This window comes from Desulfovibrio sp. TomC (genome assembly GCF_000801335.2).
Classification (GTDB): Bacteria; Desulfobacterota; Desulfovibrionia; order Desulfovibrionales; family Desulfovibrionaceae; genus Solidesulfovibrio.
In genome coordinates, this window is record NZ_JSEH01000006.1 from 1 (window position 1) to 57,671 (window position 57,671).

The 57,671-nt window shown below is 62.8% G+C and carries 43 protein-coding genes (1 of these 43 running past the window's edge); 28 read left to right on the forward strand and 15 right to left on the reverse strand.

Going from position 1 to position 57,671, the window contains the following annotated elements; all coding sequences use genetic code 11:
- Positions 1 to 325 precede the first annotated feature (325 nt).
- Positions 326 to 928: a cytochrome b gene (locus tag NY78_RS06945; protein WP_047960069.1), complete on the reverse strand. Its 603-nt coding sequence runs from the start codon at positions 926 to 928 to the stop codon at positions 326 to 328.
- A 179-nt stretch (positions 929 to 1,107) separates the two neighbouring features.
- Positions 1,108 to 1,821, reverse strand: a complete 714-nt coding sequence (locus NY78_RS06950; RefSeq protein ID WP_043633570.1) for a glycosyltransferase — start codon at positions 1,819 to 1,821, stop codon at positions 1,108 to 1,110.
- Positions 1,822 to 2,314: 493 nt separating this feature from the next.
- Between NY78_RS06950 and NY78_RS06955 the strand changes: the two genes are divergently transcribed.
- The 8 genes from NY78_RS06955 to NY78_RS25220 all read left to right on the forward strand — a co-directional run bounded on the left by NY78_RS06955 (position 2,315) and on the right by NY78_RS25220 (position 17,217).
- Positions 2,315 to 3,865, forward strand: a complete 1,551-nt coding sequence (locus tag NY78_RS06955) for a hypothetical protein (RefSeq protein WP_043633573.1) — start codon at positions 2,315 to 2,317, stop codon at positions 3,863 to 3,865.
- Between the two features lie 235 nt (positions 3,866 to 4,100).
- Complete coding sequence (locus NY78_RS06960; RefSeq protein WP_053062148.1) at positions 4,101 to 5,177, forward strand: TylF/MycF/NovP-related O-methyltransferase; 1,077 nt, start codon at positions 4,101 to 4,103, stop codon at positions 5,175 to 5,177.
- Positions 5,178 to 7,283, forward strand: coding sequence for a glycosyltransferase (locus NY78_RS06965; RefSeq protein WP_047960070.1), 2,106 nt, complete (start codon positions 5,178 to 5,180; stop codon positions 7,281 to 7,283).
- A gap of 29 nt (positions 7,284 to 7,312) precedes the next feature.
- Positions 7,313 to 10,273, forward strand: coding sequence for a glycosyltransferase (locus NY78_RS23015; RefSeq protein WP_053062149.1), 2,961 nt, complete (start codon positions 7,313 to 7,315; stop codon positions 10,271 to 10,273).
- A gap of 48 nt (positions 10,274 to 10,321) precedes the next feature.
- A complete protein-coding gene (locus NY78_RS06975; RefSeq protein ID WP_043633576.1) occupies positions 10,322 to 11,500 on the forward strand; it encodes a glycosyltransferase family 2 protein in 1,179 nt (392 codons plus the stop codon).
- Positions 11,501 to 11,740: 240 nt separating this feature from the next.
- Positions 11,741 to 12,619 carry a radical SAM/SPASM domain-containing protein gene (locus NY78_RS06980; RefSeq protein WP_197084214.1) on the forward strand — a complete coding sequence of 293 codons (879 nt, stop codon included), beginning with the start codon at positions 11,741 to 11,743 and terminating at the stop codon, positions 12,617 to 12,619.
- Positions 12,620 to 12,797: 178 nt separating this feature from the next.
- A complete protein-coding gene (locus NY78_RS06985; RefSeq protein WP_043633582.1) occupies positions 12,798 to 14,771 on the forward strand; it encodes a hypothetical protein in 1,974 nt (657 codons plus the stop codon).
- A gap of 22 nt (positions 14,772 to 14,793) precedes the next feature.
- A complete protein-coding gene (locus NY78_RS25220) occupies positions 14,794 to 17,217 on the forward strand; it encodes a glycosyltransferase family protein (RefSeq protein ID WP_053062150.1) in 2,424 nt (807 codons plus the stop codon).
- A gap of 59 nt (positions 17,218 to 17,276) precedes the next feature.
- Here the strand turns inward: NY78_RS25220 and NY78_RS06995 are convergent, their stop codons facing one another.
- The gene (locus NY78_RS06995) at positions 17,277 to 18,488 is read right to left on the reverse strand and encodes a hypothetical protein (protein WP_043633585.1); all 1,212 of its coding nucleotides are present in this window, start codon (positions 18,486 to 18,488) and stop codon (positions 17,277 to 17,279) included.
- 853 nt (positions 18,489 to 19,341) lie between these two features.
- Between NY78_RS06995 and NY78_RS07000 the strand changes: the two genes are divergently transcribed.
- Together NY78_RS07000 and NY78_RS07005 are read left to right on the forward strand one after the other, a co-directional pair.
- Positions 19,342 to 20,898 (forward strand): hypothetical protein, encoded by a 1,557-nt coding sequence (locus NY78_RS07000; RefSeq protein WP_156180881.1) that lies wholly within the window; start codon positions 19,342 to 19,344, stop codon positions 20,896 to 20,898.
- Between the two features lie 902 nt (positions 20,899 to 21,800).
- Positions 21,801 to 22,220, forward strand: a complete 420-nt coding sequence (locus tag NY78_RS07005) for a pirin-like C-terminal cupin domain-containing protein (RefSeq protein WP_231583818.1) — start codon at positions 21,801 to 21,803, stop codon at positions 22,218 to 22,220.
- A gap of 34 nt (positions 22,221 to 22,254) precedes the next feature.
- Here NY78_RS07005 and NY78_RS07010 read toward each other — a convergent pair whose 3' ends face one another.
- The 4 genes from NY78_RS07010 to NY78_RS07025 all read right to left on the reverse strand — a co-directional run bounded on the left by NY78_RS07010 (position 22,255) and on the right by NY78_RS07025 (position 27,558).
- Complete coding sequence (locus NY78_RS07010) at positions 22,255 to 23,478, reverse strand: HD-GYP domain-containing protein (RefSeq protein ID WP_047960071.1); 1,224 nt, start codon at positions 23,476 to 23,478, stop codon at positions 22,255 to 22,257.
- A gap of 617 nt (positions 23,479 to 24,095) precedes the next feature.
- Positions 24,096 to 26,504, reverse strand: coding sequence for a GGDEF/EAL domain-containing response regulator (locus NY78_RS07015; RefSeq protein ID WP_043633597.1), 2,409 nt, complete (start codon positions 26,502 to 26,504; stop codon positions 24,096 to 24,098).
- 144 nt (positions 26,505 to 26,648) lie between these two features.
- A complete protein-coding gene (locus tag NY78_RS07020; RefSeq protein WP_043633599.1) occupies positions 26,649 to 27,146 on the reverse strand; it encodes a hypothetical protein in 498 nt (165 codons plus the stop codon).
- A gap of 22 nt (positions 27,147 to 27,168) precedes the next feature.
- Positions 27,169 to 27,558, reverse strand: a complete 390-nt coding sequence (locus NY78_RS07025) for a CBS domain-containing protein (protein ID WP_043633601.1) — start codon at positions 27,556 to 27,558, stop codon at positions 27,169 to 27,171.
- Between the two features lie 185 nt (positions 27,559 to 27,743).
- Between NY78_RS07025 and NY78_RS07030 the strand changes: the two genes are divergently transcribed.
- Complete coding sequence (locus tag NY78_RS07030; RefSeq protein WP_043633604.1) at positions 27,744 to 29,786, forward strand: SpoIIE family protein phosphatase; 2,043 nt, start codon at positions 27,744 to 27,746, stop codon at positions 29,784 to 29,786.
- Positions 29,787 to 29,814: 28 nt separating this feature from the next.
- Here the strand turns inward: NY78_RS07030 and NY78_RS07035 are convergent, their stop codons facing one another.
- Positions 29,815 to 30,240, reverse strand: a complete 426-nt coding sequence (locus NY78_RS07035) for a 3D domain-containing protein (RefSeq protein WP_043633607.1) — start codon at positions 30,238 to 30,240, stop codon at positions 29,815 to 29,817.
- A 496-nt stretch (positions 30,241 to 30,736) separates the two neighbouring features.
- On the opposite strand from NY78_RS07035, the gene NY78_RS07040 reads away from it, so the two are divergent.
- The 6 genes from NY78_RS07040 (at position 30,737) to murB (ending at position 36,019) form a co-directional block, all read left to right on the forward strand.
- Positions 30,737 to 31,189, forward strand: coding sequence for a VOC family protein (locus NY78_RS07040; protein WP_043633611.1), 453 nt, complete (start codon positions 30,737 to 30,739; stop codon positions 31,187 to 31,189).
- Positions 31,186 to 32,451: a glutamate-1-semialdehyde 2,1-aminomutase gene (gene hemL, locus NY78_RS07045; protein WP_043633614.1), complete on the forward strand. Its 1,266-nt coding sequence runs from the start codon at positions 31,186 to 31,188 to the stop codon at positions 32,449 to 32,451. The genes NY78_RS07040 and hemL overlap by 4 nt, the downstream gene beginning before the upstream one ends.
- A gap of 113 nt (positions 32,452 to 32,564) precedes the next feature.
- The gene (locus tag NY78_RS07050) at positions 32,565 to 33,932 is read left to right on the forward strand and encodes an HlyD family type I secretion periplasmic adaptor subunit (RefSeq protein ID WP_043633617.1); all 1,368 of its coding nucleotides are present in this window, start codon (positions 32,565 to 32,567) and stop codon (positions 33,930 to 33,932) included.
- A 26-nt stretch (positions 33,933 to 33,958) separates the two neighbouring features.
- A complete protein-coding gene (locus tag NY78_RS07055; protein WP_043633620.1) occupies positions 33,959 to 34,261 on the forward strand; it encodes a hypothetical protein in 303 nt (100 codons plus the stop codon).
- A 109-nt stretch (positions 34,262 to 34,370) separates the two neighbouring features.
- Positions 34,371 to 34,979 (forward strand): cyclic nucleotide-binding domain-containing protein, encoded by a 609-nt coding sequence (locus NY78_RS07060; RefSeq protein ID WP_043633623.1) that lies wholly within the window; start codon positions 34,371 to 34,373, stop codon positions 34,977 to 34,979.
- 173 nt (positions 34,980 to 35,152) lie between these two features.
- A complete protein-coding gene (gene murB, locus NY78_RS07065) occupies positions 35,153 to 36,019 on the forward strand; it encodes a UDP-N-acetylmuramate dehydrogenase (protein WP_043633625.1) in 867 nt (288 codons plus the stop codon).
- Positions 36,020 to 36,055: 36 nt separating this feature from the next.
- On the opposite strand, the gene NY78_RS24575 is transcribed toward murB, so the two are convergent.
- The 4 genes from NY78_RS24575 to NY78_RS07075 form a co-directional block, all read right to left on the reverse strand.
- The gene (locus NY78_RS24575) at positions 36,056 to 36,610 is read right to left on the reverse strand and encodes a hypothetical protein (protein ID WP_156180882.1); all 555 of its coding nucleotides are present in this window, start codon (positions 36,608 to 36,610) and stop codon (positions 36,056 to 36,058) included.
- Positions 36,611 to 36,631: 21 nt separating this feature from the next.
- Positions 36,632 to 37,741: a hypothetical protein gene (locus NY78_RS24580; protein WP_156180883.1), complete on the reverse strand. Its 1,110-nt coding sequence runs from the start codon at positions 37,739 to 37,741 to the stop codon at positions 36,632 to 36,634.
- A gap of 473 nt (positions 37,742 to 38,214) precedes the next feature.
- On the reverse strand, positions 38,215 to 39,546 hold the full coding sequence (gene trmFO, locus NY78_RS07070; protein WP_043633628.1) for a methylenetetrahydrofolate--tRNA-(uracil(54)-C(5))-methyltransferase (FADH(2)-oxidizing) TrmFO: 1,332 nt from the start codon (positions 39,544 to 39,546) through the stop codon (positions 38,215 to 38,217).
- 257 nt (positions 39,547 to 39,803) lie between these two features.
- Positions 39,804 to 42,353 carry a peptidase domain-containing ABC transporter gene (locus NY78_RS07075; protein WP_082139914.1) on the reverse strand — a complete coding sequence of 850 codons (2,550 nt, stop codon included), beginning with the start codon at positions 42,351 to 42,353 and terminating at the stop codon, positions 39,804 to 39,806.
- A 201-nt stretch (positions 42,354 to 42,554) separates the two neighbouring features.
- Here NY78_RS07075 and wrbA point away from each other — a divergent pair, with 201 nt between their 5' ends.
- The 3 genes from wrbA to NY78_RS07090 all read left to right on the forward strand — a co-directional run bounded on the left by wrbA (position 42,555) and on the right by NY78_RS07090 (position 46,527).
- A complete protein-coding gene (gene wrbA / locus NY78_RS07080; protein WP_043633630.1) occupies positions 42,555 to 43,166 on the forward strand; it encodes an NAD(P)H:quinone oxidoreductase in 612 nt (203 codons plus the stop codon).
- A 153-nt stretch (positions 43,167 to 43,319) separates the two neighbouring features.
- Positions 43,320 to 45,518 (forward strand): EAL domain-containing protein, encoded by a 2,199-nt coding sequence (locus NY78_RS07085; protein WP_082139915.1) that lies wholly within the window; start codon positions 43,320 to 43,322, stop codon positions 45,516 to 45,518.
- A 259-nt stretch (positions 45,519 to 45,777) separates the two neighbouring features.
- A complete protein-coding gene (locus tag NY78_RS07090) occupies positions 45,778 to 46,527 on the forward strand; it encodes a septal ring lytic transglycosylase RlpA family protein (RefSeq protein ID WP_047960073.1) in 750 nt (249 codons plus the stop codon).
- Between the two features lie 358 nt (positions 46,528 to 46,885).
- Here the strand turns inward: NY78_RS07090 and NY78_RS07095 are convergent, their stop codons facing one another.
- Both NY78_RS07095 and NY78_RS07100 read right to left on the reverse strand, forming a co-directional pair.
- Positions 46,886 to 47,188: an integration host factor subunit alpha gene (locus NY78_RS07095; protein WP_043633634.1), complete on the reverse strand. Its 303-nt coding sequence runs from the start codon at positions 47,186 to 47,188 to the stop codon at positions 46,886 to 46,888.
- A 99-nt stretch (positions 47,189 to 47,287) separates the two neighbouring features.
- On the reverse strand, positions 47,288 to 47,716 hold the full coding sequence (locus NY78_RS07100) for an HIT family protein (RefSeq protein ID WP_043633637.1): 429 nt from the start codon (positions 47,714 to 47,716) through the stop codon (positions 47,288 to 47,290).
- 252 nt (positions 47,717 to 47,968) lie between these two features.
- Between NY78_RS07100 and NY78_RS07105 the strand changes: the two genes are divergently transcribed.
- The 4 genes from NY78_RS07105 (at position 47,969) to NY78_RS07120 (ending at position 52,288) form a co-directional block, all read left to right on the forward strand.
- Positions 47,969 to 48,946 (forward strand): radical SAM protein, encoded by a 978-nt coding sequence (locus tag NY78_RS07105; protein WP_331428921.1) that lies wholly within the window; start codon positions 47,969 to 47,971, stop codon positions 48,944 to 48,946.
- A 77-nt stretch (positions 48,947 to 49,023) separates the two neighbouring features.
- Positions 49,024 to 49,533 carry a hypothetical protein gene (locus tag NY78_RS07110; RefSeq protein WP_043633643.1) on the forward strand — a complete coding sequence of 170 codons (510 nt, stop codon included), beginning with the start codon at positions 49,024 to 49,026 and terminating at the stop codon, positions 49,531 to 49,533.
- An 89-nt stretch (positions 49,534 to 49,622) separates the two neighbouring features.
- A complete protein-coding gene (locus NY78_RS07115) occupies positions 49,623 to 50,855 on the forward strand; it encodes an amidohydrolase family protein (RefSeq protein WP_053062151.1) in 1,233 nt (410 codons plus the stop codon).
- A 182-nt stretch (positions 50,856 to 51,037) separates the two neighbouring features.
- The gene (locus NY78_RS07120) at positions 51,038 to 52,288 is read left to right on the forward strand and encodes an EAL and HDOD domain-containing protein (protein WP_043633644.1); all 1,251 of its coding nucleotides are present in this window, start codon (positions 51,038 to 51,040) and stop codon (positions 52,286 to 52,288) included.
- Between the two features lie 13 nt (positions 52,289 to 52,301).
- On the opposite strand, the gene NY78_RS07125 is transcribed toward NY78_RS07120, so the two are convergent.
- Positions 52,302 to 52,754 carry an RrF2 family transcriptional regulator gene (locus tag NY78_RS07125; RefSeq protein ID WP_043633646.1) on the reverse strand — a complete coding sequence of 151 codons (453 nt, stop codon included), beginning with the start codon at positions 52,752 to 52,754 and terminating at the stop codon, positions 52,302 to 52,304.
- 315 nt (positions 52,755 to 53,069) lie between these two features.
- On the opposite strand from NY78_RS07125, the gene NY78_RS07130 reads away from it, so the two are divergent.
- From NY78_RS07130 to NY78_RS07145, 4 genes are all read left to right on the forward strand, one after another.
- Positions 53,070 to 53,645, forward strand: a complete 576-nt coding sequence (locus NY78_RS07130; RefSeq protein WP_043633648.1) for a cysteine hydrolase family protein — start codon at positions 53,070 to 53,072, stop codon at positions 53,643 to 53,645.
- 521 nt (positions 53,646 to 54,166) lie between these two features.
- Complete coding sequence (locus NY78_RS07135; protein ID WP_043633651.1) at positions 54,167 to 55,309, forward strand: iron-containing alcohol dehydrogenase; 1,143 nt, start codon at positions 54,167 to 54,169, stop codon at positions 55,307 to 55,309.
- Complete coding sequence (locus tag NY78_RS07140) at positions 55,309 to 56,523, forward strand: two-component system sensor histidine kinase NtrB (protein WP_043633653.1); 1,215 nt, start codon at positions 55,309 to 55,311, stop codon at positions 56,521 to 56,523. The genes NY78_RS07135 and NY78_RS07140 overlap by 1 nt, the downstream gene beginning before the upstream one ends.
- Positions 56,520 to 57,671, forward strand: the 5' portion of a protein-coding gene (locus NY78_RS07145) for a sigma-54-dependent transcriptional regulator (protein WP_043633656.1). The gene runs 177 nt beyond the window's last position; 1,152 of the gene's 1,329 nt are visible here — the first part of the coding sequence; its start codon is at positions 56,520 to 56,522; its stop codon lies beyond the right edge, outside the window. Before NY78_RS07140 ends, NY78_RS07145 begins: the two co-directional genes overlap by 4 nt.

Here is a 57,671-nt window from a genome sequence, read left to right on the forward strand (position 1 = left end):
TGTTCGAATCGCTCCGGGCGCACCAGAACTTTCAAGGGGTTGGCAGGCCATGCCAGCCCTTTTTTTGGATCAGCCGCATGGGGGACCACCCCTGTGCCGTTTCCCTGTGCCTTGGGACGTGAACGCAGGCGAAAAACCGAGCGAAGAAGGGAAAAAGCGCGATTGCGCTCCGATTCCGCTCCAGACCGCCAGCCCTGCATCACGACCCCGTGCGCATCTCGCCGGTCCTCTCCCTGTCTCCATTTGTCCCCACAGGCTGATGCGCGGCCGAGGCGCAACAAGCCAGTCCCGACAGGCCAACGTCGAATCGGTCCCGCAGCGCCCGTTACCGTTTGGCGCGAAGTGCCTGGAGAAACGGCACGAGCCGCGCGGGGGACATGCGCAGCAGGACATCGTCTCGCACGACAAAGTGGTGCTTAAACGCCGCGCCGATATGCAGGAGCACCGTCACGGCCAGGATGCCGGCCAAGGTCCCGTGAAGCTCTTCCAGGAAGGGGAGCTGCCCGGCCGTGATCCCCAAGTCTGCCGCAAAGGGCAGATCAGGGATCCGAAAGAGCCCGAAAAAAAGGCTTTTGTGCGTGGAAAGCGTGTAGACCATCCAGCCGGACAGGGGTTGCAGAATAAGCAGGACATAGAGCAGCCCGTGGACAAGGCCGACAACGGCGATTTCCCAGGGACGCAGGGTGGCCGGCAAGGCTGGGGCAGGGTGCGCGGCGCGCACGGAGAGTCGCCACAGCGTCAGGATCAACACCACGATCCCCATCGATTTATGCACACCAAAGAAGCTATCGAGGGCTTGTCCCGGGGACAGCAAGCCGCTTGTCAGCGTCCAACCGGAAATCAACAGTGCAAGGACAAGCGCAGCCGTTGTCCAATGGAGAAATTTTTGGGCTGGAGCATAGGATTCCACGTCGGCGGCTCGGTGCATCGCGTTCCTCCTCTGTCTTATGGACAAGGCCCCCACGCCAGACGCCAGTGTTCGCTTGAAGCAGCAAAGGCAAGCTCCCCAAAGCGGACGCTCACAATATCGGCGGCACGAAGACGCCAGGGTCCGGCCTGTCTTATCCCGGCTTGCTGGACTCCGATATTGGCCTTGGCAACAGCCTTCTACAAAGCCAAGTTGAATTCTCTTAAAATGTCAGTATTCTCCAAGGCCTCGCCACGAATATAATTATAGACGTTTCTCTCGTGGATGGTTTGCAGAAATATCGGCCTGGTCTCAATCTGGGCTACGGGCGCTTTGTCGTAGATGGCCGGATGATCGACCCAAAAAACCGTGTGGGGCGGCCTGTTTCGTTCCAGAAGACTGACAAAGGCATTGGTCACGTCACGAAAATCGTACACGGTCCCCTTGCAATATTGCAGTCCGTTTGGAAAGTTTATGTACAGTTCCGATTCCGGCAACTCCTTGGAGGCCATGAGCCCGGCGACCACCTTGTGCAGCGTGCCTACGAATTTCTCGGACAGGGCGTCGTCGTTGTCCAGGCGCGTGGTCAGAAAATAGTCCGTGTCGGGGAACAGGTCGGCGAGCGTGCGGCGCACCTGCGGCATGATGGTCTCGAAAGCACCGCAATAAAGCGGCACAAAATTCGTGTACCCCTCAAGGGCCTTTACGATGCGCCGAAAGGGAGCCGGGGTTTTTTCGTCAAAAAGGACCAGCCAGGTAAAGTCCTGGCACTCCTGCCGCTGCAGCGACGGCAGACAGAAGGCGCGAAACAACTCGAAGCGTTCGGACAGCCAGGACGGACTGAGCCGAAAATCAAAGACCGCACGATTGATGTGCACATTAAAGCGCGTGATGATGCAATGCCTAAAAGACATGGACGCTCCGTCAACCTGACCTGATCCGATACACCTGTCGTCGTCCGGGACTGGCCTGCAAGGCAGCGCCAGAGGAAGCCACCGGCACTGTCGGATGGCAGCATCCCCTCCCCCGAAGCGCACGATCCGGTGCACCCGCCGTGATACAGCCTACACCCCTTTCTCCAAAAAGTCATTGCAGACTGTCTGCGTCGACAATCTGCCCCCTGGTCGTAGGCGCTGTCGTCGGTCCGCATACAGATGGTCCGGATCCGAAATGCGGCCGGATGCGACGGGACAAAGAAGCGGATTTCCGACCCGGGAGAACTGACGCGGCCCTGCAACGGACGGGCCGTAGCGTCGCCCCTGTTCCTTCTATTTATACATTGACAAAACGACGACGACATTGAAAAAAAGTCCTAACGCTTATTTTTTTTGTATTGCCGTACGTCGCGTTATGTCATGGAACTTCTTTCGTATTTTACGAAACGGCCCCAAATGCCCGGGAGGAGACATGCGTTTGTGGAAAATGTGCTGCCTGTTGCTGACTCTGGCTTTCATGACCGGCTGCGGTAAATCCCTGCAAACAGCCCACGAACTCGCCGCTCCCAATCTGTACAAGGACGCCGCCTACGAAAACGCCAGCCAGTCCGGGCCAAGCGTGATGGTGCTCCCCGGGCGGGTCGCCTGCGCCAGCTACGAGTTCCTGGCCCAGGTCAAGCCGGACAACCTGCGTGAATTTGGCGAGCTGGAACTCGGCAAGGCCAACTTCAAGGTTGTGGACCAAAACTCGATGGCCAATATCTACCAGGAAATCGCCGTGGCCGCGAATCTGGGCGACGGCTCCGTGGCCAAGCGCTTTGGCAAACACAAGATCACCCCGCCGCAGTGGCTGGTCATCTTCGATGTGACCGATGTCCAGTCCCAGACCACGGCCTTTTCCTTCACCGACAAAAATTCCGCCAACTTCGCCGGCGCCCTGATGGGCGGCATGCTGGGCGGCTCCTCCGGCGCCCAGCTGGGCCAGGGCGTCATCGGCTCCATCAACTCGGCCAAGGAACAACGCCAGTGGAACATCACCCTGCAATACCGCATCCTGGACGGCGAAACCGGACAGCAATTGCAGCAGGGCAGCCTGACCGAACAGGCCTCGCTCAATAACGAGCTCAAGGGATTTTTGGGCGTGGACGCAGCCCAGGCCGGCGGTCTGGCTCTCAGCACCGTGGCCCAGCGCCTGATCCAGAAGGCTGTGGCCGAAATCGACAAGCAGTACAAACTGCCGGCCATGGCCCAGGCCGAGACCAAGACCGCGCACAAACCCGGTGCGGGCAAGGCGGCCAAGGCCGGCAAGGCGGAACGGCTGGCCAGCGCCCACGCCGCCTCCACCCCGGACAAGCCTGAAATCGTCTGCACCTCGAAAAACCTGGGCACATTCGCCTGCCAGATCCCGGCCCAGTGGTCCATGGGCACGCCCCCCAGGGCCGTGGAGGTGGCCGTGGCCCAAAAACCGGAACTGGGCCGGCTGCTGGAAAGCTCCAGCCGGGGCGACAAATCCAGCCTGATCGATTCCATCGTCGCCTTCGACATCCTGCGGACCGCCGGCCCCCTGGTCACGCTGAGCGAACCGGGTTCCCCCCTGGCCAAGGTGGGTCAGGCCATGGCCCTGTCCGGCGGCGACCTGGAAGGACGGGTCTTTATCCTGCCGGGCGCGGCCGGACAGCTGCCGCCCGAAAAGCTGGCCGCAGCCGTCCTGGGACACCTGCGCAACGCCGTCGTGGTCGAACCCCTAGGGGTCGAGACCGTGGCCGCCAAGGATGGGCAGCGTTCCGTTGCCGTGTTTAAGTACATCAAGGTGGAACGGCACAAGGAACTCAAGGAAAAACCCGACTATGACCGGGATGCCAAGGATGAGTACACGCTGACCTCCATCCCGCATTATCATAATATGGCCATGGCCATCGTCCCCAAGGGCAACGACCTGCTGTTGGTGATCGTCATTGCGCCGGAAGGAAAATTCCTGCCGCAGCTCGAAGGTGTGAAGCGACTGGTGGCCTCGGCCTCCTAACGGCCCCAAAAACGCAGACAGGCAGGCGGCCCGGGGGCGAATCTTCGCCCCCGGGCCGCTTTTTGCGATTCGGGCCACAGGTCCGGGCTTTCTTGCCAGGGCTTTCAAGGTGCGCTAGCTTGGCATACCGTTTGCTAAGCTTTTTTGGCCTGATGCACTGGCGGCTGGCTTCCCTGCCGCTCCAGTTGTCGGAAGCCTGACCGGAGTCCCATGTTTTTCAGGAGAGAACCACGCCATGTCCACGTCTTTGCCGCATTCGCCGGACAGCAGTCCTTCCCGGCCCCTGCCGGATGACGCCAAAACAGCCTTCCTGATCGAACGGTTGCTTCGCTTGGCCGGCCGAGGGCTCGGCGCGTCTGCGGCGGTCACCGCCCTGCTCGGGGATGTGGTCGATACCCTGCGCATTTTGGAAGAAGCCGGACGGCTCGATCAGGCCGGCGCCCTGGCTGCGGCGGCCAAGAACCTGCGGACCGCCACCCGGGACCTGGATCTGGTGCGGGCCAAAATTTTTGCCGGGCTTGGCAACCCGTTGGCGGCAAAAGAAGCCCTGAAAGAGGAATTGCGGTACTTCCCGGACAACGAACCGGCCCGGGCCATGCTCGCCGCCCTGGAAGCCGGGATGCCGGGCGGCATTCCGGAGCTTGATCCTGATCTGGCCGCAATCCTGCCGATCATTCAGCCGTACACCATGGTCGGCCTGCCCCGCCTGGCCTCGTTGTTTTACTTGGCCAAACGGGCCTGCCAGAGGGATATCCCTGGGGATTTCGCCGAATGCGGCGTGGCCGCCGGCGGGACCAGCGCCCTGCTGGCCTATGCGATCAAACAGTACAGCCAACGCCCCAGACGGCTGTACTGCTTCGACACCTTCTCGGGCATGCCCGATCCGAGTCCGCAGGACCTGCACGCCGGCCAGGAGGCCAATGCCACGGGCTGGGGAGCCGGCACCTGCGCCGCGCCCGAGGCCAGCCTGCGCGAAGTCTGCCGCCGCCTCGGGGTGGAAGACCTCATTGCCCCGTTTCCCGGCTTGTTCAAGGACACGCTGCCAGTCGTCGCGCCGACCATGACCGGTCTGGCCCTGCTGCATATGGATGGGGACTGGTACGAATCCACCCGGGACATCCTGGTCAACCTCTACGATCTGGTGGCCGCAGACGCCCTGATCCAGGTGGATGACTACGGCTATTGGGAAGGATGCGACCAGGCCTTGGCCGAATTTTTTGCCAAGCGGCAGGAGCACATGGCCTTGCGGCGCATTCCCGGCGGCGTGGGCGCCGTCCTGGCCAAGTCCGGGACCAAACGGTCAGGCAGCTAAATGACGCCGCACCGGCCACACCACCCGCCCGAGGCGAACACGAAGCGTTGGCTGCTCAATCTCGGCTGCGGCGGCACGCACCACCCGGCGTGGACGAACATCGATTTCACCCCGATGCCGCCGGATGTGTTGGGCTACGACCTGGGTCGGGAAATTCCGTTTCCGGACAACACCTTTCAGGCTGTCTATCATTCCCACCTCCTGGAGCATCTGCCCAAGCGAACGGCCCCCCTGTTTTTGGCGCAATGCTTGCGGGTGTTGCAGCCGGGAGGCGTGTTGCGCCTGGCCGTGCCAGACCTGGAAGGCATTGCCCGGGCCTATCTGGCGACCGTGGACGGGCTGGAACACGGCCAGCCGGAAGCCGAAGACCGGCATGCCTGGATGGTGGTGGAACTGGTTGACCAGCTGACGCGGCATGTTTCGGGCGGCGAGATGCTGCAGTTTTGGCGGCAGCAACCGATGCCGGCCCAGGACTTTGTCCTGTCCCGCATTGGGGCCGAGGCCCGCCCGGCCATGGCTGCGGCCAAGGACCTGCCCCCCTCGCCGGATCCCGCCCTGGCCACGCCCGAGGCAATCGGACAATTTCGGCGTTCCGGCGAGTGCCACCTGTGGATGTACGATCGGTTTTCCTTGCGCCGGCTGTTGGAGGAGACGGGATTTACCGATATTCGCGTCGTTCCCGCGTCGGTCTCCGACATTCCCGATTTTGCCGACTATCAGCTCGACGTCGAAGCCGACGGCCGGACCCGCAAGCCGGATTCACTGTTTATGGAGGCCCGCAAACCGGACGCGCCGGACGCGCCGGGCCTGCGGGTGGCGCAGTACTGCATGCAGCATACCGGCGGGGCCGGCAGCGCCGCCCTGCGGCTGCACCAGGGCTTGCAAGCCATCGCGGCCAACACCTTTCTCTACGTCTCCAAGAGCGCCCAGCCCTGTCCCGGCGTCGCCGTCATCCCGGCCGCGCCGGGACAGGCCCTGACCCGGGACGAGACCGGACAAAGCCTCATCCACGCCCAATGGCCGGCCTTTCTCCAGCGCAACAAGGCCCTGCTGGCCCACTATCCGCAGCGCCCGCCGTATCTTGAAATGTTTTCCGGGTCCGAGACTGCCGGGCGCATATCCGATATTCCCGCCATGGAATTGACGGACATCCACCACCTGCACTGGATCGGCGGCACAGTGGATATTTGCGGCGACACGGCCTTTCTCAAGGGCCGGCCCCTGGTGTGGACCCTGCACGACATGCACCCCATAACCGGCGGCTGCCACTACGCCGGTTCCTGTCGGGGCTTCGAACGCCATTGCGGCAGCTGCCCCCAGCTGGGTTCCTCCGACGACGCCGACCATTCCCGTCGGGAATGGCTGCGGAAAAAGGCCGCCTACCGGGAACTGGACATCACCGTTGTCTGCCCCAGCCGCTGGCTGGCCCAAGAGGTGCAAAAAAGCAGTCTTCTTGGCAAAAAACCCGTCCACGTCATCCCCAACGGCGTGCCCACGGATGTTTTCAAGCCCTTGCAGCGCACCCTGATCCGCCAGCATCTGGGTCTCGGGGCTGAGGACTTTGTCCTCATTTTTGGCGCGGACGCCATGGCCACGCGCCGCAAAGGCCTGGCCGAACTGCTCGCCGCCCTGCACCAGCTCAGCGCCGGCAACAACGCTTCCCGGCTCGTCCTGTTGACTTTCGGTTCGCATGAAGGCCTGGACCCGGCAGCGCTGCCCTGTCGCAGCCTCAACCTGGGACGGCTGGGCACGCCCATGGAACTGGCCCTGGCCTACAACGCGGCGGACTGCCTGCTTGTCCCGTCCCTGGAAGACAATCTGCCAAACGTGGTGCTGGAGGCCATGGCCTGCGGCGTCCCGGTGGCCGGCTTCGCCACCGGAGGGATTCCTGACATGGTGGAAGACGGCACAACCGGCCGGCTGGCCCCCACCGGAGACGCCCAGGCGCTGGCCCGGTGCATTGCCGACCTGCGCGACCTGCCGGCCAGGCAGCAGGCGCTTTGCCGTCTCCAGTGCCGGGAAACCGTCCTGTCCCGCTTCACGCTCATGGCCCAGGCCCGGGCCTACAGCGACCTGTACCGTCGCGTGCTGGAAGCGCGGCGCTGATTGCCGGCCTCACGCCTCAGGAGACACGCATGCTCATGCCCTTTCCCGGAGCGGTCCGGGGAAAAAAATCCAGCCTCCCGGCCCCGACCCCCGTTGTCGGGCCGGGCTCCTTCGGACCGCTCGCCTGGCCGACCTGGCGGGATTTTTCCCAATTGGCCCAGGCCTATGCGGAAGAGCTCTATGGCTATCCCATCGATGTGCGCCGCAGCGCCATGCCATGCCTGCAGGAATTGCTGTGTTACGCCTTCATCCGCCAAAATGTGCCGGGCGGCGCACGCCTCCTGGCGGTCGGAGGCGGCCGGTCCCGGGTGCTGGCCGCCTTGGCCCCGGACTACGAGTGCTGGTGCATTGATGCCTTTGACGGCGTCGGCGGCAGCGCCGCAGCCATGCCCTTGGGCTATGGCTACAAGATGCTTGCGGACGCCATGGGCCACGGCAATCCGCTGTTGCCGGCGGCCTCCTTTGATTTTGTCTTCTCCATCGCCGGCCCGGGACACCGCCGCCCGGAGTCGGAGAGTGCCCTGCGCTCGGTCTTTGAGGACATGAGGCGGGTGGCCAAGCCCGGTTCCTACGCCCTTTACTGCCTGGACTATGTCCGCCGGGAAGGGACTTCTTCCGCCGGCGAGGGAGCGCGCCTGTATCGCGCCGCTTCGGAGTTCTTTGAGCCTGTCACGGCATTTACAGCGGTTGAAGACATCTATTCGACGCGCCTGTATGCCCTGCCGGAGAAACCGTACAACGAATTCGTGCTTCCGGTGACCCGACAAAAAATGTCCGATTTCGGCGATATTTTTTCCTGCAATGCCTTGTTCCAGACGCCGCAAGCCGCACCCCGGCCGCACCATATCCCTTCAGGCCCGCACCCCCTGTCGGTGTCGGTTCCTGAAAAGCGGCTTCCCCGCCTCCATCTGGTCACACCGTGCCACAATGACCGGGCCTTCATCGAGCACACCATTTCGAGTGTTGTCAGCCAGAAAGGCCATTTTTATCTCCACTACCACGTAGAGGACGGCGGCTCGACCGACGGCACACCGGACCTGCTACGCCAATGGGAGCAGGATATTGCCAGCGGCGCCAGCCCCATCCGGTGCGCCGGCATCGCCTTTTCCTGGGACAGCGCCCCTGATGTCGGCCGGTATGACGCCCTGAACCACGTGCTGGCCAGACAGGCGGCGGATGAGGACTTTGTCGGCTGGCTCGCTGCCGACGCCTTCCTCATCCCCGGCGCGTTGGCCGCCGTAGCCGAAGTTGCCGCCCTGTGTCCGAATGTCGAATGGGTCCTGGGCCAGGGGCTTTTTATCCGGGAAAACGGCGAGGTGGAGCAATACGATCCCGAGACGCGCTACCCGCGCGAAGTGGCGGCGGCCGGCCTGTGCGACGGGCAGCTCTGGCAGTCCATCCCCCAGGCCGGGACCTTCTGGCGCGCCGCCCTCTGGCGTCGGGCGGGAGGCTTCGACCCCCGCCTCGCCGACGCCGCCGCGTGGGACCTGTGGCGGCGTTTTGCCGACGCCGCCGTGCCCTTTCAAATCCTGGCCCCGCTGGGAGCCTGCCTCCAACGAGAGGGCCGGACAGCCGACGCCGCCACGGCCTCCCGGGAGGCAATCGACCGCCTGCTCCCCGCCGGGGAACGCCGCGCCCGCCTGGAAGCCTTGCAACACAGCGGCCGGATGACGGTTCGCTGCATCGAGCCGTCGCCCGCCGGGGAACTGCGCAACCTGACCGCGCCCGAGGGCCGCCAGCCCCAGTCAGGCAAGGACTTTTTCGCCGACATGTACGGCAACCGCGAGGCCTTGCGGACCTTTTGCCGGCAACGCAGCCGGGAGCTGGCCGGCCGGGGAGACTGCGGGACGCCGCTTTTTTCCGTGGTCACGCCCTCGTACAATCAGGCCCAATACATTGAAGAGACCATCATGGCCGCGCTGCTCCAGGGCGAGGACCGGTTTGAACATATCATCATGGACGGCGGATCCACGGACGGCACCGTGGAGCTTCTGGCGCACTATCCCCATCTGCAATGGACCTCGGAAAAAGACCGCGGCCAGACCCATGCCCTGAACAAGGCCCTGGCCCTGGCCCGGGGCGACATCGTTGCCTGGATCAATTCCGACGACTATTACACGCCAAACGCGTTTGCCGCTGTCGCCAACGCCTTTTCCGCTCCCGGCGTGACCATGGCCCTGGGCGGTTGCCTGTGGATCTACGAAGGGACAGACAACGTCAGGCTCGTTCCCGGGCGAACTATTGGATTCCAAGAGATGATTCGCTATTGGAACGATCTGACGCCGCCGCCCCAGCCAGCCCTTTTTTTCCGTCGCAGTTTACTTGACGCTGTTGGTTACTTCGATGAAAATTTACATCTGACTATGGATTATGACTTCTGGCTCAGGACAACCGGACAAGGCGAGCGCATCATTGGCCTTGAGGCGTTACTGGCCATCTATCGTTTCCACGGCGGCTCCAAGAGCGGGAATCAGGATGACTGGCGTCCATTTTATGCCGAATGGCACCACTGTTACCAGCGGTATCGATCATTTGCCGCAGCCTTGCCGCCAAGCCCGTTGCTCACGGTGGCGCTTCCCTGGGGAGTGCCGTCGTTTGATCAAGAACGTCGCGTGCGGGATTTTCTCGAACGGGCCACTGGCGACAAGTTTCGGGACATGGAAGTGCTCATCGTCGCCGATGCCCAACATCCAGTGCCTGACTCGTTGCTCCGCGATCTGCCCGTTCCGGGACGGATCGTTTGTGCTGCCACGGTTACTCCAGAAATTTTCCTGCGTCAGGCCTACGGGTCCGCGCGCGGGGCCATCATTTGGTTTCCTTCCCTGCATGAAACTCTTGAAAACAAGTGGTTCATGCGACCGTTGAATCTGCTGTTAGATGACAAGGACAGGCCTTACGCCGACGTGCCTGCCGCCATCGGCCCGGCCAGCCACAGCTTTTTGCCGGAGAAAAGCGCCATAACCTGCCAGAGATTTTATCGATTGGCATGATTGCAGCATTGCTGTCTGCAGGCTGTCCTCTGAGGAGAATTCCACGTTATGCCGGATTCTGCCAAGTCACCAAACGGACAATTGAAACTTTCCGTCATTATCCCGACCTGCAACCGGGCCGACATCATCGTCGAGAACCTCCGTTGCCTGTCGCGGCAACTGTTGCCGGCGGACCACTACGAAGTCCTGGTTGGCGACGACGCCTCTGCCGACGATACCTTTGCCCGCCTGCAGGGGGAACGCACGCCCTATGCCTTGCGTCTGTTCCGCATGGATGAGCGCAGCGGTCCGGGCAAGGTCAGGAATCGGCTCATTGCCGAGGCAAAGGCCGAAAAACTGGTTATTTTAAATGACGACGCCCTGCTTGCGGCCAGCGGTCTGGCCATGCACGAGGAAGTGCTGGAGATGACGCGCGGCCGCAATATCGCGGTGCTGGGCAAATTTTCCTTTCCTGAGGATTTTCAGCAGACGGTCATGGGGTGCCTGCTCGAACACACCAATCTCTCCTTTCGCTATCCGCTCATGGAACCGCATTCCCTTTACGGAGCCATGGGGTTTTATTCCTGCAATCTCGGCATCTATAAATCCGCAGTGGTCGAGGCGGGCGGCTTTGACGAAGGTTTGCCCGGAACAGGGGCCGAAGACATCGAGCTTGGCGATCGGCTGGCCAAGCGCGGCCATATGGTGCTTTACATCGACGAGTGTCTGGCCATCCATGAGCACCGGCTCACCATCCACGATTTCTGCCGCGCCCAGATCGGCCGGGGAGCCGGAGGGGTCCTTCGCCCCTTCAACCAACCCGAACTGGTCTTTCATTACGACGACATCGACCCGGACGCCCTGGCGCGTCTTCGCCAGGAGCTGCCCAAGGCCCAGGCGGCCGTCACGGCCCTGGCCGATGCGGTCCACGCCCTCCATCTGCGCTCCAGGCCCGATGCCTCCATCGTCCTTGGGACGGAGATCCCCTGGCGCGATGAACCGTTGCGCTACAGCTCCCACACCCTGTGGCGTCTGGACGCCGCCGGCATGGCCAAGGAAGCCCAGCAAGCCCTGCGTGAGGTCACAAGCCTGCACTTGCTCAAAAAATTGAAGCCGCAGGCGCTTGGCGCGCTGTTTCAGGTTTGCTCTTTGCTCAAATGGTATTACGACACGATTGGCGTGGCACAGTCGCCCTGGATCGATGCCTTTGCCGCTGACACGCCGCGCCGGAAGCTGTCCCGGGGCTAGACCCGCCGTTCGCGTGGTTGTTGCCGTCCGGGACTGCCAAAGGGCAACACGGTGCATTGGCCGCTTGACGCACAGCCAACAGACAGGTGTTAGCTGCGTCCGACATGCGGCAGCGGCCCGGAGGCGTGCGATCAGTGCCCCCTCCTCCCGGCCAGGAACACGGGGAAAGCGGTGTCCTGTTGTTTGTCAAAAACTTGACCAACCCTGCCCGGAATGCATGCGCGGCACGTGGCGCAAAATTTGCTTCTCAAAATTATGACCCAATTCCCCACGACATACACCCTTGAGACCGTGCTTGGCTGCAACCTCCGCTGCCCGGAATGCGCCGTTGGCGGCGGGCTGGTCAAGCGCAAGTACGGCCAGATGCGCCTGGAGCAGTACCTGACGCTGGCGGAGAAAATCCGTCCCTATGTACAGTATCTGTACCTGCACTTGTGGGGTGAACCGCTCCTGAACAAAAATATTTTCGCCATGCTGCGCCACGCCGGCCAGTTCACCCGCACCAATATCAGCACCAATGCCAATCAGTTTGACAAGACAACGGCCAAGGACCTGATCCAAAGCGGCGTTTCGGACATCATTGTCTCCATCGACGGGGTCACCCAGGCCGTCTACGAAAAATATCGCCGTCGCGGCGATGTGAGCAAAGCCATCCGGGGCCTGTTTTGGCTCGCCAAATACAATGCCGGCCGGGCAACGCCGGCAACCATCACGCCGCAATTCATCGTCTTCGAGCACAATCAGCACGAACAAGAGGCCTTTGCCCGGCTCTGTGCGGAAATCGGCCTGACGCCCAGTTTCAAGGCCCCGTACCTCCGACCGGGCTCAATGCTCAAGGCCACGGGCCTGCCCGGCCTGACCCGCGTGGCCGCCACGGATCCCCAGGCCCGTTGCCAGGCCATGCGGGCCTGTCCCAATGTGCGCGACGTGCTGACCGTGCACCTCGACGGCCGGGTCGTGGCCTGCTGCTATGACCACAACGGGGCCACTGGTTTTGGGAATCTCTACGAGCAGAGCCTGGAGGAGATCTGGCTCTCGCCTGGCTACCGGGAGTTCCGTCAGCGGGTCCTCGACGGGCGTCCGGACGCCTTTTGCACCCAGGAGTGCCTGCTCTACTAGCCCTGCCGGAAGAAAGGCGCTCTTACGGCGTGAAACAAGGCCCGCGCTCCAAGCGCCTGCCTCGGATCCGCATCCTCCCGTCGGGCTGCACCGTAGCCTTGCGGCCCCATCGCCGTCAGAGCATACAACCGTCTCCGAGACGCAGACTCTCGGGCCGAAGAAGGATGGACACGCCCCAATGAAAATCAACCTGTGCAGCGGCTCTGTCCGCCTTCCCGGCTGGGTGAATGTGGACATCCAGGGCGCGGACGTGAACATCGATCTGGAACGTGACCTCCTGCCTTTCCCGGACGCTTGCGCCCAGACGGTGGTCTGCATCTCGGCCCTGAACTACTTCACCCGTGCCCGCGCCCTGACCATCGTGCAGGAGGTGCTCCGCATCCTGGTCCCAAACGGGATATTGCGAATCGGGGTACAGGATTTGCGCATCCTGGCCCGCAGCTACCTGGAAAATGATGCGTCCTTCTGGGCGCAGACCCTGGCCGACGGCAGTCCGCGTTTCCCCGGGCCGACTTTTGCCGACAAGCTCAATGGTTTTTTTTACGGCTTCCCTGCCCATGGGAAGGCCTGTAAATATGTCTACGATGCCGATTCCCTCGCTTATTTGCTGGCGGAGGCGGGCTATACCCAAATTGCGCCGCGCGCCTACCGCCAAAGCGTCATTCCCGAGGTGGAGAGCATCGATAACCGGCCCGAGCAGATGTTTTTCATGGAAGCCAGCAAACCCCAGGCCGGACTGCTGGACAGCGCCCGGGAACTTGCCGCTGCCGGGCGCAATGAGCCGGCCTGGCAGATGGTGCTGGCCGCCATGGACCTTGATCCCGGAGACGTCCAGGCACGCAAGGCAGCCGCCACCGTCGCCCTGGAAACCGGGCAGCCGGAACAGGCTCAAAAGGCTCTGGAGGGCATGCCCGCCAATCCCGCCCTGGACAGGCTGCGCCAGTCCGCAGCCCGCCTGGCCACATTCAAGGCCGCCAAGGCCCAGCCTTTGTTGTCCAAAAAACAGCTCGACGCCCTGGACGACAGGCCGGGCCTGGTTCTTGACGACTTGTCCCACCTCCAGGCCGCTATGGGCTGGCTGGCGCACGCCCGCAGCGTCAGTCGGGACCGGGGCGTGCCCGCTGTCTACCACCTGACCCGGCAGGCCTGGGATGTCTCCTACCCGGAAACCACCGGCTATTTTATTGCCACATCCCTGGCCTACGCCCGCCTGACCGGCGATGCCGCCTGGACTGACGCCGCGCGCGACATGGGGTTGTGGGAAATCGACATTCAGTCCCCAGGCGGCGGCGCCGGCGAACCCGTTGGCGTGGTCCTGCCCAAGCCCCGGGTCTTTAATACCGGACAGGTGATGCTTGGCTGGCTGGCCTTGTGGAACGCGACCCAGGAGCGGGAGTTTCTGGACGCAGCCGTGCGCGCGGGGGACTTTGTCCTCAGGAACCAGGATCCGGACGGCGCATGGCGGCGCTACGTGTACCAGGGGCCGCGGGCGTATAAAATGCGGGTGGCCTGGGCGCTGTTGGAACTTTTCGATGCCTGCGGCGAACGACGCTTCCGCGACGGGGCGGCCAAGGCGCTGCACTGGGCGCTGCTTCAAGCGCATCCGGATGGCTGGTTCGCCCAAAACAGCCTCAGCGCGCCGGACAAGCCCTGGACGCATTTGATCGGTTACGCGCTGGTGGGGCTGGCCCAGGCCCTGCGGACCAAGGACGCGCCGTTGGACCGTGAGCCGACCCTGGCGCTGCTCGACCAGGCTGCGGCGCATCTATGCCGGCGCGTGGAAGCCATGAGCGCGGATGGATCGCTGGAGCGCCTTCGCGGCCTGCCCGGGACCTTCGGTCCCGGTTGGCAGAGTGCGGATTGCTGGAGTGCGGTGACTGGCAACGCCCAGCTGGCCCATTTTCTCCTGATCATGGACGCGCTGGGGCGCGATCCGGCCTGTCGCAGCGCGGCCGACGCACTGGTGACCCAGTGCAAGCGCACCCAGTTCCTGGGTACGGGAGATCCGGCCCTGGACGGCGGCCTGCCCGGCAGCACCCCCGTCGGCGGCGGCTACTGCGCCTATCAGATCCCCAACTGGGGCGTGAAATTTTTCGCCGACTGCTTCCTGGCCCGCGCCGGGTACGACAGGCCCGGCAATTGCCTGGGATAAGACGGACCGCAAGGAGGATGGGGTGGAACACGCCAAGATGCAGTGCAGGACGCCTTTCCCGTGTCCGGCCGAGGCCCTGGCCGACCCGGGCCGGGGACTCGGTCTGGCCCGGACCCTGTGGAGCCGCAACCGGCGGGAAATGGCCCTGGACGTCTATGACCAGCTCGCCCAGGCCCATCCCGGGTACGCCGTGCCCTTGCTGGCCGAGGCCTATGACCGCATGCGCGAAATCGATCCGCCCACCCGGTACACCTTGTACCAGTCGCGCTTTTTCGACTTTGCCATTGCCCCGGGCGACACTGTGCTCGATATCGGCAGCGGGCACATGCCATTCCCCCTGTCCACGCACCTGGCCGACATTTCCCTGACCGACGGCCAGGTCGGTCGGGCCGGAGCAGCCTTTCGCCACGTGGACGGCAAGCCGGCCTACGAAGTCCGGGTGGAAAACACCGGCTTCGCCGACAAACAGTTCGACTTCGTCTACTGTTCCCACGTGTTGGAGCATGTCAGCGATCCGACCGCCGCCTGTCGGGAACTGATGCGCATCGCCAAACGCGGCTATATCGAGACTCCCACCAAGGGCAAGGACACCCTGATGGGCAGCGCCCGCGTCTCCAACCACCGCTGGCATGTGGAGCGCCTGGGGGAGACGCTGGTTTTTACGGAGTATGAAGCGCGGGATCTGGCCGGCTTTGGCGTGGACATCCTCATGAACATGCACATCAACCCCAGGACAGACCGGGAAAAAGCCTTCTCGGCCCTGATCTGGCTGCGCGCCGACCAATGCAACACCATGCTGGCCTGGGACGGCAGCTTCGACTTCGAGGTGCGCCGGCCGGCCGCCGCGCCCCGGTCAGTCCACTGCGCGACAACGACGCCGCCCCGCCCGGCCCCGGAACCAATGCCGGAGGCGCCGCAGGCGCCGCGCCCGTTGCGCCTGATGCAGGTGCACACGTTTTACGCCGACTATCTCCATGCCTTTTATTCCCGACGCCCAGGCCTGGCGTACGCTCCCTATGCCGAACAGGTCGCGGCCCTGCGCAGCGACGGATTTAGCGCCGTGCATCTGCTGGCCGAACACCTGGGGCCTCTCGGCTACGAGGCCCAGCTGGTGGTGGCCAACAATCTGGCCGCCCAACATGCCTGGGCCTTTGAGCAGGGTCTGGCCGACCACAGACGGGGTCCTTCCCAGGAGGACATTCTCCTGGCCCAGGTGGAGGCCTTTGCCCCGGACGTGCTGTATTTATCCGACCCGATCACCTTTGACGCGGGCTTCGTGCGCAAACTTTCGCCCCGGCCCCGGCTGGTGGTGGGCTGGCGCGCGGCCAACATCCCCCATACCTGGGACGCCACGGAATTCGACCTGATCCTGTCCAACCTGGCGGGACTGCGGGACAAGGCCCTGGCAATGGGAGCGCGCGACGCCGCCCATTTCCACCCCGGCTTTCCGGAATCCCTGTTGGCCGCCGTGAAAGACCAGGAGCCTACCCACGACGTGTGCTTCTGCGGCCAAATAAACGCCAGCCAGTACCGCAGCCGCAACGCCCGCCTCCATCTGTTGGCCAATGGCTGCGCCCAGGGACGCTTTGGGCTGCGCCTGAACCTTTCCGGCCACCTGGAGGCGGCAACGCCGCTGTTGCGGGCCGCCAATACCGGTCCCTGCTTCGGCCTGGACATGTACCGGGCCTTGCGCTCCGGGCGCATCGTGTTTGACGCCCGGGGCGACATCGGCCTGCTTGGCCCCGATGGCGCGGCGCACGATCTGGCCGGCCGCCAAACCGCCAACATGCGGATCTTCGAGACAACCGGCGTGGGGGCCTTCCTGCTGACCGAGCATTTTGACAATGTCGAGGAGTATTTCCAGCCGGGCCGCGAGATCGAGACCTATGCCGACGACCGTGAGCTGCTGGAGAAAATCGACTATTACCTCAAGCACGAGGACCAACGTCTGGAAATCGCGGCCAGGGGCCTTGCGCGCTGCAGAAAACAGCATTCCATCCGGGCGCGCGCCAGGGATTTCGACGCCCTGATCCGGGAACGCCTGGTTGCTTCTCCGGGCGAAAGCCAAACGGCCCTCTTTGCTGCGCGGCCATCGCCGGAATTCGTTACCGCCAAGGCCGCTGTGCTGACGCAAAAATTGGAACGCCTGGCCTTCCTGGGGTCGGTTCCGGAAGATGCGGTGCGCCGGCTGCTCGGAGACATCACGCCCGTCACCAAGGCCTTGCTCCAGGCCGACGCCTTCCAGGCCGCCCTGGCCCTGACCGGCGCAGCCAAAGCCTTGCAGGTTCCGGTCAACAACCTCGAGTTCCTGCGCGCCCTGGCCTTCCTTGCCCTGGACGAACGCGCATCGGCCCGGGAAGCGCTCACGGAGGAACTGCGCCTGTTCCCCGACAATGCCGAGGCCAGGGCCATGCTGCTGGCCCTGGCTGAAGAGCCCATGGCCTGAAGCGCGCGGGTTGACGGCCTGAGACGGCAGACCGGCGGGGCTTGGCCTTTTGTCTTGCGCTATTGGGCGTTTAGGCTGTCGAACCAGTCCTTCTGGTCGAGGACGCCAAAGAGAAACGTCCCCCTATGGTCGGCGCGGTCCCCGGCGTACACGGCCTCGGCCGGAGCTGCGCCGACCGCCTGGGCATAGTCCACCGGAAGCGTGGCCACGTAGGGGGGCATGACTTCGTCGATCTTGCCGTAATAATAGCGGCTGGGCGTCCTGTACCGCCAGCGGTAGGCCTGATTGTCCTGGAGCCGGCGGTAGAACCGGCTGTCGCTCATGGAGCTTTCGGCGGCAAATTCCGGCCGCAGCAACGCCCCGACCGTTCCGGGCAACGTCTTGGAAGCCTGCTCCCAGTCGATCTTGTTCGCATAAAGGTCCTTGGCGGTCTGCCAATACACATCCTTGATGGCCGCCCGGCTCAGGCCCGGCAGATCGTAGTAGTGTTCGTAGGCAAAAATAAACAGCAGCGGCGTGCCTGGAAGCCAGGCGGCGTCCAGCGACGTCGGGTTGTTGAGCCAGCGGGTCAGCAACAGATACAGATCGCTTGGCGTGCTGGCCGTGGCTGCGGCCTTGACCGGAATATCCAGAATTTCGAGCTTGTGGCGAAACTGCATCGTGGCCCAGGCCCCCTGGGACCAACCGCTGAGAAAAAGGCCTTGCTGCGTGAGTCCCAGGTCCGAACAGACCACGCGGGACGCGAACAGCATGTCCAGACAGGCTTGCGCCGTGACGTCCCTGACCATGTAGCTGTCCGGCTCCGGGGAATCGCCTTTGCCGACGTAGTCTGCGCCGATGACAATATACCCCTGCCCGGCGAACCGGGCGATCATGAGCCGCGTTTCCATGGACTCCTCGGGATGCGAGGGCACGGCCGTTTTCGTGAACACGGTGCCGTGCTGGTAGGAAACGACCGGCAGGGTCTTTTGGGCCGTCTGCGGCACGGCAATCAGGCCGCTCGCCGTCGTCGGTCTGTTGCCCAGTTCCGGGATCACGGTTTCATAAATGACCTTGTAGAGGCTGACGGCATTTTTCGCCGGCGGATAGCTGATCTTGAAGGCACTGAAGTCCGCCAGTTCCCCGGTCAGGATCGTATTGAGCCGCTCGACGCTGTACTCGCCAAGGTGTTCGTAGCGGACCGAGGGTTGGCCAGGGGGCAGGGGCGCGGCCAGGGCGGAAAACGACAGAATGGTGAAAAGCACCCCCAGGGCCAGGGCAACACGTCGCATAAACGCTCCTTGGCGGCCGTTGCGGCCACGGTTGTCGGCAACAATGCAGGCCAAATTTTGTACCATGACCAGACGCGGGGTCGGGCCTCGCCGTCACAGACCGTTCCGGTAGGGCTCATGACGACTGCGAGGCGGCGCCGTTGTGCGTCCCCTGCCTTCCGGGATACAGGAACGCATCGGCCTCTTTGATGGTGTCGTCAATGGATTTTCCCACAGCAAAGGGTGCGACTCCTCAAGGTGTTGGACGAGCACCGCCCGCCTGCCAGGCCTCGCTCCAGAAGTCTGCAGTGGCACGTTGTTCCCAATGCGAAAGGACTCCCGACTTTTTGCCCTCCCCGGGCATGTTTTGTGGCGAAAAAAACGGGAGATAGCCCCCATAGCCCCTTGAATGCCATACTGTTTCGACTTTTGAACGATCGCTTCGGAAGCGGTAAAACAATATGGCCTTCACTGGTTCCTGCCAAGAGACAGGCGTATCCCTGCGGCCAACAAACCACCATGCTGCCATCAGGCAGGCAAAGACTCTTTGGCGTCCCTGCCAAGGTGTTCTTGGAAACGACCGACTGGCAAAGACATGCACGGTTATTCCAAAATAACCAGTGTACGGGGTGTACCTTTTCGCTCCCCCTGCCCTTCATTCCGTCTATTTGGCCCATGTTGCGTACGCTGCTTGACAGCTGCGCATCAGAAAGAGTAAAAAAATAAACAAATTTTATGGTTCCATTGGCGTGTGTAACAAACTGATATTGCAACAGTCTTACATATGGAGGTCGTCGTGAGAACGTCCATCCCAATGTTGGCAAATGATGTCAGGATATTGCATGCATTGCGGCAGTGGCTGTGCAAAATTGTCATGCTGTCGACATGCCTCCTGGGCTGCTGCGTCATCCTGGCCGGCGACGCATACGGTCAGACGCGGCCGCGGTTCCACGTCAAAAACAATTGCGCCCGGGACGGGGTGCTTGTCTTCAACGCCGGACAAGCCGGCAGCATGCCGGTCACGCAATGGGGAACCACGTTTGGCCCGACGACCACCATCAGCGGCATCGTCTACAGCAGCACGCGGATTCCGGCAGGCCAGACCGCCACCTTCAACCTCCCCCTGGCCGGCGCGGTCAGCGGCAACATGGTGCTGGCCTACGGGTGTCCCGAGGGCAGCACCGGCCTCGACGGCCAATGCCTCATCAACTTTCAGGACACCACAAGTCATACCATTCCCGAGATCACGGCCGGCTGCGCCTACGTCACGAACACCGGGCTGTGCAATGGAAACCCTGGCGCGCCCATTCCGAGCCAGCCCGGCCAATACTATCCAATCGCCCCGCAAGACTCCATCGACGTCTCGGCAGTCAACGGCTACACGTTGCCGGTCTATTTTAACGTAACAAACGCCAATCACACCGATTTCCAATACGGCGATCGATCCGCCATCGACACCAGCATGCTGGATCTGGCCAGTTGCGCCAAGGAATACGGATACAACGGGGACAAACCGCAAACTATTGGTTTGGTCAGCGAAGACAAGACCATATACCCGTCGACCTATGCGCTGCTCAACAACCCGGCCTACAAAAGCGGCATCAGCATGACCACCATGATGACCAAGGTCGATCCCCTCGACAACCAGTCCAAGTCGTTCTTTCTGAGTTGCAGCCATCCGAAATTCTGGCTGACCAGCAACAGCATCGGCAATCCTCCCAACCCTCAGATCATGGCCCAAAACGCCGATGCCGACACCTCGGTAACGCCTCCCAAGGACAAGCTCCCGCCCAACACCGTGGACTGGTACGGTTGCTCCAATCACGGCAACCAACCCATCTGCGTCGACAGCAGTACGGAATGCACCTGCACCTATCCAGGCTGCCGGGGCGCGCAATGCTCCAAGGGCATCATGGGCAACTACCGCAATTTGTCCGTGGTTTACACAAACTACGTCAGGACGCTCAAGGAGACGCGATACCTTGCCTACACCTGGTCCTATGACGACGCCCAGGGCGGTTTCGGCGTCGCCTGGAACACCGACCGCAGCGCCCCTGACGCAGCGCTTCCGGACTATCAGGTGACGTTTTGCCCGGACGGCGGCGACCCCATCCTGCCGTCGCAGAAATGGGCCTACAGCGCTTCCGCCGGCAATTGCGTGGCCGACAACGCCGGGACCTATGCCTCCTATCACGAGTGCCTGACCACGGATGCGACCCCCAAGGCCCAGTTCTATGTCGTGCCGGACGTCATCCTGGGCTTCCCCAACGCGAGCATCCCCAATCGGACCTTCAACTATTGCGTCTGGAACGGCGCAGGCCTGACCGGAGCGACCGGCCCCATGGACTACACCGTGTGCGCGGCCCAGACCTACCCCGCGTCCATGCCCAACGCCATGGCTCCGGAATTCCTGTTGCTGACCAACCAATAACGCGCCGTTTTCGTCCAAAGACCCCGGATGCGGTCAAGTCAGCTGGCTGCAGCGCCCACACCGCATCCGGGGTTTTCGACAGATTTCCCGTCCCCTTCATGATGGCCTTTTGGCGGAAAACCTGAGCGCCCTTTGCCCGACCCTGGAAAAAGATTCTCCGGCCCCGCCGAGGCACCTTCGACGATCGTCTCCAGTTGCTGCCCGGAACGTCCGGGGCTGGCGCTTTTGTCGAAAAGCCGTGCCCGGACTCTTCGCTGACCCAGGGCCGCCCTTCGACGCCTCCGGGCCGGTATTTTCAGATGCGCTTCGTGGGGTATTTCGACGACAGCGGCAGCGAGTGCGGCCCCGCTCGTCATAGAGATGCAAAAAAGAAAGGCCCCGGCGGTACAAGCCGGGGCCAGTAATGTTGCGATGTAAAAATGACTAATGGGTTATTGCGGTGGCCTCGACTAAAACTGTAGAGCGAGTGTTTACCACACGTGGAGTTTGCCAGGATCAAGTTTTTATCTGGCCTGCAAGTGCTCTACTGCGAGGAAAACTGTCCGACTTCTGATTCACCCAATGGCATCGCCTCCGTTGAGGTTGCAAACAACCTTCACTAGGGACACAGCTAACATATAGGTCCGGGCAGTAACTGTGTCTAGTGCTTTTTTTGAGCCGACTGCAAAAAAAATGCTGTAAGTTCAAGCAACTGCGGAAAAGCTCAATATATTCGCGATGAAAATTGTGTTGGTGATCAGCCGACGGCCTAACCCACCGGAAATGAAGGCCTTCACCCGAAACGATCCCTCCCGGAAGCAGGCAACGCCCCGCGAGCAAGGCCCCGGAGCCAGGGGAACAGCCCAGCCGGGGCTCCCCGCAATAATCCAGGGCTGCCCGGGGCGCAGGGCAGGTGCACAGCATTGGCCAAGGCCAGGAAACCGGTCGACGCCATAGGAATGCGAAACGACACGGTCGTCGCCTACATTTTGGATGGGCACGGCTATTTTGACGACCGCCGTGACGCCTTGGCCTTCGAGATGGTGGGCGCGGGCTGGGTGGATGTGGACAGGGACTGTCGCTGTGGCCCCGAAACCACCGTGCTCTACGAACGCAGCGGGCAAACGGTGGAAATAGTCGCTTTGGACAGAGCATTGCGCATCGTGCGCTTCAGCGGGAAACCGCTTGGCGAGCCCATCGCCAGGTACGGCCCCATCGTCATGAACACCCAGGCCGAACACGGGCAAGAAGACGCCGTCGGTGAAGCGTGCGCCCATACAGGCAGGATCATCTTCGGAAAGTTCTTGTACATGGCGGGAATGGGCTTATCGCAGCCGGCATGAGCCGCTTTGCCTAGCAGTATTGGGCAATGGCCTACTAGTACAGATAGCTCATAACATTTATGCGGCAATCTTCTACCCGTATTGTCTCAACAATTTCGAAATTTTTATCATCAATGTGGTCTTTATCAAGAAGATCTACGTCTTCAGCCGAGCAGTATTTGTTATTTTTATCCATGACAATACGCACTTTAGGCCGCAATAGGTTCAAATTATTTTGTTCAAAAACGATCGCACGCTTTCCATTTGCCAATTCAACAATTGAACCAACAGGATAAACACCGAGGAATTTTATAAATTTGTCAACAAGAACAGGATTTAGAGATGTTTTTTTGAGGTTGAACAAAATTCCCAGGGCTCTATGGAGATCAATTCGCGGCTTGTAGATCCTGTCACTCGTCAGCGCGTCAAAGACATCAACGATACTGATAAGCATGGCTTGGTTGGATATTTCAGAAAACTTTAGATCGTCAGGATATCCGCCTCCGGAATATTTTTCATGGTGCTGCAACGTCGCCTTACAGACATCGGTCTGGTGGCGATGGTCAGCCTGCAGAAGACTATACCCGATCGCGGGGTGTTTTTTCATTTCTTCAAATTCCGACACCGTAAGCTTGCCCGGTTTATTCAAGATATCCTGATCAATCATCATCTTGCCAATATCATGAAACAAACCGGCCAGGCCTATGATCTTGATATTTTCCGCGCCCAGGCCAAGGCATGTTGCAAACGCAATTGAGAAAATTGATACATTCAGGTTGTGCGTATACGTATAGGCGTCATGCGTTTTCAGCTTGGATATAAACGTCAGGCTGTCAATATTGTTGCATATATTCCCAAATACTTCATTGATGCAGGCCTCAGAGCGCTCAATATTGATCTTTTGCCTTTCCTTTAAATCATCTAGAAAACTTCTCACATAAACTATGGAATTGCTGTAAACTATTTTTGCTTCATCAATATCTTTTTTGATGGCCTTCAAGCTTCTCACGCCGTGAATCCGACACTCTTCCTTGGCAGAAACAATATCATATGTGCGTTCTATTAATCTTTTCTTTTCGGGGAATTCAACGAAATATTTCCCCTTGTTAGAATCTATAAAAACATCGAGATACCCATCCGACAAAATCCTATCAATCTGTGCCGCATCGACAACCTCTCCCTCTTCAGAAAAAACATGGGGATGCTCTGATTGCGACAACCCCGTCGAAATAACATACATTCCAGGCTTCAAACTTGTTGTGTATATTTTTCTTATCATACATCACCAAGCAGCCAAACTATGCTCTCTCTTTGCAGAGCGCCGTTTGATATTCGCCAAGCACCGCAACGGGAAACGGAAACCCTGTAACAACCTCTTGGCCTTGAATACGTAACGTGGAGCAAGGCACATCAAGGAGCGCCCCGACAGGAAACGCGCCCTTGACTGACAGCACTGCCGCTATCGGGAACGCATCGCCCCCTTGGCGAGCAGTTCCACACTACCACACCAGACGAACAACCAACAAGCATATTTACTATTGCCCGCAGGCTTGCTTGGCATTCATTTGGTCCATAATAACCGACGATTTATTGTATTCCAAGAATATTTCGACAGAGGCGCCCGGGGCATGACTTCATTTCTAGCCGCAAGATTGGTCGCAATGCCTCAAAAAAGAACGTTCTTGGGCCGAAATATTTCACCGACCCAAGCAAAACGGCACACATCCAAAGACATGGGCCTCACTCTACAATACGGGGAGAAGTCCAAGTGAGCCGACAACCACGAAACGCTTGAGATGAAACAATTGTCTTTCTATTCTGCAGACTCTTGCCGGAGTGACGACAGTTCCAAGACATCCCGGCCGGCACTGGCTTGCCCCGGCCGCCCCGCCCGGCTCACGTCCCCTGGGCGAACATCCGCTCCACGTCCTCCCGGCACACCGGCCGCGAAAACAGGAACCCCTGGCCGGCTTCGCAGGCAAAACCGTGCAACACGTCGGACTGGGTCTCAAGCTCCACGCCCTCGGCCACGACATCAAGGCCCAGGCTGTGGGCCAGGGCCACCACCGCGCCGACGATCTTGCGATTCTCGTTGCACTCGATGTCGCTGACAAAGGCCCGGTCCACCTTGAGGGTATCGATGGGGAAGCGTTGCAGGTAGGACAGCGACGAATAGCCTGTGCCGAAATCATCGACCGACAGACGCACGCCCAGGGCTTTGAGGCGTTTGAGGCGCAGAATCGACACTTCCGGGTTGTCCATGATGACCGTTTCGGTGATCTCAAGCTTAAGCGCCCGGGGGTCCATGCCGGTGGTCCGCAAAATCCGCTCCACGTCATCGACCAGCGAGGCCTGGGCCAGCTGCTTGGCCGAGAGATTCACACTCATGGACATGCCGAGCGTCTCGGGAAACCGGGCGTGCCACGAGGCCATGGTCGTGCAGGCCTCGGTCAGCACCCACAACCCAAGGGGCACGATCAGTCCGGTATCCTCGGCCACGGGGATGAAATCCCCAGGCGGGGACACGCCCTGGCCCGGCCGCCGCCAGCGCACCAGCGCCTCGAAACCGGTCATGCGCCGATCGCTCAAGGCCAGGATGGGCTGGTAGTCCAGGAAGAATTCCCCGCGCTTAAGCGCCAGACGCAGATCGTTTTCCAGGTCCATGAGCCGGATGGCGTCTTCGAGCATGCGGGTGTTGAAGACCTTGAAGCGGTTGCGCCCTTCGCCCTTGGCCCGGTGCAGGGCAATATTGGCGTTTCGGAGCAGCTCCTCGGGCTTGTCGTAGATGGCCGGGCTGACCACGATGCCCATGGAGGCCGTGACGTGCACGTCGTGGCCCGACAGCGGGAACACCTCGTTCATGGCGTCGCGGATGCGCTTCACAATGCGCACCACCTCCCGATACGAGCCGGTCTCCTCCAGCAAGACAACGAACTCGTCGCCGCCCAGGCGGGACACGGTGTCCAGGCTTCGCACGCAGTCCCGCAGCCGCCGGGACACGAACTCCAGCAGCCGGTCGCCCATATGGTGGCCCAGGCTGTCGTTTATGATCTTGAAGCGGTCGAGATCGAGAAAAATGACGGCGTACTGGTAGTTGTCGCGCCGCTTGGACCGCTCCAGGGCCTGGCGGATGCGGTCCAGGCACAGGCTGCGGTTGGGCAGGCCGGTCAGGGGATCGTGGAAGGCCATGTGGGCCAGCTGGCTTTCCAGCTGCTTGCGGTCGGTGATGTCGGTCACAATGCCGCCGGCCAGACGCCGGGATTCATCCAGGCCCATGGGAAACAGCGAAACAAGCAGCGTCTTGTCCGCGCCGTTAATGGCGACTGTCGTTTCCTTTTTCACCGGCTCGTTCCAGGCAATGACCCGGGAGGCGTCCCGGCACAGCGAGGCGGCCAGATCTCCGGGCAAGACCGCGTCCAGGGCCGCGCCGCCTTCCGGGATGCCGGCCAGCCCGAGCATGCGGGCGCAGGCCGCATTGACCTCGCGCAGCCGGTCCTCGGCGTCGATGACCAGAAAGCCTTCAGCCGACAAGGCCAGATCGGTCTCGGGATGTTCCAGGCGCGAACCAGGGCTCTGGCAGGGCCGCACTTCGAGCAGCACGCGCGGACCGCAGGCCGCCCCAGGCAGGGGGGTGGCCGTCACTGCGGCCGGAAATTCCCCGCCTTCCGGGCGCAGACAGCGGATACGGACCCGGCCGGCTTCGCTGTTGAGGGCTGCGTCAAGCAGCGGCAACAACGTCCCCCAATCCCGCGCGGGAAACACCTCCTGGACAGGTCTGCCCCGCAACGTCTCAGGACAGTGCCCAAAGAGCCGGGCAGCGGCGGGGTTGATGTCCAGGACTCGATATTGGTCGTCAAGCAGGCACAGGGCGGTTGGCGCGACAGCGAAGATGGCCCGGCTTTCGGCTTCGCTCTGGCGCAGGGCTTCTTCGGCCCGCGTGCGGGCCAGCGTGCTCTCAATGGCCAGGATCAGGGCCTGACTGTCGATGGGCAGGGGCAGGCAGCAGCAGGGCAGGGCCTTTTTGGCCCGGGCCAGAATGGCGGGATCGCTTGAAGGGGTCAGCAGGATGACCGGGATGCCGTGGCCGTCGCGCAGCAGTGTCGCCGCATCCACCCCGTCGCAGGCTCCGGTCAGCAGCATGTCCATGACGGCCACGTCCGGTCGCAACGACTCGGCCGTTTCCAACGCCTCGCGGCAGGTGAAGGCCGGCCCGAGGGGTTGGTAGCCGTTCTCGCCCAGAAGCCGGGCCATGGCCGAAGCCGAGGCGTGGTTCCGTTCGACAATCAGGATGCGGGGCTGCGTCATGGGTCCCCCCCTGTCTCTGGCGCTGCCTCGCCTCCGGGACGCAAGGCAGCATCCATTATTTCAGGTGGATGCAGCCTACGCAAGGATGTTGCAGGGCGCAACAATTACCTTGATCACAAAAACATCCAGGAGGATTGCGCAAGATCAGTTGGTGGGAACCCAGAGCTTGATGGCCGAGCCTTTTTCGCCCTGGCGCTGGATCATGTGAAACTCATAGCGGGCGGTGTTGCCGTCCAGACGGAAGCTGGCCGTGCCAATATTGCCCCGAACGAAACTCTGGAATTTAAAGGCCTCGCAGGATTCATCGAGGGCCTTGCCGGTCGCGTCAAAGGGAACCATGCATATCTTGAGATCCGGCTGGGCGGCGTCGGCCACGAACATGGTGTCCATGCTGCTTGGCGGTTTCTGGATCAGTTCCGCCGTCAGCATCACTTCCTTGTACGGCACTTTCTGCAAGGTCACCTTGCCGCCGATTTCCTGATAGCGTTCCTCGAACCGCTCCCGTTCCTTGATGTCCGTGACCTTGACGAAGTCGTTGCGCAGCGCCTTGTACTGGCCAAGGCCCACGGACTGGCCGGCAGCGGCGGGCCAGGCGGAAAGGAGCAGGAGCAGGACGAAAAGGCGGATGACGGCAAAGCGCATGGTGCTGTCCTTGTCCAACGCCTCAGCCCGCACGCCGGGGGGCGATGGGGAAGATGGCGAGCTTGAGAAAGTCGGTTTCGGTGATGATGCCGACCAACTCCCCGTCTGAAACAACAGGCAGGCAACCGTACTTGTTAAAAATCATGGATTCCGCCGCTGTGCGCAGGGCCGTGTCCGGGGTCACCGTGGCCACATCGGTGCGCATGATCTCACGCAGCGGCGTGCCGGGGTCTTTTTTATGTTCCAATGACAGGAGATCCCGTTGGGTGACCAGTCCCGACAGCCGGCCCTCGTCGTCCACCACCGGAACATGGCGGATGAAAAGCTCCTGCATGGCGGCCAAGGCGTCGGCCAGACAATCTGTTTCCTTGAGACATCGCAACTGGCTGGTCATGAGGTCGGCTACGAACATGCCGTTTTCTCCAGGCGGCGCGGATGGCAAACGGTGCGCCGTATGGTCAAATCCTTGCCGAAGAGCCGCAGCAAGTCAAGTCGGCAGCCAGGAGCGCGGCGGCCGGAAGCCGGAAGACGCCGTCCGGCAATCCCAGGCCTTGCGGCCGGAGGCCCCCTTCCGTAGGGTGGGGTACGGAGGGACGTATGCGGCTGCGGTGGAAATTCTTTCTGGTCCTGCTCGCCTTCAGTCTGGCGCCCATGGTAGTGCTGACGGGCTTTAACCGCAACCATGTGGAAAAGCTCGGCCGGGCCATTGCCAATGAGGGCCGCGCGGTCATGGAAGACGTGGTCAAAAACGAGCTGCGCCAGACCGCCGAAGATTTCTCCCTGATCATCCGCCGCTCCAAAAGCGCCCTGGACTTCAGTCTGGCCATGGCCGCCGCCGAGGCCGAACGGATTCTCTACGCCCCGCCCCTGGCCCAGGCCCCGGCCGCGGCCGACGCCTCCCGACCCGGCCTCTACCTGCCGACCGGCGCGAGGCCCAATGTCGACCGCATCGGGCGGCTGGCCGCCCTGGCCCCCACCATCACCCTCCTTCGCGAGGAACTCGGCGACATCGTGCTCTTTGCCGCCGTCGCCCTGGAAGACGGAACCTACGTCACCTTCCCGGGCCGCTCCAGTCTGCCGGCCGACTACGATCCCCGGCAACGCCCCTGGTATCAGGCGGCCAAGGCGGCCTTTAACCCCAGGAAACCCGGTTCTCCGGGCGTCATCTGGAACGATCCGGCCGTGGACGCGGCCACTGGCAAACTGACCCTGACCCTGTCGCGGCCGCTCATTGCCCCGGGAGGAACGTTTGCCGGCGTGGCCAGCCTGGACGTGCCGCTGGACCGGATGCTCCAGGAGCAGGAAATCGCCTCCCAATGGTCCGAGGCCATGCGCGCCTTTCTGGTGGCCCCGGTCCACGACCCCAAAACCGGCAAGGCGTCCCTGTACGTCTGGGCCAGGCAGTCGGGAGACGACCACGGCCGGGACTGGAAAAGCGCGGTCAATTTCGAGAGCCTGACCTCCAGCGACACGACCGCCTTCGCCGCGCTGCTGGCCTCCCTGGAACACAGCCGCTCCGGCGTGGCCGACCTGCCCTACGGCGACGAGCCGTCGTTTTGGGCCTTTGCCCGGCTGCTCCAGGACGCCTCCCTGGTCATCATCGTGCCCAAGTCCATGCTGACTCCCCTGGCGGACCAGACCGGCCGGGAGATCCTGGCCGCCACCAACCAGATCGTGCGCCTTTCCGGCGGAGCCATGGCCGTCGTCCTTCTCGCCGTGGCCCTGGCCGCCTTTTTCAGCACCCGCACCTTCATCCGGCCGCTCATGACCATGATTGACGCCTGGAAGCGCCTGGGCAGCGGCGATTTCACCGTCCGCCTGGACGAGCGCCTGGGCGACGAGCGCCAGTCGCTCATAGACGCCTTTAACGAGACCGTGCCGGTCCTGGCCGACCATGTGCGCCTGCAACGCTCCATGGAACTGGCCCAGGAGGTGCAGCAAAACCTCTTGCCGGCCGCGCCGCCGGAGATTCCGGGCCTGGACGTGGCCGGGGTGTCCTTGTCGTGCGACGAAACAGGCGGGGACTACTTCGATTATCGGGCGGTTTTCCGGGACGGCTCGATCAGTCTGGACACGGCGGTCGGCGACGTCACCGGGCACGGCGTGCCTTCGGCGTTGCTCATGGCCACGGCCCGGGCGCTGCTGCTGGCCACCGAGGACAGCGAGACCCCGTCCGGCCGGGTGCGCCGGGCCAACCGGCTGCTGTGCCGCGACGTGGCCGATTCAGGCCGGTTCATGACCTTGCTGGCCCTGGAAATCCGACCCGACGCCGGTGAGGCCTGCTACGTCCGGGCCGGCCACGATCCGGCCCTGCTCTACGACCCGGGCCGCGACGCCTTCCAGGAATGGCCGGGCGCCGGCCTGCCCCTTGGCATCGAACCGGAGTACGCCTACGCCGAGTACGTCATGCCCTTTGCCACTCCGGGCCTGGTGCTGGTCCTTGGCACCGACGGCATCTGGGAAGCCCGCAATGCGGCCGGAGAGATGTATGGCAAGGTGCGCTTTCGCGAGGCCATCCGCCGGGCGGCCGGGCTGTCCGCTGCCGGGGTTGTGGCGGCAGTGCTGGCCGATCTGGCCGCCTTTCGCGGCGATCGCCGTTCGGAAGACGACGTGACCCTGGTCGTGGTCATCAAGACGTAAGCCTCGAAGCGCTGCGGCCCCCGCCTTTTCAAATCCCAGGCCTGGAATCGGTTTCCAACAGCGTCACCACGATATCGCGGCGTTTGCCGATCTTTTCAGCCGCAGCCATATTGGGCACAGCCACGTCGATGCTGTGGCGATAGCGTTGGTGCATGGTGTCTTCGATGGTAAAAACGCCCAGGCCCTCGATGTGGACTTTGTCGCCGAAACTCCAGCCCGAACGCAGCAGATCCCGCGACACGGCCACGATCCCCGGCCGGATGCGCGTCCCGATGGCGGTGCCGGATTTGGTGCCCGGACCGCCGTTTTCCCGGGGGCTTGGCGTATAGGCCGTCACCGTGGCCGCGATGCGGTTTTTGGAAGAAATGTTTCTCAGGGAAACCTTTTTGTGCTTCGATGCCTCGGCCGTTGCGGTCAAGAAGAAAACAGCAAGAATGATTGTAATGACTCTCATGGAATGAACACCTCCATGCAGTGTTTCAGACTCCGACCAGTGTAAAAACAACAGTGGTCAAAACGTCTTGGAAGTATGATCCTGAGTGCGGCGGTCATGGATCGGAGGGTGGTTGGCGATATGAAGAACACTCTCGGAGATGAAGCGAGCCGCGAAGATGATGCGGAGTAGTTCTTGTGCCGTTGTGAGGGGCGCTTCCTAGTAAAGCTCCCGAGGGATGTCAACCCGAAACCGGCTGTTTCCGCTTGCCTGAAATATTTTTTAATACTTCGTTTAATTTGTATAAAATCACATAGATACAAGACAAAAAACCAAAAAAAGCCCCCTGCGACGCCCAGTTTTTTCTCCCGGGCGGCAGCCCGGTTTTCCGAGTAAAGTCGTGTGATTTGAGGACTTGTCGCGTCCGGCCCCGAACCCTTGCGTCCAGGGCCGCTCCCGGCTACGGTAGAAGGCCGCGCCGGCGTGTCGTTTCGGCCGTGCGCCAAAGGAACCGATCATGACGATAACCCGCGCCACACCTGTCCTTATGGTCGACGACGTGGGCCGCGCCGTGGCCTTTTACTGCGACATCCTGGGCTTTGCCTTTGTCGTCGGCGTCCTCGAGTCCAGCCGCGAGACCGTGGCCGTCTGGCCCGCCCCCGGCCCTCTGGCCTTCGCCCTGGTGGAATGCGGCCAGGCCCGGTTCATGTTCGAGACCCGCGCCGCCCTGGCCGGGGAACTGCCCCGGTTTGCCGAAACCAAGATCGGCGGTTCGCTCATCCTCTACCTCGATTGCGACGACCTCGACGCCCTCTACGCCCGCTTAAGCGAGCGCACGCCCTTTCTCAAAGCGCCCCACAAGACCTTTTACGGCACCCGCGAATGCAGCTTCCAGGACCCCAACGGCTATGTCCTGACCTTCGCCGAAGCCGTCGCCCAAACCACAACCCCTCCGGAGACGCCCGCATGACCCTGTCTGCCGATCTTTTCGCCAAAGCCCAGACCCTCATCCCCGGCGGCGTCAACAGCCCTGTGCGCGCCTGCCGCAGCGTCGGCTGCGACCCGCTGTTCATTGCCTCGGCCGCCGGCTCCAAAATGACCACCGTGGAAGGCCGGGAGATGATCGATTACGTCATGTCCTGGGGGCCGATGCTGCTTGGCCACTGCGACCCGGACGTCACCGCCGCCATCTTCGCCGCCGTGCCCAAGGGTGTGAGCTACGGCGCGCCCTGCGCCGCCGAAGTGGCCCTGGCCGAGGCCGTGGTCGCCGCCGTGCCCGGCATCGACATGGTGCGCATGGTCAACTCCGGCACCGAAGCCACCATGAGCGCCGTGCGTCTGGCCCGCGGCTATACCGGCAAGTCCATGATCGTGAAGTTCGAGGGCTGCTACCACGGCCACTCCGACGGCTTCCTGGCCGCCGCCGGCTCCGGTCTGGCCACCTTTTGCATCCCCGGCACCCCGGGCGTGCCGGCCGACACCGTGCGCCACACCCTGCTCGCTCCCTATAATGATCTGGACGCGGTCAAGGCCCTCTTTGCCGCCCGCCCGGACATCGCCGCCGTCATCGTCGAACCCGTGGCCGGCAACATGGGCCTTGTCCCCCCCGCACCCGGCTTCCTCGAGGGCCTTCGCGAACTGACCAGCGCCCACGGCGCGATCCTTATTTTCGACGAGGTCATCACCGGCTTCCGGCTGGCCTACGGCGGCGCCCAGAGCGTCTACGGCATCGACCCGGACCTCACCTGCCTGGGCAAGATCATCGGCGGCGGCCTGCCCGTCGGGGCCTACGGCGGCAAGCGCCATATCATGGAGCGCATCGCTCCCTGCGGCGACGTCTATCAGGCCGGCACGCTGTCGGGAAATCCGCTGGCCATGGCCGCCGGTCTGGCCACGCTTCAAAAGCTCAAAACCGCCGACTACGCCGGTCTGGCCGAACGCACCAAGGCCCTGGCCGAAGAAACGGCCGCCATCCTGCGCTCCAAGGGCGCGCCGGTGACGCTGACCCACATTGCCTCGCTCTTTACGCTCTTTTTCTGCGACGGCCCGGTCACCAACTTTGACGAGGCCAAAAAGGGCGACGCCGCCCGCTACGCCAGTTTCTATAACCAGATGCGCGAGGCCGGCGTCATCCTGGCCCCCTCGGCCTACGAATGCGCCTTCACCTCGTTTGCCCACTCCGAAGACGACTACGCCCGCACCCTCGACGCCGTGCGCGGGGTGAAGTTTTAGAAAGCGGCAAGAGAAACGGGGCGCTGCCCCAGGCCCCGCCGGGGGGGATCATCCCCCCCGGACCCCCTGAATAGGAAAAGGGGTTGGCGCGAACGGGGAAGAGGCAGGGTGCGGTGGTTCCGAAAAAGACTCCAGGGCATACGCCGCCGGCCAAGGCCGGCTTTACGCCGCCGCCCGCCCGGTTTGCCGCCTTCCAGCCCGACGCCCTGGAAATCCTGGCCGTGCCCACGCCGGTGCGTTACCGCGCCACCCTCTATCTGCTCCTGGCCTTTGTCCTTGCCGCCCTGCTCTTTGCCTGTCTGGCCCAGGTCGACCGCATCGTCATTGCCCCGGGCCGGCTCGTCTCGACCCAAAAAAACCTGACCGTCGCTCCCATGGAAACCGCCGTCGTGCGCGAGGTCTTCGTCTCGGCCGGCCAGACCGTGGCCAAGGGCGACGCCCTCATTGCCCTGGACCCCACCTTTGCCGAGGCCGGGCTGTCCGAGCGCGGCAAGGACCGGGCCGCCCTGGCCGCCAAGGTCTGGCGGCTGCACTGCGAGCTGACCAGCCAGTGCCAGCCGCCCCCGGAGCTGTCCCCGGCCGATCTGGCCCTGGAACGCGACGTCTACGAGGCCCGCCGCCGCGAGTTTGCCGCCAAGATCGAGACGCTGACCCAGAAGTTGCGGGAACTGTCCGCCAAGCTGGCCACCAACGCCGCCGAGGCCGCCAAGCACAAGAAGCAGATCGCCCTGGCCCGGGACCTGGAACGCATGTACGGCGACATCTACAACCAGGGAGCCAGTTCCAAGGTCGAATACATGAAGGCCCAAAGCAGCCGCATCGAGGCCGAGGGGATGCTGACGAAGCTGCAAAACGAAGCCCTGGAGCTGCGCGAGACCCTGGCCCGGTCCGAAGCGGAAAAACGCGATTTCACCGAGAACTGGAAGGCCGAAACGGCCAAGGACCTGTCCGCCGCCGCCCGGGAGTTGTCCGGGGCCGAGGAACGCGAACGCAAGGCCGAACGGCTGCGCGAACTGGTCGTTTTGCGCGCCCCCGAGGCCGGCACGGTCCTGGACGTGGCCGCCCGCTCGGCCGGGTCGGTGGCCCAGCAGGGCGAGACGCTTTTGACCATCGTGCCAAGCGGCGAGGACATCCTGGTCGAGGCCGAGGTGGCCGCCCAGGACATCGGCTTGGTGCGGCCCGGGGACACGGTGCGCGTCAAGTTCGAAGCCTTCCCCTACCAGCGCCACGGCGTGGCCGAGGCCAGACTGGCCACGATCAGCCCCGACGCCTTCGAGAAAAACACGTCCGAGGGCCAGCGCCTTTTCTACCGGGTGCGCGCCGCCCTGGGCGACGTGCATCTGACCGCCGTGCCGCCCGATTTCCGCCTGTTTCCCGGCATGACGCTTTCCGCCGAAATCAAGGTCGGCCAACGTCGGGTCATCACCTACCTGCTCTATCCGCTGCTCAAAACTTTTGACGAAAGCCTGCGCGAACCCTAGCCGCGCCGCGCTTTGTGGAGACTGCCATGACCGAGGAAGTGTTTGCCGACGGCATTTTGGGCATCGGCTACGGCAAGGGAGCCGTGCGCATCGATTTCTTCGGCCTGTCCGCCGATGCCGTGGACGCCAAGGGCCAGCCGGCCAAAGAGCGCCGCCAGCGCATCGTCATGACCACCGAAGGCTTTGTCGAAGCCTTCACCCTGCTCTCCGGGGTCATGGACAAGCTGCAAGCCCAGGGGGTGGTGCGCCGCCAGACCGCTGCCGCGCCCACGGCCCCGTCAGGCGCTGCCCCAACGGAGGGCGAGGCCAGCCCAAGTCCCAATTTTTAAGACGTATCGCTTCCCGTGTGCCGGTATGCCTTGACAGATAACCAGCCTTTGTTTGAAGCATGAGGCAATGACGACAGGAAGCAACGGGACCGGGAGGGGCAACGGCGGCATGGAAGAACGCAACATCACCATCTCCGAGCGGGTGCTTGGCCTGCTCCATCGCATGCCCGCCTTTGCCGGCCTGACCGACGCCCAGATCACGGCGCTTTTCGCCGACAAGGGCCTGCGTTACCGCGAATACCGCAACGGCGAAACCATCATCCGGGAAGGCGACCACGACTGCTGGGTCTATTACCTCATTTCCGGCCAGGTCCGCGTCCTGGCCCAGGAGGCCGAGGTAGCCCTGCTGACCACCTACGGCGAAATTTTCGGCGAGATGGGTCCGCTGCGCGGCCGGCCGCGCAATGCCTCGGTGGTGGCCCATTCCCCTGTCGTCTGCTTTGCCATCGACCTCTCCATCCTGGACCGTATGCCTCCGGGCGAACGGAAGCAGGCCAGCCGGCTGTTTGAGGAAGTCATCAGCGACGTGGTCCACGACCGCCTGTCGCGGGCCAACCTCGACGCCGCCGCCCTGCGCCGCGATCTGGCCATGGCCGACGCAGCCCTGACCGGCGTCCGCGCCCGGGTGCGCGACCTCGAACGCCGCGTCGTGACCCTGACCCGCGAAAACCAGGACCTGCGCCGCCAGTGCGGGAAAGAGCTGCGAGAGGAAGCATAAGGAAAATCAGGGCGCTGCCTCTCCGGCAGGGCGCTGCCCTGCACCCGCCGGGGGGGATGATCCCCCCCGGACCCCCTCAATGGGGGGGGGAGATGGTCGGGCTTCCGTCACTCTTGTGGCGGGCGGGACTGAGGTTGTCGGGCGAGAGTCGGTGCGCGGGAGGAAAGACTGATATGACTGGTGTCTTTGCCCCGGCCTGGCTGACCGAACACAATTCCTACCGCGTGGTCGCCTGGGCCGAAGCCGTGGCCTTTCCGAAAACAGCAGACGAATTGATTGCAGTATTGCAGGAGTCTGTTGGAGAGCGAACCGTCCTGCTCGGCCACGGCTGCAACGTCATACTCTCCCGAAATCATTACGATGCATCGGTGCGTTTTGTGAGCACCCGACACGTTGCCACCCCTGTTGACGTTGCGGATGGTCTTGTCAAGGCCGCCGCCGGCACACGGTTGCGCGACGTCTGCCGGATCGCCGCCAAAGCCGGGCTGTCCGGCCTCGAACACTTGTGGGACATCCCCGGCAGCCTCGGCGGCGCGGCGTACATGAACGCCGGGGCCTACGGCGCGTCGCTCTACGACGTGGTGGAGTCGGTGGAAGTCTTTTGGCCCGGCCCGAGCGCGGGTATGGTCTTTTCGCGGCAGCAATGCCGCCCGTCCTACAGGATGACGGCCTTCCAGGGCACGGACGCGGTGATTTTGAGCGTCACCCTGCGCCTGTCCCCGGCCGATCCGGCCGCAATTCTGCGTGAAATGGGCCGCATCGGTAAACTGCGCCGCAGCAAGCTCCCCTACAATCTCCCCAGCGCCGGCAGCGTCTTTCGCCGCCCCGAAGGCGCGCCCCCGGTCGGCCAGATCATGGAAGAAGCGGGATTAAAGGGATTTACCATCGGCGGCGCGCAAATCTCCCCCCGCCACGCCGGCATCATCGTCAACGCCGGCGGCGCGACCGGGAGTGATATTCTGGCCGTCATTGAAGAAATGCGGCAGGCGGCGCGGGAGCGCTATGGCGTGGAGTTGGTGTTGGAGCAGGTGGTGGTTTAGATTATTTCAATCTATATTTGTAGACAAAATTGCCGTTTAATGGCTCGCTAAAGATTTATATTTGCAAAATAAATCACAATCCACAATTTTACTCAACAAATATTTACTTTGCCCGGAACTCGGGCCCGCAGTCTCAAAAAAATACTCACTAGTGTTTTTTGTGTACATAGATTTTTTAGTGTATTTTAATTCAAAATTAAAACGCTTTAAAATAGGCCTAAACCTATCAACTTGCTTTTCTGAAACAGAAATAGACACCGGAGAGAAACCCAACAGAGACAGAGAATTCTGAACAAGTACATTCCCAAATCCGTTTCGCAAAAAGTCTTTATTAATTTTTACTGTGCATATTTTGCATTCATCAAAGCTATGTTTCAATATTGTTACTCCAGCAACTTTCTGGCGACACATAAATATCAAAAAACTTCTCTGAGCAGAAAAAAGCCCCGGCACGACCTTACTACGGAACCACCAAGACGCTTCAGGATAATCTTGATCGATACCAGAAAGATTATTCCCGACTAAAACAGAAAAATCTTGCAACTGTTTCCCATTGCAAGTTAACGCGCTAACGAACAGCAACCTTTCCATATCACGCCTCTTTTGCCTTAACTAAGGATTAATTGGCGTAGACGCAAGCGATTTGTCATCGCTACTCTTTCCGCTATGGCTCTGACTCACGCTCGGCACGGACAAAACCCCTAGTCTCTGTAAATCTGCCCCTTGAGAACGCTGAGTATCCTGCTTCACACATGACGGGAGCAGAGAGGCAAAGTAGGACGCAAGAATCCCTAAAACCATTGTGAATATCGTTACTTGTAAAATTTTCACCCAATCTAAATGTTCGCTTTTAATTTTTGCAAACATAGAAAAATCATTCATCCACCCAGCTTCATTTTTCGCCACCTTCCTCCACTGGTAGGCTATGACCAAGCTATCATCCCTCATCTCTTTAATATTCGGGCAATAATCAATCCACAAATCTTTTTCCAAAATACGCGCATTTTCTTGTACATTCTTGGAGAGGATAAGTTCTTCAGTCGAATTGCACATTAAAAAAAACTGGACTGTTGAGATTTCAACTTGGCAGCCCTCCGGAATTTCTTCAACTAGGGAGGGAGACAGTGTCCTGACCTGATTTACTCTGAAATCAAACAACTCGATGGACGATGTCCAGTTCTGCCATTTAGAACTCGCAAGCTTATCTTGATGGAAACAAGTACACACAGCTTTACCCGTCAGTCTGAATCGTACATATATTTTATCAGCATCCTTCTTACCGTTTGCATGGGCCGACGGGATTTTTATTGATATCCGTGAACCGCCAAATACATTATTCACAACAGAAACATTGTTTTCAACATCTATATTATATATGTAAAAATTACCACTGGCTTTTGTCACAAATCCAAATTTAGTACGTGGCTCTACATTGACAGCGAGGCGCTCATTAAAAACGGCCTCACAAACTTTCCAATTTCGCTTAGACAACGAGGAAAATAGGTCTACAAAATCTTCTTTTGCAAAACCGACATCCGGGACATAAAGGTTGAGTACTTGAGGTGCATGGACGTCATTATAAAGTATTCCAAAATCAATACAAGAACACTGCCCTTTGTCACCAGCCAACTTCCACACGTTAACGTGTAATTCAACTGGATTCAGCGGACACTCTTTAGTCCCCGCACTATCAAACCAAAAAGCGAAATCTAACCTATTCATATATACACATACGACTGTGGTGGAGCACAATGAAATTGTTTGACATCGATCTTCCTTTGCAACAGACAGGACTCTTCTATTAATATTGCAACTGCGGAGGAACTCATTGCGAAATATTTGCTATAAGATTCAGCTGCAATACCTCGTAGCCCCTCAGTTAAATTCCACACTACCTGCGGACTTCCACAGTATCTGACGTTCGAGAAAAAATATCCGACAATTTTAGAAGTTGGGGCAGTTTGGTAAACGACAAAGTCGGTTATTTCAAGTCGCGGCTGCAACTTTCGATATTCATAGCGTTTGACCCGGGAAAAAATGGCCTCGGAATACTGAGGCCAAATTGGGATAACGCACACATCCCTTCCTTGAAAATTAACTTCCTTTTCAAGGAGTTCACGGATGTCATCCCAGCTCATAGAGTTTCAATTATACCAGGTGATACACCCATTGTAAACTGCATAAATAAGCTCTCCTCAATACCTATCCGTACATTTACAAGCCACAAACCACTCCCCCCACGCCGCCCGCGCCCGCTCCGGGTAGGCCATCTTCCGGTTCGCCTTCTTCATCCGCTCTTCAAGGGGCGGCGTCAGGCCGAAATTGACGTTGCTCGGCTGGAACTTTTTCGTCGGGGTGCGCAGGTGATTTAAGAGCGCCCCAAGCGACGTCACTTGCGGCGGCGGGGACATATCCACGCCGCGCCCAATCTTCGCCCCAAGCTGCGTGCCCAGCCACAGGCCGCAGGCCGCCGACTCCACATAGCCTTCCACACCCGTGATCTGGCCGGCCAGGTACACGCCCGGACGCGCCACAAGTTCCAAACGCTCGTTTAACACCTTGGGCGCGTTGACAAACGTGTTGCGGTGGATGCTGCCCAGACGCGTGAATTCCGCTGCGTGCAGGGCCGGAATCAGCCGAAACACCCGCTCCTGTTCGCCATACGCCAGCTTGGTCTGGAAACCGACCAGATTGAGCGTGCTGCGCTCTTTATTCTCCGGACGCAACTGCACCACCGCATACGGCCAGCGGTCGGTGCGCGGATCGGTCAGGCCGACCGGCTTCATGGGACCGAAGGTCAGGGTGCGCTCGCCGCGCTCGGCCATGGCCTCGATGGGCAGACAGCCCTCAAAATGGAGTTCCTTTTCAAATTCCCGACTGGGAACCTTGCGCGCGGCCAAGAGCTCGGTCAGAAATACCATGTACTCATCTTTGGTGAGCGGACAGTTGAGGTAGTCGCCCTCCCCTTCCTGCCAGCGCGAGGCCCAAAACGCCTTGTCCATGTCCACGGAATCGGTGGCCACAATGGGGGCGATGGCGTCGTAAAAATACAGGCCCTCGCCGCCGATGGTTTCAAGCAGACTCGCCGCCATGCGCTCGGACGCCAGCGGCCCGGCCGCCACCACCACGGCCTCAAACCCGGCCAGGGCCGGATCGGCCAGGCCCATGATCTCGCGGCGAACAAGCGTCACCAGCGGTTCAGCCTCGATGCGCGCGGTCATGGCCGCGCTAAAAAGCTCGCGATTGACGGCCAAAGCTTTGCCCGCCGGCACAGCCGTCTCCCGGGCTGCGGCTATGACCGCGCTGCCCAGTTCGGCCATCTCGACCTTCAAAAGTCCCACCGCCGTCACCGGCTCATCGGAACGCAACGAATTGGAACACACCAGCTCCGCCAGCCCCGGACTGACATGGGCCGGGGAATACAACGCCGGCTTGCACTCAAATATCGTCGAAGCAACGCCCGCCCGAGCCAAGGCCAAGGCACATTCACAACCCGCCAACCCGCCGCCGATAATCGCTATGGACATTATTGTACTCCGTGGAGAGGGGAGAAAGGCAGAATGTGGGGAAGGAAACCTTTTTTTGGAAAAAAAGGTTCCTCCCCCACACCCCTCCTTCCCAAAAACTTTTAAAGGGGGGGCTATTTCAACTCGCAGTCTTATCAGGGTCTTAGACCGCGAACACAAGAAGCTAGAATCACTTGTAGATTTTCATTTTCCCTTTACCCATTTGCAGGGGGCCGGGGGGATCATCCCCCCGGCCGCCGGAGGCATCTTTCTCTTCCTCAAATAACTTTTGGCGTAGACGCCTTGGGCGTCAGGTGCCGGTTCTGGCTGTTCCAGAGGTCGCGGTAGACGGAGCAGCGGCGCAACAGTTCGGCGTGGGGCGCAAAATCCACGGCCTTGCCGCCGTCGAGCACCAGGATGGCGTCGGCCCCGGCCAGCATGGACAGGCGGTGGCTGATGATGATGGTGGTGCGGCCCTGGCCGATGCGGGTCATATTGTCCTGGACAATGGCTTCGGACTCGGCGTCCAGGGCGCTGGTGGCTTCGTCCAAAATGAGGATGCGCGGGCTGGTGAGAAGCGCCCGGGCAATGGCCAAGCGTTGGCGCTGGCCGCCGGACAGGTTGGAGCCGTTTTCTTCGAGCGGCGTGTCGTAGCCGCGCGGCAGCCGGCGAATAAACTCCTCGGCCCCGGCCAGACGTGCCGCCCAGACCACCTCGTCAATGCTGGCCGTGGGCCGGGCCATGGCGATATTGTCCCGCACCGTGCCGGTGAAAAGAAAGCTCTCTTGCAGCACCACGCCGATTTGCCGGCGCACGTGGGCAATGTCCAGTTCGCGCATATCGTGGCCGTCCAGGCGCAGGCTGCCGTCGGTTGGCGGGTACAGGCCCTGGATGAGCCGGGCCAGGGTTGATTTGCCGGAACCGCTGCGCCCGGCCACGCCGATCATGGACCCGGCGGCAAACCGGGCCGTGACTCCGGACAGGGCGGCGGCCCCATCGGCGGCGGCGCCATAGCGGAAGGTCAGGCCGTCGAGCACCACTTCGCCGCTGAGCCTGGGGCGCACGCCCTCGCCGGACCCGGCCCGTTCGGGCGGTTCGTTCATGATGGCGGCCAGCATTTTCACGGCCAGGGCTTTTTCCTGATATTCCTGCAAAAGCGACACGAACTGGACCAGCGGTTGGGTGACGCGCCCGGCCAGCATCTGGAAGGCAATCAGCGCCCCGACCGACAGGCTGCCGTCAAAGACCAGGGACACGCCGATCCAGGGGATGCACAGGATCATGACCTTTTCCAGGAACCCCACCCCGGCCGTGGCTGCGTTGCCGAGCTTGCCCACGCCAAAGCGCATGGCCACGGCCCGGGCGGCGGCATCCTCCCAGCCCCGGCGGCGCACCGGCTCCAGCGACAGGGCCTTGACCGTCTCCATGCCCCGGATGGTCTCGACCAGATAGGACTGGCGCTCGCCCTCGGCCCGGTAAAGCGCGGCCAGCCGGGTGCGGAAAAAGGGGATGATGACGGCCAAGAGCACGCCCAGGGCCAGACTGAGGGCCAGGACCAGGAAGGTGAGCTGGACGCTGTAGAAGAAAAGCACCGGGATGAAAACGAGCAGGGCCGCGCCGTCAAGGAGCGTGAAAAAGAGCTTGCCGCTTAAAAATTCCCGAATCTTGTCGGCCTGCTGCATGTGCTGGATGAGGATGCCCACCCGGCTGTGGCCAAAAAAACGCAGCGGCAGGGAGGTGAGCCGGGAAAAGGTGCGCGAGGCCACGCGCACGTCGATGCGGGCGGCGGCATGGAGCAAGAGCACGCCGCGCAGGTAGGTGAACCCGGCCTCGAAGGCCAGGGCGGCCAGCATGCCGAAGCTTAAGACCTGCAAGGTGGCCAGCCCCTTGTGGGTGAGCACCTTGTCGATGACGATCTGGAAATAGATGGGCATGGCCAGGGCCAGGACATAGAGCATGAGCGCGGCCACGGCGGCGTCGGTAAATTCCCGGCGGTGGCGCAGGATTTCCGGCACAAACCAGCCCAGGCCAAAGGGCTGGTGCTCATCGGTCAGGCTGTAGACGCGCTTTAGGAGCATGGCCCGGCCATCCCAACGCTCAAGCAGGCTGGCCAGGGGCAGGGCGTCGCGGCTTGGTGGCAGCTTGACCGGGTCCACCACGTCCACGAGCAGGCCGTCCTGGCCGGGCTGGCACCCGGCCAGGACCAGGGCCGAGCCGTCGCGCAAAAAGGCCAGGACCGGAAACGCGCCGCCAAGCTGGCCCATATCGTCCGGGGAAAGCGTGCGCAATTCGGCCCGAAGCCCCTCGGCCAGGGCCACGGCCAGCAGTTCTTCCGGGGTCGGTTCGGCGTCGTGAAACCCATGGGCCTCGGCCAGCGATTCATGGGCCAGGGGCAGGCCGTAATGGCGGCCGATCAGGGCCAGGGCGCGCAGGGCCGGGCGGGTGAGCCTCGGTTCGGCCAACAGGACAACCCCGCCATGGCTTTTGGCAAAGCTCTCGCTGTCCACCTCAAAGGAGCCGGCCGTGCGCGACAGGGGATCGGCCACCCGCACGACGGTCCCGGCCGCGTCGCTGCGAAGGCCGAGCACCACCACGCTGTTGCCGTTTATAAGCCGGGCCAGCAGCGGAAACCGGCCAAGGGCGGCCATGGCCGGGACGTCGAGTTCGGCCAGACGGGCCGAAAGGCCGGCATCGGCCGCCATGGCCACCAGGGTCTCGGTGTCCGGTTCGGCCGCGCCCAGGCCGTAGCGATCGGCCGCAGCGGCCGGATCGAAGGAAAGTCCGTACGCGTCGGCCACGGCCTTGAGGCAGGTAAGGGCTGTTTGCATGGACGACCGGCCGTGTCGGCGGCGGGGTTGGATTGCGGTCCGAGTGCGCCGGCAGACGGTGCAATCGGACCGCGCCGGGCCGAGGCGAAAATAGGGCAAATCCGCGCCCTGGGCAAGGTCGGGCGGCAGCCGGCTTGCCCTTTGCAGACAGGGGGCGTAGAGAATCGGGCATCATCAACTTACTCACGGGGGCACAGGCTTATGAACGTGCTGATCGTCTACTATTCGCTATACGGCCATATCGCGGCCATGGCCCAGGCTGTGGCTGAAGGCGTCAATCAGGTGCCCGGGATGGTGGCGACGCTGCGCCGCGTCCCCGAGACCCTGCCCGAGGACGTCATTGAGAAGATGGGGGCGAAGCAGGCCCAGAAGGCCCAGTCCCACGTGCCGGTCTGCACCCTGGAAGAGTTGGAGTCGGCCGAAGCCATCATTTTCGGCACGCCCACCCGGTTTGGCAACATGTGCGGCCAGATGCGCCAGTTTCTCGATTCCACCGGCCAGATATGGAATCGCGGCGGCCTCGTCGGCAAGCCCGGCGGCGTGTTTTGCTCCACGGCCACCCAGCATGGCGGCCAGGAAACCACGCTCATGTCCTCCATTCAGACCCTGCTCCACCATGGCATGGTGGTGGTGGGCCTGCCCTACGCCTTTGCCGGCCAGATGCGCGTCGATGAAATTACCGGCGGCTCCCCCTACGGCGCAACCACCATTGCCAGCGGCGACGGTTCGCGGATGCCGAGTGAAAACGAGCTGGACGCTGCCCGTTTCCAGGGCAAACATATCGCCACGATCACCCAGAAACTGCGCAGCTGAGGCTGCCGCACCGCAAAGCTGTGCGGTTTGGATCTGACAGACGGCCCGGACTGGCGCTGCGGCAGCCGGGCCGTGTCGTGAAAAAAAGAACGAACCTGCATTCCCAACGTGCCCGGCCCTTTACACCAGCCTGGAAAAGCGTCACTGATCGGAATGCCTGCAGTACCCCAACGGCTTTCGGGAGACGACGTGAGTTCCACGCTTCCCAACCTCGCCTGCCAGGGCGAAACTGCCGTGGAAAACGGCTTGGGCGGCCGGCCGCCGCGCATCCTCATCGTAGAAGACGAACGGGTGGTGGCCCTTGACCTCAAGGGCATCCTGCGGCGACTGGGCTACACCCTGGCCGGAATCACGGCCTGCGGCGCCGAGGCCGTGGAGTTGTGCGGGACACTCGCTCCCGACCTCGTGCTCATGGACATCTTCCTTGGCGGGGCCATGGACGGCATCGAAGCCGCCTGCGTCATCCAGACCGAGTGCGATATCCCGGTCATCTACCTCACCTCCCACACCGATCAGGTCACCTTGCAACGGGCCAAACGCACCGCCCCCTATGGCTATGTGTTAAAGCCCGTGGACGAGGACTGGCTGCGCACGGCGGTGGAGGTGGCCCTTTACAAGCACCACACCGAACGGGCCTTGCGCCAAAGCGAACAGCGCTACCGCGAACTGTTCAGCGGGATGATAAACGCCTTCCTGCTGCTGGAGCAATTGCCCGGCGCGGGGGCGGCCCGGGATTTCCGCATCCTCGACGCCAACCCGGCCTTTGAGCACGCCACGGGACTCACCTGCGCCGACATCATCGGCCACACCCTGGGCGAGGTCCTGCCCGGCATCGAATCGTTCTGGATTGACACCCTGGAGGCCATCGCCCTTTCCGGCCGGCCGACCCGGTTTGAAAATTATCTGTCCGACCTCAATATGTATTTCCTGGCCCAGGCCTACTGCCCCCAGCCCGGCCAGGTGGCCGTGGCCCTGGAAGACGTCACGGAACGCAAACGCGGCGAAGAGCGGTTGCGCTACCGCACCTTCCACGACGCCCTGACCGGCCTGCCCAACCGGGCCTTGTGCCTGGACCGCATCACCCGGGCCATCGAACGGGCCAAACGCCGCTCCAACTACATCTACGCCCTGCTCTTTCTCGATCTCGACCGCTTCAAGCTGGTCAACGACAGCCTGGGGCATCTGGCCGGGGACGACCTGCTGCGCCGGGTGGCCGACCGGCTGCGCCGGGAAGTGCGCCAGCTCGACACCGTGGCCCGGGTGGGCGGCGACGAGTTTGTGGTGCTTCTGGAAGAAATCGCCTCGCCGGCCGACGCGCTGCGCATCGTCAAGGCGATTCGTGAGCGTTTGCGCCTGCCGTTTACCGTGGAGGGCCGCCAGATTTACGTCACGGCCAGCCTGGGCGTGGTGCTTGGCCCGGCCGATTACGACCGGCCCGAGGAGCTGCTGCAAAACGCGGCCATTGCCATGGGCAGCGCCCGGGCGGCCGGCTGCGGCCGGGTGCGCGTGTTTGACTGGTCCATGCGCGAGCGGGCCGAGCGGGTCATGGACCTGGAAACCAACCTGCGCCTGGGGCTTGAGCGCGATGAATTTGTGCTGCATTACCAGCCGATCTTCGATCTGGCGACCCGTGCGCCGCGCGGCGTCGAGGCGCTGGTGCGCTGGCGTCGGCCGGATGGGGAACTGATTTCCCCGGCCGAATTTATCCCGGCAGCCGAGCAAAGCGGCCTGATCATTCCCCTGGGCGGGCTGGTCCTTGAAGAAGCCTGCCGGGCGCTGGCCCGCTGGCGCGCCGCCGTCGTCGGCGACCGGCCTTTTTTCATGGCCGTCAACCTGTCGGCCCGGCAGTTCACCCAGCCGGATCTGGTCAAACAGGTGGTCACGACCCTTCGCCGGGAGCGCATGGCCGCCGGCGACCTCAAACTCGAAATTACGGAAAGCGTGCTCATGGAGCATCCCGAGTCGGCCATGCTCAAGCTGCGGGGGCTGCGGGAACTTGGCGTCGGCATCGGCATCGACGACTTCGGCACCGGCTATTCCTCCCTGGCCTATCTCCAGAGTTTCCCCATCGACACGCTCAAGGTGGACCGCAGTTTTGTCTCGGGCATGGAGGAGCAGGGCAACCGGGTCATTGTGCGTTCGGTGGTCAGTCTGGCCCACAACCTGGGCTACGACGTGGTGGCCGAGGGCATCGAAACCACGGCCCAGCTCGACGATCTGGCCGCCCTGGGCTGCGACCTGGGCCAGGGATTTCTCTACGCCCGGCCCCTGGCCGAGACCGCCGTCCTGGAGTTCCTGGAGCGGCATTTCGCCCCCGACTCCCCGGACCAGACCGGCCCGGCCTGCGACTGATCGCGCCCGGATCTTTGCCGGGCATCCCCGACGCCCTCCCCCCTCAGGCCGGAAATCGGCCTCCAAAGCCACGCCCTGTCCGGTCAGACAGCCACCATCCGCGCCGGCCGCAATCGCCTGCACGCCGCACACCCACGCGCCCTGTCCGGTCAAGGAGCCACCGTCCGCGCCAACTGACACAATCGCCTCCCGACGCGAGGCCAACCGCCGGCCGACTCCCCCGGTTGCCAGCCGACACGGCAACGGCTACCCTGGCCCCATGGCGTACCCTTGGCGACGAATCAGGCTTCCGACACTGCTGCTGCGGCTTCTGGCCATCCTGCTGCTGGCCCTGTCCCTGGCCGGCTGCGCCGGCAAGGCGACCATTCCGCGTCCGACCGGCCGCGAACCGGCCACCCTTCGCCCCTACACCGTCAAGGGCGTGACCTATGTGCCCCTGCACTCGGCGGCCGGCTACCGCGAGGAAGGCGTGGCCTCCTGGTATGGGCCGGGGTTTCACGGCCATACCACGTCGTGCGGGGAAATTTACGACCAGTACAAGCTGACCTGCGCCCACAAGCTGTTGCCCATGCACACCATGGTGCGGGTGACCAACCTGGAAAACGGCCGGTCCCTGGTGCTTCGGGTCAACGACCGGGGGCCGTTCGTGGCCGGGCGCATCATCGACCTGTCCCAGGCCGGGGCCAGGGAACTCGGGGTCCATGCCCGGGGCACGGCCAAGGTGCGGGTGGAGGTCGAGGGGACGGTGCCGGGCGCTGGGCCGCAGGGCGAACTGCCCGGCCCGTTTTATGTGCAGGTTGGGGCGTTTGCCAACATGGGCAATGCCGAGCGGCTGCTTACGAAGCTGCGTGCGGCCGGCTATGCCGGTTCACGCATTGCCTCCAAGGAGATCGACGGGGTGTGGCTCAATCAGGTCCACGCCGGGATTTTCCCGACCACGGCTGCGGCCGAGGAAGCCCGGCTCCGGCTGGGGACGCGCTTTTCCGGGGCCTTTGTCATCGCCCAGTAGGCAGGAAGGCGGCCAGGGCAGACCAGACACGGCCGCCGCAACCAGACGGGGAGGGTTCGAACCAAGCCGGGAACCCGGCCCAGGCCGACTCCCCTGCCTGTCCCATTCGGGATATGCCGTGGTCCTTGGTGGCGCGACAACTGACTGGCATCAGTAGGTGTAGTTGCAACAAACCCATGCATGGTTGTTGCAAACGCGCCACGAACCGACCTGACGGCGCGGCCAAGAGGCAGCCAGGGACACGGCAGGCTGCGCGCCCCGAGGCCGGACGACGGGCCACACCGTTCCCTCAGGCCATGGCCTGCATCAGGGCGAGACCAAACCAGCGGCCGTTTCGCCGGAGCGACTGCAGCCGAGGCTACAGCACTTCGTCGGGATTGAGCTCGGCGCGAAACTTGCGCGACAGCCGAAACACCACCACCTTGCGCGGCGGCAGCATGATGGATGCATTGGTCTGGGGGTTGCGTCCCTTGCGGGCCTTTTTGTCATAGGACTCGAACTTGCCAAAGCCGCTGACCAACAGTGAATTGTCCCGCTTGATGGAATCCTTCATGAGTTCCAGCAAGTGGTCGACAAGCACCTTGACCTCGGCCCGATTGCGCTCGGTCTTTTCGTAGATGTAGTCAACAATGTCGGCTTTGGTGAGGGTTTTCCCGTTCATGGCATTCTCCGGCGCGTTACGTTAGGGACACGGAGCAAAACGTCGGGCTGGCCGATGTTTTACAGGTGACGGTCATGAGACTGACTGATAATGCGGCACTTATTCCAAGGAAGCAAGGGCTTCCCGCACGGCTGCGGCCACGGCGGCCATGCCGGCGGCATCGGCGTAGGGCGTGCCCGGCCACAACCGCAACCCGTCGCCCTCGCGGCGCGGGATGAGGTGGTAGTGGGCGTGAAAGACCACCTGCCCGGCGCTGGCGGCATTATTTTGTTGCACATTGAGCCCGCTTGCCCCCACTGCCGCCATGACGGCCCGCCCCACGCGCTTCTGGGCGGCCAGCAGGGCCGCGCCAAGGCTGTCCGGCAGGGCAAACAGGTCGGCATGATGGGCCTTGGGAATGACCAGGACATGGCCCGGGGTCACCGGGGCGATATCGAGGAAAGCCAGGACCTGCCCGTCTTCGTAGACCTTGGCGCAGGGGATCTCGCCCTTGACAATCTTGCAAAAAATGCAGTCCGCAGGTTCCATGGCTCAGGCTCTCTTTCGGTGGTCACGTTGGCGCAGATGCGAAAATCCGACCCGAAGCGTCATGGGCCGGGCAAATGCATTGCCTCCACTCATAGTGCAGGAAAGGCATTTTTTCAAGAGGCTTAGGAGAAAATAATGGCCCTTGCGCCGTCTTGGCCGTTTCTTTGCCAAAATGTCATACGGGAAACGTCCCCACGGGAGCGTTTTTTTCGCCATCCCGAGCCGGTTGCGCCCCCCTCCAGGATCTGGCCGGTGTTCCTGACGCATAAGGGCTGCCCGGGCCGCTGCGTCTTTTGCGCCCAGCAGCTGCAGTCCGCCACGGCCCCGGCCCCGCTTGAGGCCACGCTGGCCAGACTGGGAAAAGACCTCGACGCCGCCGCCCGGGCCGGACGCGGCCCCTACGAACTGGCCTTCTACGGCGGCGTGTTCACCGGCCTGCCCCATCCCTGGCCCGAGCGGTTTCTGGCCGTGGCCCGGGGCTGGCGGCAGGCCGGGCTGATCACCCGGGTGCGCTGTTCCACCCGGCCCGACGCCTGCCATCCGACGATTTTGTCCAATCTGGCCGGCCAGGGTCTTGATCTGGTGGAAATCGGCGCCCAGACCTTTGACGATGCCGTGCTGGCCGCCAGCGGCCGGGGCCATGACGCCGCCGCCATCCGGCGGGCCGCCCGGGACATCCCGGCCGCCGGCCTGGAACTCGGGCTGCAACTGCTGCCCGGACTGCCCGGCCACACCCCGGACATGCTGACCCGGGACGTGGCCGAAACCTGCGCCCTGGCCCCGCGGACCGTGCGTCTGCATCCCTGCCTGGTCATCGACGGCACCCCTCTGGCCGACCGGTACCGGGCCGGGGCCTACCGCCCCTGGGACCTGGACGCCACTCTGGACGCCCTGGCCGCCGCCATGCTGCCGCTTTGGCGCTGCGGCATCCGGGTGATCCGGCTGGGGCTGGCCCCGGAACCGGGGCTGGAGACCGCGATCCTGGCCGGTCCGCGCCATCCGGCCCTGGGCTCGCGGGTCCGGGCCAGGGCGCTTTTTTCCCTGGTGGCGGCGGAAGCGGCGGCCCTGGGGCAGCGCCCGGTGCGTCTGGACGCACCCCGGCGTTTTGCCGGAGAACTGTTCGGCCACGCCGGCGAACTGACCGCCGCCTACGCCGGCCTGGGGCTGCCCCGGGAGGCGGTCCACTTTGCCTCGCGGGAAGATTTCCATCTCACGGCGCAAGCTGTTTGACTTGGGCCGCGCTCTCGTGCCAAAGTTGACAAAGGGACGTTTCGCCCCGCAACCCACAACCTGCCTGGTGAACGATCATGAAGCCAATCCTTGCGGCCCTGGCTTGCATCCTGTGCCTCGCCCTGGCCGCCCCGGCCTCGGCGGAGGCGCCCAACATGCGGCAAAGTATCAACTACTTCATGAATTACTTCAATGAAGCGGTGGTCCAGGCCATTCACATCAAGGAATATGAAGACCAGGAGGGGCTGGCCGAAAAAAAGCCCTTCACCAACGAATATGTCTTTCTCCAGGACCTCAAGGCCCGCATCGAAAAAAGCCTGGGGCTGGCGCTCAACCTCTGCGACCTGTATTATATCTATAATAAGACCACCTACTGCTTCACCAAGGACGAGAAGAACTACGTCTTCGACCGTCTCGACAACATCATGGATACCCTGCAAAAAATTAAGGACACGCCCTACCCGGCCAGTGAGGAGGTCTTGGCCAACAAGACCTCGGACGCAGCCCGGCAACTGGCGGCCTTTAACGAGCGCATCGACAAGCTGCGCGCCTTTACCAAGTCCTCCCTGATCGTCTTCCAGCGCTGACCCGGGGCGCAATGACGACGTAACGGCCCGAGGCGGCGCCCCCCTGCCGGGTGTGGGCGCTGTCCCGGGCCGTTGGCCAACCGACTCCCATGCCACTCCCTGCGCCGCCAACACCCGACCAGACACTGCGTCCAGCCGACAACGCCCCGCACGCCGTCACCGCCCGCCTCGCCCTGACCATGGTCCCGGACGCCGCGCCCCTGGAGGGTCCGGCCGTGCTCCTGGCCGGCCGGCGCATCCTGGCTGTCGGACCAAAGCGGGCGGTGCTGCGCGGCTTCACCGGGCCGGTGGACGATCTGGGCGAGGCCGTCCTCGTTCCGGGACTGGTCAACGCCCACACCCACCTGGAACTGTCCCATCTGGCCGGCGCGTCACCGGTCGGGCTCGGGTTTTGCGCCTGGGTGCGCTGGCTCATGGCCGAGCCCCAGGCCGGCCTGTCTGCCGAGGCCCTGGGCCAGGCCCTGGCCGGGGCCGTGGCCCAGGCGGCCGACACCGGCACAGCCGCCGTCATCGACGTCGGCAACCGGGCCGGGCCGGCCGTGGCCCAGGCCCTGCGGGCGGCGGGCCTCGGCGGTCTGGTTTGCCAGGAATATCTCGGCTGGCGGGGCCAGCCCCCAACGGCTCTGCCCCCGGCCCTTGCGGCGGCGGCCGGGGACGGCGTTGCCGCCTCGGCCAGCGGCCATGCCCTCTACTCCACCAGCCCGGACAGACTGCGCCGGGCCATGGCGGTATGTCGCGACCGGGCCGCCCCGTTTTGCCTGCATCTGGCCGAGCATCCCGGCGAAGTGGAACTGCTGGCCACCGGCGCCGGGGAATTTGCCGACCTGCTGCGCGGCCGACTGCTGCCCAAGAACTGGCGCGCCCCGGGCCGCACCCCGGTGGCCGAGGCCAAGGCCCAGGGCCTGCTTGGTCCGGGCACCCTGGCCGTCCACGCCGTCCACCTGACCCCGGACGATGTCGCCATCCTGGCCGCAAGCGGCACAACCGTGTGCCTGTGTCCGCGCAGCAACGCCCGCATCGGCGTGGGCACGGCCGACGCGCCCGGCCTGCTGGCCGCCGGCATCCCACTCGCCCTGGGCACCGACTCCCTGGCCTCCAACGATGACCTGAATCTCTGGAACGAGGTCCGCGCGCTTCTGGCCGCCCATCCGGGCCTGCCCGCCCAGGCCATCCTGGCCGCCCTGACCACGGTCCCGGCCCGCCTGCTTGGCCGCGAAACCACCCTTGGCCGATTGGCCCCCGGAGCCGTCGGCGGACTGGCCGTCATCCCCCCAGACCTGGTTGACCGCCTGTCCCTGGCCCAAAAAAAGGGGTCTGGATAAGCTCTGACCTTTGCCGGTTGTAATTTCGCTCCAAAGCGCCTATCCGTCACGGTCAGCCTCCGCTTTCGCCTCCATCGAACTGGTGTTGCCGCAAACGCGGCGAGGCGCATCCCCAGCCGTGTCCCCGCACGACCGGCCCGGGACAGCCCGTCACCCCCAACACACATAAGCAGCAGCAGCCCATGCCGCCCGACGCCGAGTATAATTACGCCGTTGCCCGCCATCCCATTTATCGGGTTGACGGCGACATCTTTGGCTACGAACTGCTCTACCGCACCGTCGGCGGCGGCAATGTCGCCGCGATACCCTCGGACGCCGAAGCCACCCTGGCCGTCCTGGCCAACGGCATCCACGCCATCTCCCAGGATATTGCTCCCGGCAAACGGGTCTTCATCAATTTTTCCAAGGAAATTCTGGAAGCCGGGCATCACCGGTTTCTCGACCCGGCCCGGTTCGTCATCGAGGTGCTGGAGCATGTGGCCTGCGACGCGGCCTTTGCCGAACTGGTGCGGGGCATCCATGCGGCCGGCTATGTCCTGGCCCTGGACGACTACGTGGGGGATGCGTCCTTTGACCTGATCATGCCCTATGTGACCTTTATCAAGGTGGATTATCAGGCCCTGCGCGACGATCCGGCCCGTCTGGAGGCCGTGGTCGCCGCCTGTCTGGGGGCGGGCAAGACGGTCTTGGCCGAAAAAGTGGAGACCAAGGCGGATGTCGACTGGTGCCGGGCGCGCGGCATTCCCCTGGCCCAGGGGTTTTATTACAGCCGTCCGCTGGTGGTCACGACCAAAATTCTGGAGGCCAATCAGGCCGTCAAGCTGAACCTCCTGGCCGAAGTCAGCCGGCCCGATCCGGACGTCCGGCGCATCCGGGACATCATCGGCTCCGACGTCTCCCTGACGTACAAGCTCCTGCGCTACGTTAACACCGCCAGCTTCTACCGGGGCCAGCCCATCGAATCGTTGGAATTCGCCATCACCCGGCTGGGACAAAACGCCCTGGCCAGCTGGGCGGCGGTCAACATCCTGGCCTCGCTTGGCTCCTCGCCCCACGACCGCGAACTGGCCTTTGCCTCGGCCGTGCGCGGCCGGTTCCTGGCCCTGGCCGACGCCAGACGCGACACTGCCGGCCGTCCCCGCTGCCACGACGGCCAAAGCGTGTGCCTGCTTGGCCTCTTGTCCCTGCTCGACGCCATGCTCGGGATGCCCATGGAAGAGGCTCTGACCGGCATCACGATTGACGCTTCGACCCGAAACGCGCTGCTTGGAGTCAAAAGCGCCTGTTCCACCTGCCTGACCCTGTGCCGGTGCTACGACCAGGGCGGCCAGACGGCCGTCGCAGCCGTCAAAGCCTTCGGCCTTGCCCCGAATGCCGCCTCGGCCGCCTTTTTCGAGGGGCTGGCCTGGGCGGCGGACATGTTCCGGGCCTGATCCCCCGGCCGGGTCAGATCATGTAATTGGTCCCCTCGGCCTGCTTTCGCATCTGCTGATCCACCGCCACCAGATCCCGCAGGCTGCGGGTATCGTAGACCCGCTCCAGGGCTTCGCGGGCCTCGTCCCACAGCCCCCGGAACACGCAGCTGCCGCGCAAGGGGCAGTCATGCTCAGGGCGGGCCCGGTGGCAATCCACCGGACTGATGGGACCGTCCATGAACCGAATGACCTCGCCAACGGTCACCTCGGCCGCCGGTCGGGCCAGATAAAATCCCCCGACCTTGCCCCGCTGGGAATCCACAAAGCCGCCCTGGCGCAGCTGATGGAGAATGACTTCCAAAAAACGCTTGGGAATGGCTTGTCGCTCGGCAATCTCGCCGGCCGGAACCACGCCTTCCCCTTCCCGGCAGGCCAGCTCAAACAGCGCCCGCAAGGCGTATTGGCACTTCTGCGTCACCGCCACGGCAGCCTCCTTGCCAACGCGCCCGGGGAGGGCAGACGCCCCTGCCGGAATGTACCGCCGTGGGGCGTGCCCGCGACGCCCACGCCGGCGAGCAGCAACGCACAGTACCCAGACCTTTTGCCCTCGTCTTTCTTCCGGCTTGCGCCCACCCGTTCCACAACAGCCATAGACCCCCCTCCCGGGTATTGCCACACCCGGCCGACCACGATAGACGACAAAATCGATCAGTTCGATGATACCACATGCCAAAGGAACCGGCCGCCCGTCAAGGCGCAGCCGACAACCACGGACAACGCCCATGCTTGGGAGCGCACCATGAGCCACGACACACACCCCCTTGGCGACGCGATCCTGCTCGTGATCGACATCCAAAACGACTACTTCCCAGGCGGGGCCATGGCCCTGGTCCAGCCCGAAGCGGCCGCAGCCCAGGCCGCCCTGGCCCTGGACCGGTTCCGCCAAGCCGGCCGGCCGGTCATTCACATCCGCCATGAGGCGGCCCGGCCCGGGGCGACCTTCTTTCTGCCCGGCACGCCCGGGGCCGAGATCCAGGCCGCCGTGGCCCCGCGTCCCGGCGAGACCGTCGTCACCAAGGCCTGGCCCAACAGCTTTCGCGACACAGCTCTCGGCGAGGCCGTGGCCGCAAGCGGGGCGTCCCGGCTGGTGGTGGCCGGCATGATGACCCACATGTGCGTGGACGCCACGGTCCGGGCCGGCTTCGATCTGGGCTATGCCGTGACCGTCCTGGCCGATGCCTGCGCCACCCGGGATCTGTCCTTCGACGGCCGGCAGGTTCCCGCCGCCGATGTCCAGGCGGCCTTTCTGGCCGCCCTGGCCGCCGTCTATGCCGCTGTCGTGCCCACGGCCGCCCTGGCCGCTGCGGCCAGGTAGACGGCCGGGACAGGGTTCCCTGCAAAATTCGAAGCATTCATGCAGGCAATGGCCGCCGCGGCGCGCCGCCCCCTGGCTGATCCAGGCCGGGCGCGCCGTGGCGGCCAGGGGTTCGTGCCCTTGCCCCCCTGGCCGCAGCCGCTTCCGACTCCCCGCCGGCCCGGCGGAATGACGCGTATTGACCCAACCCCGCCAGGGTTTGGGGCGTTTAAGGCCCCCGCAGACAGACAATGGGCGGCGGACCGGCAACCGGAAACCGTCCCGGCCGGGCGGCTGCCCGGTCCAGACGACGTGCCTGCGGCCGAACCGCCAGCCTGTCACCACAGCCAAACCGCCCCGGCTTGACCTTTTACCCGACCGCGCGGTATTTCCTCAAAAGATATCCTGAAAGCGTCTGTACTCCCACAGGGTTGCCGCTGCCGGCCGGCAGCTTTGGGCGCACCCGCGCCCCGGGATACCGGCTGCAAGCTGCCGCAGGCGTTGCGACGGCCTCGCCGGCCCGGCACACATCGAGGAACTTCATGCGGATCAGCAAGTTCGCCATTCCCGAAATCATTTTCGGCCGGGGGAGCATCGTCCACTTGGCCTCCTGCGCCAAACGCCTGGGCGCGCGCCGGGTGCTGCTGGTGAGCGACCAGGGGCTGGTCGGCGCCGGCTGGGTGGAGCGCATCCAGGAAATCCTGCGCGACAACGGCCTGGAATGGATCTTTTTCGACGCCGTCAATTCCAATCCCCGCGACAATCAGGTCCATGCCGGGGCCGATATTTATAGCCGCGAGCGGGCCGACGTCATCATCGCCGTGGGCGGCGGCAGCCCCATGGACGCGGCCAAGGGCATTGCCACCATTGTCGGCAACGGCGGGCGCATCAATGACTACGAAGGGGCCAACCGCATCATGCGCCCCCTGCCCCCCATGATCTTTCTGCCGACCACCGCCGGCTCCGGCTCCGACATCTCCCAGTTCTGCATCATCACCGACGTGGCCCGGCAGGTCAAAATGTCCATCATCAGCCGGTCGCTGGTGCCCAACGTCTCCATCATCGACCCGCTGGTGCTTTTGACCAAGAGCGCGGAACTGATCATCTCCTCGGCCATCGACGCCTTTGCCCATGCCGTCGAGTCCTATCTTTCGCTTTTATCCTCGCCCTTTACCGAGCATCAGGCCCTAAAAGCCATTCGCCTGATCGCCCACAACCTGCATCCGGCCCTGGAAGACCGCTCCATTGAAGCCCTGGAGAATTTGAGCATCGCCGCCACCTCGGCCGGCATGTCCTTTTCCAATGCCGGCCTTGGCATCGGCCACTCCCTGGCCCACTCCCTGGGCGGCCGGTTCGACGTGCTCCATGGCCTGGTCCACCCCATCCTCCTGCCGCCGGTCATGCGCTACAACCTGCCGACCAGCGTGGACAAGCTGGCCAATATCGGCCGCATTGTCTGCGGGCCGCGCATGTGCTCCAACGAATACATCGCCCAGGCCGGCATTGCCTGGCTGGAACGGTTCTGCGCCGATCTGCATGTGCCGGTGCGCCTGCGCGACATCCTGCCCGACAGCAGCTGCCTGGAAATCATTGCCAAGGCGGCGGTCAACGACGCCTGCACGCTGACCAACCCCCGGCCGGCCAGCTGGGAGTCGCTGCTTGGCGTGTGTCAGGAGGCCTGGTGATGCCCGGAAAGGGGCCGTCCCTCGAAGATCTGATCGGGATCGAACACAGCAAGCTGGGCTTTTTCCAGGAGTTGCGCCAGACCATCGAGGCCTTGAAGGACGCCAACGCCCAGTCCACCCAGCGTCGCCGGGAAATCGCCGCCATCCTCGACGGCATAACCGACATCATGATGGTGCTCTCAAGCGACCTGCGCATCCTCTCGGTCAACCACGTCTTTCGCCAGACCTTTCCCGACACGCCCCATCCCGAAGGCATGCACTGCTACCAGATCTTTCGCGGCGACGACCAGCCCTGCCCCAACTGCCCGGCCAGCGCCTCCTTTGCCACCGGCGACATCTGCCGCGAGACCGCGATTTTCAAGATCGGCGGCAAGAACACCCAGTTTGAGATGGTGGCCTCGCCCATCCGGCGTCCCGAGGCCCCGGAAAGCCACATCCTGGTGTTCAAGCGCGACGTCAGCCGGGAAAAGGACTATCAGGCCAAGTTCTATCAGGCCGAAAAAATGGCCACCATCGGCATGTTGGCCACGGGCGTGGCCCACGAGGTCAATAACCCGCTCACCGCCATCTTCGGCTTTGCCGAGGGCTTGCGCCGCCGGTTGCCGGCGCTCAAAGAAACGGTTGATCCCCAGGTGATGGAGGACGTGGAAGACTATGTGGCCACGATCATGCGCGAATGCCGGCGCTGCCAGGACATCGTCACCACGCTGTTGACCTTCAGCCGCCAAAAGACCGTGAGCTTTGCCGCCGTGAGCTTAAACGCCGTGGTCAACGACACGCTCAAGCTCCTGCGCAGCCATCTGCGGCAACGCAACCAGGCCAAAATCACCATGCGCGTGGAATTAAGCGAAAATCTGCCCATGGTGCACGGCGACGAACATCAGATCAAGCAGGTCATGCTCAATTTGCTGGTCAACGCCATGGACGCCATCGCCGGCCCCGGGCGCATCATCATCACCACCTTCCAATCCTCCCAGGGCGCGGTCTGCCTGTCGGTGGAAGACTCCGGGTGCGGCATCCCCGCCGACCACATGGACAAATTGTTCGAACCCTTTTTCACCACCAAGCGCTCCGGCAAGGGCATCGGCATCGGGCTTTCCACCTGCATGTCCATCGTTAAAAAACACCAAGGGGAAATCGCGGTCAAAAGCGAGCCGGGAAGCGGCGCGACGTTTACCGTCAAGTTCCCTGTCAATACGGATAAAACCACGTGACCAGCCCTTATTCCGTTCTGGTGGTGGACGACGAACCGTCCATCGGCAAGCTGCTCAAAAAAGAACTGTCCACGCCGTCAAGGGCCGTGACCGCCGCCGAGAGCGCCCAGCAGGCCCGGGAGATGCTGCGCCGCAACACCTACGAGGTGGCGGTTTTGGACCTGCGTCTGCCCGACGCCGACGGCCTGGACCTGCTGGTGGAGATCCGCCAGCACTCCCCGGACGTCGAAGTCATCATCATCACCGGCCACGGCAACATCGACAGCGCCGTGGAAGCCATGAAACTCGGGGCCTATGACTACATCACCAAGCCCTTTAATCTCGAAGAGCTGGAACTGGTGGTGGAGCGGGCCTACCAGCGGGCCTGCCTGCGCTTTGAAAACCGCCAGCTGCGCCACGCCCAGCGCCAGGCCCAGCCCCAGCAGATCGTCGGCAACTCCGCCGCCATCAAGCAGATCCGCTTTTTGATCGACAAAGTGGCCCCGACCGACGTGCCGGTGCTCATTACCGGCGAATCCGGGTCGGGCAAGGAAGTGGCGGCCACGGCCATCCAGGCCCGGTCCAAACGGGCCGAAAAGCCGTATGTCATCAAGAACTGCGCCACCTTGCAAAAGGAACTGGCCCGCTCGGAACTCTTTGGCTACGTCAAGGGGTCGTTTACCGGGGCCACGGAAAACCGCGAAGGCCTTATGACCTTTGCCAACAAGGGGACGCTGTTTCTCGACGAGATCGGCGAGCTGCCCATGGAAGTCCAGGCCTCGCTGTTGCGCACGCTGGAAAACAAGACCTACCGTCGGGTGGGCGACAAGGACGAGCGCACTTCCGATATCCGCCTCCTGTTTGCCACCAACCGCAATCTGGCCAAGGAAGTCGAGGCCGGACGGTTTCACGAGGCCCTTTTTCACCGCATCAACGTCTTTAATATCGAGCTGCCGCCGCTGCGCGACCGCAAGGAAGACATCCCGCTTCTGGTGGACTATTTCCTGGGCCGCATCGAAGGCGGCGGGGCCTACCGCGTGTCGGACAAGGCCATGGGCTGTCTTATCAACTACCACTGGCCGGGCAACATCCGGGAACTGCGAAACGTCATCGAGCGCGGCGTGATCCTGTCCGAGGCCGGGGTCATCACGGAAAACGCCCTGCCCCGC

Bases quoted from the DNA above. Each gene is read 5' to 3' on its own strand.
- NY78_RS06945 (WP_047960069.1), bottom strand. From the start codon at position 928: ATGCACCGAGCCGCCGACGTGGAATCCTATGCTCCAGCCCAAAAATTT.
- NY78_RS06950 (WP_043633570.1), bottom strand. From the start codon at position 1,821: ATGTCTTTTAGGCATTGCATCATCACGCGCTTTAATGTGCACATCAAT.
- NY78_RS06955 (WP_043633573.1), top strand. From the start codon at position 2,315: ATGCGTTTGTGGAAAATGTGCTGCCTGTTGCTGACTCTGGCTTTCATG.
- NY78_RS06960 (WP_053062148.1), top strand. From the start codon at position 4,101: ATGTCCACGTCTTTGCCGCATTCGCCGGACAGCAGTCCTTCCCGGCCC.
- NY78_RS06965 (WP_047960070.1), top strand. From the start codon at position 5,178: ATGACGCCGCACCGGCCACACCACCCGCCCGAGGCGAACACGAAGCGT.
- NY78_RS23015 (WP_053062149.1), top strand. From the start codon at position 7,313: ATGCTCATGCCCTTTCCCGGAGCGGTCCGGGGAAAAAAATCCAGCCTC.
- NY78_RS06975 (WP_043633576.1), top strand. From the start codon at position 10,322: ATGCCGGATTCTGCCAAGTCACCAAACGGACAATTGAAACTTTCCGTC.
- NY78_RS06985 (WP_043633582.1), top strand. From the start codon at position 12,798: ATGAAAATCAACCTGTGCAGCGGCTCTGTCCGCCTTCCCGGCTGGGTG.
- NY78_RS06995 (WP_043633585.1), bottom strand. From the start codon at position 18,488: ATGCGACGTGTTGCCCTGGCCCTGGGGGTGCTTTTCACCATTCTGTCG.
- NY78_RS07000 (WP_156180881.1), top strand. From the start codon at position 19,342: ATGCTGTCGACATGCCTCCTGGGCTGCTGCGTCATCCTGGCCGGCGAC.
- NY78_RS07010 (WP_047960071.1), bottom strand. From the start codon at position 23,478: ATGATAAGAAAAATATACACAACAAGTTTGAAGCCTGGAATGTATGTT.
- NY78_RS07015 (WP_043633597.1), bottom strand. From the start codon at position 26,504: ATGACGCAGCCCCGCATCCTGATTGTCGAACGGAACCACGCCTCGGCT.
- NY78_RS07020 (WP_043633599.1), bottom strand. From the start codon at position 27,146: ATGCGCTTTGCCGTCATCCGCCTTTTCGTCCTGCTCCTGCTCCTTTCC.
- NY78_RS07025 (WP_043633601.1), bottom strand. From the start codon at position 27,558: ATGTTCGTAGCCGACCTCATGACCAGCCAGTTGCGATGTCTCAAGGAA.
- NY78_RS07030 (WP_043633604.1), top strand. From the start codon at position 27,744: ATGCGGCTGCGGTGGAAATTCTTTCTGGTCCTGCTCGCCTTCAGTCTG.
- NY78_RS07035 (WP_043633607.1), bottom strand. From the start codon at position 30,240: ATGAGAGTCATTACAATCATTCTTGCTGTTTTCTTCTTGACCGCAACG.
- NY78_RS07040 (WP_043633611.1), top strand. From the start codon at position 30,737: ATGACGATAACCCGCGCCACACCTGTCCTTATGGTCGACGACGTGGGC.
- hemL (WP_043633614.1), top strand. From the start codon at position 31,186: ATGACCCTGTCTGCCGATCTTTTCGCCAAAGCCCAGACCCTCATCCCC.
- NY78_RS07055 (WP_043633620.1), top strand. From the start codon at position 33,959: ATGACCGAGGAAGTGTTTGCCGACGGCATTTTGGGCATCGGCTACGGC.
- NY78_RS07060 (WP_043633623.1), top strand. From the start codon at position 34,371: ATGGAAGAACGCAACATCACCATCTCCGAGCGGGTGCTTGGCCTGCTC.
- murB (WP_043633625.1), top strand. From the start codon at position 35,153: ATGACTGGTGTCTTTGCCCCGGCCTGGCTGACCGAACACAATTCCTAC.
- NY78_RS24575 (WP_156180882.1), bottom strand. From the start codon at position 36,610: ATGGAAAGGTTGCTGTTCGTTAGCGCGTTAACTTGCAATGGGAAACAG.
- NY78_RS24580 (WP_156180883.1), bottom strand. From the start codon at position 37,741: ATGAATAGGTTAGATTTCGCTTTTTGGTTTGATAGTGCGGGGACTAAA.
- trmFO (WP_043633628.1), bottom strand. From the start codon at position 39,546: ATGTCCATAGCGATTATCGGCGGCGGGTTGGCGGGTTGTGAATGTGCC.
- NY78_RS07075 (WP_082139914.1), bottom strand. From the start codon at position 42,353: ATGCAAACAGCCCTTACCTGCCTCAAGGCCGTGGCCGACGCGTACGGA.
- wrbA (WP_043633630.1), top strand. From the start codon at position 42,555: ATGAACGTGCTGATCGTCTACTATTCGCTATACGGCCATATCGCGGCC.
- NY78_RS07085 (WP_082139915.1), top strand. From the start codon at position 43,320: ATGCCTGCAGTACCCCAACGGCTTTCGGGAGACGACGTGAGTTCCACG.
- NY78_RS07090 (WP_047960073.1), top strand. From the start codon at position 45,778: ATGGCGTACCCTTGGCGACGAATCAGGCTTCCGACACTGCTGCTGCGG.
- NY78_RS07095 (WP_043633634.1), bottom strand. From the start codon at position 47,188: ATGAACGGGAAAACCCTCACCAAAGCCGACATTGTTGACTACATCTAC.
- NY78_RS07100 (WP_043633637.1), bottom strand. From the start codon at position 47,716: ATGGAACCTGCGGACTGCATTTTTTGCAAGATTGTCAAGGGCGAGATC.
- NY78_RS07110 (WP_043633643.1), top strand. From the start codon at position 49,024: ATGAAGCCAATCCTTGCGGCCCTGGCTTGCATCCTGTGCCTCGCCCTG.
- NY78_RS07115 (WP_053062151.1), top strand. From the start codon at position 49,623: ATGCCACTCCCTGCGCCGCCAACACCCGACCAGACACTGCGTCCAGCC.
- NY78_RS07120 (WP_043633644.1), top strand. From the start codon at position 51,038: ATGCCGCCCGACGCCGAGTATAATTACGCCGTTGCCCGCCATCCCATT.
- NY78_RS07130 (WP_043633648.1), top strand. From the start codon at position 53,070: ATGAGCCACGACACACACCCCCTTGGCGACGCGATCCTGCTCGTGATC.
- NY78_RS07135 (WP_043633651.1), top strand. From the start codon at position 54,167: ATGCGGATCAGCAAGTTCGCCATTCCCGAAATCATTTTCGGCCGGGGG.
- NY78_RS07140 (WP_043633653.1), top strand. From the start codon at position 55,309: ATGCCCGGAAAGGGGCCGTCCCTCGAAGATCTGATCGGGATCGAACAC.